The sequence below is a fragment of the Rossellomorea sp. H136 genome (genome assembly GCF_056838065.1).
Map to the genome: position 1 here is coordinate 3,474,963 of NZ_CM166371.1, position 57,671 is coordinate 3,532,633.

At 41.7% G+C, this 57,671-nt stretch carries 49 protein-coding genes, 1 tRNA gene, 1 riboswitch and 1 other annotated feature (2 of these 52 cut by a window edge); of the genes, 4 read left to right on the forward strand and 46 right to left on the reverse strand.

Annotated features, from left to right (window positions below):
• The 3 genes from ACYH0O_RS17855 to ACYH0O_RS17865 form a co-directional block, all read right to left on the reverse strand.
• Positions 1-1,475 carry the 5' portion of a sensor domain-containing diguanylate cyclase gene (locus ACYH0O_RS17855; RefSeq protein ID WP_482629744.1) on the reverse strand. The gene continues 238 nt to the left of window position 1, outside the view, so the window shows 1,475 of its 1,713 coding nt (coding positions 1-1,475); it begins with the start codon at positions 1,473-1,475; its stop codon lies off the left edge, out of view.
• A 105-nt stretch (positions 1,476-1,580) separates the two neighbouring features.
• Positions 1,581-2,882 (reverse strand): bifunctional folylpolyglutamate synthase/dihydrofolate synthase, encoded by a 1,302-nt coding sequence (locus ACYH0O_RS17860; RefSeq protein ID WP_482629745.1) that lies wholly within the window; start codon positions 2,880-2,882, stop codon positions 1,581-1,583.
• A 143-nt stretch (positions 2,883-3,025) separates the two neighbouring features.
• On the reverse strand, positions 3,026-5,677 hold the full coding sequence (locus ACYH0O_RS17865) for a valine--tRNA ligase (protein WP_482629746.1): 2,652 nt from the start codon (positions 5,675-5,677) through the stop codon (positions 3,026-3,028).
• A 70-nt stretch (positions 5,678-5,747) separates the two neighbouring features.
• Positions 5,748-5,974, reverse strand: a binding site (T-box leader).
• Positions 5,975-6,138: 164 nt separating this feature from the next.
• Here ACYH0O_RS17865 and ACYH0O_RS17870 point away from each other — a divergent pair.
• The gene (locus ACYH0O_RS17870; protein WP_044339496.1) at positions 6,139-6,327 is read left to right on the forward strand and encodes a hypothetical protein; all 189 of its coding nucleotides are present in this window, start codon (positions 6,139-6,141) and stop codon (positions 6,325-6,327) included.
• 36 nt (positions 6,328-6,363) lie between these two features.
• Here the strand turns inward: ACYH0O_RS17870 and ysxE are convergent, their stop codons facing one another.
• The 8 genes from ysxE to hemA form a co-directional block, all read right to left on the reverse strand.
• On the reverse strand, positions 6,364-7,392 hold the full coding sequence (gene ysxE, locus ACYH0O_RS17875; RefSeq protein ID WP_482629747.1) for a spore coat protein YsxE: 1,029 nt from the start codon (positions 7,390-7,392) through the stop codon (positions 6,364-6,366).
• A 132-nt stretch (positions 7,393-7,524) separates the two neighbouring features.
• The gene (spoVID, locus tag ACYH0O_RS17880) at positions 7,525-8,778 is read right to left on the reverse strand and encodes a stage VI sporulation protein D (protein WP_482629748.1); all 1,254 of its coding nucleotides are present in this window, start codon (positions 8,776-8,778) and stop codon (positions 7,525-7,527) included.
• 307 nt (positions 8,779-9,085) lie between these two features.
• Complete coding sequence (gene hemL, locus ACYH0O_RS17885; protein WP_315634445.1) at positions 9,086-10,378, reverse strand: glutamate-1-semialdehyde 2,1-aminomutase; 1,293 nt, start codon at positions 10,376-10,378, stop codon at positions 9,086-9,088.
• Between the two features lie 55 nt (positions 10,379-10,433).
• Entirely contained in the window at positions 10,434-11,408 is a 975-nt protein-coding gene (gene hemB / locus ACYH0O_RS17890) for a porphobilinogen synthase (RefSeq protein ID WP_482629749.1), read from the reverse strand.
• Positions 11,409-11,435: 27 nt separating this feature from the next.
• The gene (locus ACYH0O_RS17895; RefSeq protein ID WP_482629750.1) at positions 11,436-12,227 is read right to left on the reverse strand and encodes a uroporphyrinogen-III synthase; all 792 of its coding nucleotides are present in this window, start codon (positions 12,225-12,227) and stop codon (positions 11,436-11,438) included.
• Positions 12,227-13,159 carry a hydroxymethylbilane synthase gene (gene hemC, locus ACYH0O_RS17900; protein WP_149156270.1) on the reverse strand — a complete coding sequence of 311 codons (933 nt, stop codon included), beginning with the start codon at positions 13,157-13,159 and terminating at the stop codon, positions 12,227-12,229. Before hemC ends, ACYH0O_RS17895 begins: the two co-directional genes overlap by 1 nt.
• Positions 13,160-13,176: 17 nt before the next feature.
• Positions 13,177-14,010, reverse strand: a complete 834-nt coding sequence (locus ACYH0O_RS17905) for a cytochrome c biogenesis protein (protein WP_482629751.1) — start codon at positions 14,008-14,010, stop codon at positions 13,177-13,179.
• A gap of 15 nt (positions 14,011-14,025) precedes the next feature.
• Positions 14,026-15,378: a glutamyl-tRNA reductase gene (hemA, locus tag ACYH0O_RS17910; RefSeq protein WP_482632606.1), complete on the reverse strand. Its 1,353-nt coding sequence runs from the start codon at positions 15,376-15,378 to the stop codon at positions 14,026-14,028.
• A 403-nt stretch (positions 15,379-15,781) separates the two neighbouring features.
• Here hemA and ACYH0O_RS17915 point away from each other — a divergent pair, with 403 nt between their 5' ends.
• A complete protein-coding gene (locus ACYH0O_RS17915) occupies positions 15,782-16,270 on the forward strand; it encodes a LiaI-LiaF-like domain-containing protein (protein WP_482629752.1) in 489 nt (162 codons plus the stop codon).
• 57 nt (positions 16,271-16,327) lie between these two features.
• Here ACYH0O_RS17915 and ACYH0O_RS17920 read toward each other — a convergent pair whose 3' ends face one another.
• From ACYH0O_RS17920 to ACYH0O_RS18020, 21 genes are all read right to left on the reverse strand, one after another.
• The gene (locus tag ACYH0O_RS17920; protein WP_482632607.1) at positions 16,328-17,050 is read right to left on the reverse strand and encodes an amino acid ABC transporter ATP-binding protein; all 723 of its coding nucleotides are present in this window, start codon (positions 17,048-17,050) and stop codon (positions 16,328-16,330) included.
• A gap of 34 nt (positions 17,051-17,084) precedes the next feature.
• Complete coding sequence (locus ACYH0O_RS17925; protein ID WP_148969847.1) at positions 17,085-17,732, reverse strand: amino acid ABC transporter permease; 648 nt, start codon at positions 17,730-17,732, stop codon at positions 17,085-17,087.
• Positions 17,733-17,828: 96 nt separating this feature from the next.
• Positions 17,829-18,611, reverse strand: coding sequence for a transporter substrate-binding domain-containing protein (locus tag ACYH0O_RS17930; RefSeq protein WP_482629753.1), 783 nt, complete (start codon positions 18,609-18,611; stop codon positions 17,829-17,831).
• A 440-nt stretch (positions 18,612-19,051) separates the two neighbouring features.
• Positions 19,052-19,636 (reverse strand): ribosome biogenesis GTP-binding protein YihA/YsxC, encoded by a 585-nt coding sequence (yihA, locus tag ACYH0O_RS17935; RefSeq protein ID WP_149156265.1) that lies wholly within the window; start codon positions 19,634-19,636, stop codon positions 19,052-19,054.
• Complete coding sequence (gene lon, locus ACYH0O_RS17940; protein WP_482629754.1) at positions 19,633-21,957, reverse strand: endopeptidase La; 2,325 nt, start codon at positions 21,955-21,957, stop codon at positions 19,633-19,635. Before lon ends, yihA begins: the two co-directional genes overlap by 4 nt.
• A gap of 173 nt (positions 21,958-22,130) precedes the next feature.
• Positions 22,131-23,789: an ATP-dependent protease LonB gene (gene lonB / locus ACYH0O_RS17945; protein ID WP_482629755.1), complete on the reverse strand. Its 1,659-nt coding sequence runs from the start codon at positions 23,787-23,789 to the stop codon at positions 22,131-22,133.
• Positions 23,790-24,362: 573 nt separating this feature from the next.
• Positions 24,363-25,634: an ATP-dependent protease ATP-binding subunit ClpX gene (gene clpX / locus ACYH0O_RS17950; RefSeq protein ID WP_149156262.1), complete on the reverse strand. Its 1,272-nt coding sequence runs from the start codon at positions 25,632-25,634 to the stop codon at positions 24,363-24,365.
• A 557-nt stretch (positions 25,635-26,191) separates the two neighbouring features.
• Positions 26,192-27,478, reverse strand: a complete 1,287-nt coding sequence (tig, locus tag ACYH0O_RS17955) for a trigger factor (RefSeq protein ID WP_149156261.1) — start codon at positions 27,476-27,478, stop codon at positions 26,192-26,194.
• A gap of 159 nt (positions 27,479-27,637) precedes the next feature.
• Positions 27,638-28,639, reverse strand: coding sequence for a tetratricopeptide repeat protein (locus tag ACYH0O_RS17960; protein ID WP_482629756.1), 1,002 nt, complete (start codon positions 28,637-28,639; stop codon positions 27,638-27,640).
• Between the two features lie 108 nt (positions 28,640-28,747).
• Positions 28,748-28,824 (reverse strand) — tRNA-Arg (locus ACYH0O_RS17965).
• A 154-nt stretch (positions 28,825-28,978) separates the two neighbouring features.
• Complete coding sequence (locus ACYH0O_RS17970) at positions 28,979-29,488, reverse strand: metallophosphoesterase (protein ID WP_482629757.1); 510 nt, start codon at positions 29,486-29,488, stop codon at positions 28,979-28,981.
• A gap of 12 nt (positions 29,489-29,500) precedes the next feature.
• The gene (locus tag ACYH0O_RS17975; RefSeq protein WP_482629758.1) at positions 29,501-30,097 is read right to left on the reverse strand and encodes an XTP/dITP diphosphatase; all 597 of its coding nucleotides are present in this window, start codon (positions 30,095-30,097) and stop codon (positions 29,501-29,503) included.
• A 16-nt stretch (positions 30,098-30,113) separates the two neighbouring features.
• On the reverse strand, positions 30,114-30,851 hold the full coding sequence (gene rph / locus ACYH0O_RS17980) for a ribonuclease PH (RefSeq protein WP_149156257.1): 738 nt from the start codon (positions 30,849-30,851) through the stop codon (positions 30,114-30,116).
• A gap of 120 nt (positions 30,852-30,971) precedes the next feature.
• Positions 30,972-32,051: a GerMN domain-containing protein gene (locus ACYH0O_RS17985; RefSeq protein ID WP_482629759.1), complete on the reverse strand. Its 1,080-nt coding sequence runs from the start codon at positions 32,049-32,051 to the stop codon at positions 30,972-30,974.
• Between the two features lie 105 nt (positions 32,052-32,156).
• Entirely contained in the window at positions 32,157-32,957 is an 801-nt protein-coding gene (gene racE / locus ACYH0O_RS17990) for a glutamate racemase (protein WP_482629760.1), read from the reverse strand.
• A gap of 9 nt (positions 32,958-32,966) precedes the next feature.
• Positions 32,967-33,422 carry a MarR family winged helix-turn-helix transcriptional regulator gene (locus ACYH0O_RS17995; RefSeq protein ID WP_149156254.1) on the reverse strand — a complete coding sequence of 152 codons (456 nt, stop codon included), beginning with the start codon at positions 33,420-33,422 and terminating at the stop codon, positions 32,967-32,969.
• Between the two features lie 286 nt (positions 33,423-33,708).
• Positions 33,709-33,933 (reverse strand): helix-turn-helix domain-containing protein, encoded by a 225-nt coding sequence (locus ACYH0O_RS18000; RefSeq protein WP_032087424.1) that lies wholly within the window; start codon positions 33,931-33,933, stop codon positions 33,709-33,711.
• A gap of 154 nt (positions 33,934-34,087) precedes the next feature.
• The gene (locus ACYH0O_RS18005; RefSeq protein WP_426890800.1) at positions 34,088-34,549 is read right to left on the reverse strand and encodes an acyl-CoA thioesterase; all 462 of its coding nucleotides are present in this window, start codon (positions 34,547-34,549) and stop codon (positions 34,088-34,090) included.
• A 147-nt stretch (positions 34,550-34,696) separates the two neighbouring features.
• Entirely contained in the window at positions 34,697-35,464 is a 768-nt protein-coding gene (gene sdhB / locus ACYH0O_RS18010; protein ID WP_149156252.1) for a succinate dehydrogenase iron-sulfur subunit, read from the reverse strand.
• Entirely contained in the window at positions 35,464-37,227 is a 1,764-nt protein-coding gene (gene sdhA / locus ACYH0O_RS18015) for a succinate dehydrogenase flavoprotein subunit (RefSeq protein ID WP_482629761.1), read from the reverse strand. The genes sdhB and sdhA overlap by 1 nt, the downstream gene beginning before the upstream one ends.
• Before the next feature lie 71 nt (positions 37,228-37,298).
• On the reverse strand, positions 37,299-37,907 hold the full coding sequence (locus ACYH0O_RS18020; RefSeq protein WP_148969863.1) for a succinate dehydrogenase cytochrome b558 subunit: 609 nt from the start codon (positions 37,905-37,907) through the stop codon (positions 37,299-37,301).
• Positions 37,908-38,259: 352 nt separating this feature from the next.
• Between ACYH0O_RS18020 and ACYH0O_RS18025 the strand changes: the two genes are divergently transcribed.
• Positions 38,260-38,697, forward strand: coding sequence for a YslB family protein (locus ACYH0O_RS18025; RefSeq protein ID WP_482629762.1), 438 nt, complete (start codon positions 38,260-38,262; stop codon positions 38,695-38,697).
• 97 nt (positions 38,698-38,794) lie between these two features.
• Here the strand turns inward: ACYH0O_RS18025 and ACYH0O_RS18030 are convergent, their stop codons facing one another.
• The 13 genes from ACYH0O_RS18030 to zapA form a co-directional block, all read right to left on the reverse strand.
• A complete protein-coding gene (locus ACYH0O_RS18030) occupies positions 38,795-40,033 on the reverse strand; it encodes an aspartate kinase (RefSeq protein ID WP_482629763.1) in 1,239 nt (412 codons plus the stop codon).
• A 191-nt stretch (positions 40,034-40,224) separates the two neighbouring features.
• Positions 40,225-40,403: riboswitch (Lysine riboswitch) on the reverse strand.
• A gap of 310 nt (positions 40,404-40,713) precedes the next feature.
• Positions 40,714-42,483, reverse strand: coding sequence for an excinuclease ABC subunit UvrC (gene uvrC, locus ACYH0O_RS18035; protein WP_149156250.1), 1,770 nt, complete (start codon positions 42,481-42,483; stop codon positions 40,714-40,716).
• A gap of 419 nt (positions 42,484-42,902) precedes the next feature.
• The gene (gene trxA, locus ACYH0O_RS18040; protein WP_148969866.1) at positions 42,903-43,217 is read right to left on the reverse strand and encodes a thioredoxin; all 315 of its coding nucleotides are present in this window, start codon (positions 43,215-43,217) and stop codon (positions 42,903-42,905) included.
• 208 nt (positions 43,218-43,425) lie between these two features.
• A complete protein-coding gene (locus tag ACYH0O_RS18045) occupies positions 43,426-44,406 on the reverse strand; it encodes an electron transfer flavoprotein subunit alpha/FixB family protein (RefSeq protein ID WP_482629764.1) in 981 nt (326 codons plus the stop codon).
• Positions 44,407-44,448: 42 nt separating this feature from the next.
• Positions 44,449-45,222: an electron transfer flavoprotein subunit beta/FixA family protein gene (locus tag ACYH0O_RS18050; RefSeq protein WP_149156248.1), complete on the reverse strand. Its 774-nt coding sequence runs from the start codon at positions 45,220-45,222 to the stop codon at positions 44,449-44,451.
• 133 nt (positions 45,223-45,355) lie between these two features.
• Entirely contained in the window at positions 45,356-46,126 is a 771-nt protein-coding gene (locus ACYH0O_RS18055) for an enoyl-CoA hydratase (protein ID WP_149156247.1), read from the reverse strand.
• A gap of 21 nt (positions 46,127-46,147) precedes the next feature.
• Positions 46,148-46,735: a TetR/AcrR family transcriptional regulator gene (locus ACYH0O_RS18060; protein WP_374054444.1), complete on the reverse strand. Its 588-nt coding sequence runs from the start codon at positions 46,733-46,735 to the stop codon at positions 46,148-46,150.
• A 137-nt stretch (positions 46,736-46,872) separates the two neighbouring features.
• Positions 46,873-48,567 carry a long-chain-fatty-acid--CoA ligase gene (locus ACYH0O_RS18065; RefSeq protein ID WP_482629765.1) on the reverse strand — a complete coding sequence of 565 codons (1,695 nt, stop codon included), beginning with the start codon at positions 48,565-48,567 and terminating at the stop codon, positions 46,873-46,875.
• A gap of 347 nt (positions 48,568-48,914) precedes the next feature.
• The gene (locus ACYH0O_RS18070; RefSeq protein ID WP_148969871.1) at positions 48,915-49,322 is read right to left on the reverse strand and encodes a DUF350 domain-containing protein; all 408 of its coding nucleotides are present in this window, start codon (positions 49,320-49,322) and stop codon (positions 48,915-48,917) included.
• A gap of 83 nt (positions 49,323-49,405) precedes the next feature.
• Positions 49,406-51,763 carry an endonuclease MutS2 gene (locus ACYH0O_RS18075; RefSeq protein ID WP_482629766.1) on the reverse strand — a complete coding sequence of 786 codons (2,358 nt, stop codon included), beginning with the start codon at positions 51,761-51,763 and terminating at the stop codon, positions 49,406-49,408.
• Positions 51,764-51,783: 20 nt separating this feature from the next.
• Complete coding sequence (gene polX / locus ACYH0O_RS18080; protein WP_482629767.1) at positions 51,784-53,493, reverse strand: DNA polymerase/3'-5' exonuclease PolX; 1,710 nt, start codon at positions 53,491-53,493, stop codon at positions 51,784-51,786.
• 192 nt (positions 53,494-53,685) lie between these two features.
• Positions 53,686-54,225 (reverse strand): CvpA family protein, encoded by a 540-nt coding sequence (locus tag ACYH0O_RS18085; RefSeq protein WP_149156242.1) that lies wholly within the window; start codon positions 54,223-54,225, stop codon positions 53,686-53,688.
• Between the two features lie 7 nt (positions 54,226-54,232).
• Positions 54,233-54,493 (reverse strand): cell division protein ZapA, encoded by a 261-nt coding sequence (gene zapA / locus ACYH0O_RS18090; RefSeq protein ID WP_482629768.1) that lies wholly within the window; start codon positions 54,491-54,493, stop codon positions 54,233-54,235.
• 132 nt (positions 54,494-54,625) lie between these two features.
• Here zapA and rnhC point away from each other — a divergent pair, with 132 nt between their 5' ends.
• Complete coding sequence (gene rnhC / locus ACYH0O_RS18095) at positions 54,626-55,549, forward strand: ribonuclease HIII (protein WP_482629769.1); 924 nt, start codon at positions 54,626-54,628, stop codon at positions 55,547-55,549.
• 212 nt (positions 55,550-55,761) lie between these two features.
• Here the strand turns inward: rnhC and pheT are convergent, their stop codons facing one another.
• A protein-coding gene (gene pheT / locus ACYH0O_RS18100; RefSeq protein WP_482629770.1) for a phenylalanine--tRNA ligase subunit beta crosses the window boundary here: on the reverse strand, positions 55,762-57,671 show its 3' portion. It continues 505 nt past the right edge of the window; 1,910 of the gene's 2,415 nt are visible here — the last part of the coding sequence; the start codon falls outside the window, past its right edge — the gene reads right to left on this strand; the stop codon is at positions 55,762-55,764.

The following is a 57,671-nucleotide window of genomic DNA, read 5'->3' on the forward strand; positions in this document are numbered from 1 at the left end:
TCATCCCGTTTCGTATCCGGAAGAAGGATGACAAATTCCTCCCCTCCATACCTTGCAACGGTTCCCCTGGTATCAATAAGGGTACGAAGGCGGTCTGCAAGTTCAATCAGGATTTCGTTACCGCTCTGGTGACCATAGTTATCGTTAATGACCTTAAAATGATCAAGGTCGAGCATGATAAGGGATAGACTCTCCCTTTTCCCAACATCGAGATGGCTGAATTCCAGTGACAGGAGATCTTCAAAGTAGCGGTAATTATATAGTCCTGTCAGGGCACATCGCTCACTGTTTTTCTTCGTTCGTTCATGATGCCTGGCATTTGCGATCGCCACTCCGAAATAGGAGCATAAAATATCGACGATCATCAATTGATATTTTTCATAGGCTTTCTTTTTGGAAGAAGCCAATAGAAGGATCCCTCGTACCTTTTGACTTCTTACAATGGGTACGCACAGAACGCTTTCCACTCCATCAGGCATGTACCCTTCAGCGATCCCGGTCCATTCAGATCGTGAAGTATAGAGGACGGACTTCCCTGTTTCCCACACTACACCGCTGATCCCCTGGCTTTTCTTTAATGGACGCAGGTTATTAGACTTCATTTCTCCATTTTCAACCCGTCTTAACAGGACAAGTTCTTCTTCCTTACAATCAAGGATATAGGCATACTCTACCGGCAGGGTCTCAATGATTTTCTCGATGAATATATCAAGCACTTCATTTACTTTAAGGCTTTCCGTTAACTGGTGACCGATTTCACCCGCTTTTTGAAGGTATTCATTGATCTTTTCAGAAGAGTTATACATCTTTAAAATGATCGATAAACTCACAAAAGGGATACCAATCAATAAAGAAGCAAAGGCTCCCAGTTCAAACGTTAAATAATAGAGAGATAAGGAAAGAGGGAACATGATCATGTTTGCCGTAAAATCCCATACAAAATCCTTGCTGTAAAAGCGGACATCACTATTTACCAGATAGAGTTGATAGAGCAGAAGCAATATCTGGTTAACCATGATCGAGACTATTTGATAACTCAGGATAGGAAAGATTAATTGACTGATATCTCTTAATCCGACTTCTCCTCCGAATAGAAAATAGACCAGACCACTGACTAATGAAACGATAAAGAACATGACTGAATTCAAGGGGATTCTATGCCAATCATTTTTGGTCAATTGAAGCCGGATGAGTAATGGAATTATAGAGAACTGCATGAGGATGATTTCAACAAATAAACCATACTTTATAAACCCTACAAGAGTCACCCACTGGATGAAGAAGATGGTCGCACCATTTATCACAATGGGCATAAGCGGGATAAAAGTAGCGAAAGCCACCAATGTTAATAGCTCTAACTCATTTCCTGCAATATTCTCAGGAGGATAGTATTGATATGCAATGTACAAACCAGCGGGTACAACGGCCAGCCAGGTCAGCAATATGTACAGCTTCTTTTTTACGGATAACGTCATATCTATCCCCCATAGGTCCACAATCAATTTAATATAGTTCGATCACACTATACTAGTTAAATAGTCACAAGTTTAAGAATATTTTATCAAAGCAGTCCAATAAAGTCACTTGTTATTTTCCAATTGGTCCACTAGATATGGTTTTACCTCGGATAAAAAGTATAGTGAACCTGTTATTAACAGGACATCATTTTCTTTCATGCCTTGTATTTTTTCAGTAAGGTAGTCTCTCCATTGGTGAACTTTCCTCTTATTTGGATGGGAAGATAATTCATAAAGATCTTCAACTGACGCGACTCGTGGAAAGTCAAAGGTCGTAAATCCAATTGCCTCCACCGCTTCTTCCAATTGAGTGACCATCGGTTTCAATTCTTTGTCGTGGAGTGCCGAAAAAAGAACTGTTACTCTGTTATTGATAAATCGATCCTTTATGGTCTTCACCAAGGCTTGTACCCCTTCAGGATTATGGGCACCGTCAATATAAATCCCGGGATTGTATGATAGAGCTTCCATTCTGCCTGGCCATGATGCCTTTTTTAGTCCCACTTTGATATGGGTACTTGCTATTTTATGCTTTTCACTAAGGAGCTCTATCACTTTAATTGCAATCGCTGCATTATTGATTTGATGGGCACCTAACATGGAAAGTTCATACGTTTCATTTTGGACAGGAGATGTGTAATGGAATCTCTCACCTCTTTCAAGTAAGGCATTCCGTTCCACAGAAAAATCTTCTCCAAGTTCAAACAGGTCACTATTCATTTCCAACGCTCTCTTTCTTATCACTTCAGCCGCTTCTTTCTGGTGAACCCCTGATATGACAGGAACAGAACGTTTGATGATCCCGGCTTTCTCAAAGGCTATGTCTTCTAATCTGCTTCCCAGAAATTGCATATGATCCAGACCGATGCTCGTTATGACTGAAACCATAGGTGTAATGACATTTGTCGAATCAAGCCTTCCTCCAAGCCCAACCTCATAAAGGACGAGATCGACCGGTTGCATTTCTGCAAAATAATAAAAGCTCATAGCTGTTATGACTTCAAATTCAGAAGGGGTTCCCCAATCAGAATGCTCCATGCTTTCGGCAATGGGCTTTATCTTTTCCACAAGAAGAGTTAAATCTTCATCAGAAACAGGCTTTCCATTTATACTGATCCTCTCATTGAACCGTTCAAAATATGGTGAAGTAAAGGTGCCTACTGAATACCCTGATTCCTGTAATATATTTCGTAAATAGGTTACAGTGGATCCCTTTCCGTTTGTTCCCCCGATATGAACGGTTTTGAGATTTTCATGAGGATTCCCAAGTTTCTCTAACAAGAACTGCATTCTCTCTAGACCCGGCTTGATTCCAAGTCTGAGTCTTGAGTGTATCCATCCAACGGCCTTCTCATAGGTTAACAATTTCAGTCACTCCCCTTAAGGTTTCATTAGAAAGAGGGCTCAGGTCAGGGCAGATTGCTGGAGAGAAAAACCTTCATGCATCCCCTCACCCCTAACAATCAGACCCGATTCTAAAGCCCTCTTCTTATTCTCTATTCAAAAGATTATAGTGATTTAAGCTCTTCGATTCTTGCTTTAACAGTCGCTTGTTTCTCTAAATAATCTTTTTCTTTTGCTTTTTCCTCATCTACTACATTTTGAGGCGCCTTGCTCACAAATTTTTCGTTGTTTAATTTGCCTTGAACGCGGGAAACTTCTTTCGTCCATTTCTCCAGTTCTTTTTGAAGACGGGCAATTTCTTCTTCGATGTTGATTAACCCTTCTAATGGAAGGAATAAGTCTACACCTGTTACAACCGCCGTCATCGCTTTATCCGGTGTATCTAAATCTGTACCCATTTCCAGCTTCTCTGGATTACAGAATTTTTCAATATACGCTTTGTTCTTCTCGATGATCGTTAGCGTGTGTGCATCTTTTGCTTTCAGCATCAAGTTGATCTGCTTGCTCATCGGAGTGTTCACCTCTGCACGTACATTACGTACAGCACGAATGATGTCAACGAGCAGCTTCATCTCTTCTGCTGCCGCTTGGTCTGTAAGTTCATCTTGAACCGTCGGCCATGCAGCTACAGTAATGGATTCGCCTTGATGCGGCAAGTTCTGCCATATTTCCTCGGTAATAAATGGCATGAATGGGTGTAAAAGTCTCATTGTGTTGTCGAGTACATGGGCCAGAATCGAACGGGTTGTTTTCTTAGCCGTTTCATTTTCTCCATATAAAGGAAGTTTCGCCATTTCAATATACCAATCACAGAAATCATCCCAGATGAAGTTGTAAAGAACGCGTCCCACTTCACCAAATTCATAACGATCGGCTAATCGTGTCACAGTTTCGATCGTTTCATTTAAACGTGTAAGAATCCATTTATCCGCAACTGATTTTTCACCGGAAAGATCAATTTCGTCATACGTCATTCCGTCCATGTTCATAAGAGCGAAGCGTGATGCATTCCAGATCTTATTCGCAAAGTTCCAAACAGATTCTACTTTCTCAAAGGAGAAACGTAAATCCTGCCCTGGTGAGCTGCCTGTAGATAGGAAGTAGCGAAGTGAATCGGCACCGTACTTTTCGATGACATCCATCGGATCTACACCATTCCCTAATGACTTACTCATCTTGCGTCCATCTGCATCCCGAACCAGTCCGTGTATCAGTACGTCTTTAAATGGACGTTCTCCTGTGAACTCCAGTCCTTGGAAGATCATGCGCGATACCCAGAAACCGATAATATCGTAGCCGGTCACTAGTGTATTCGTTGGATAATAGCGTTTAAAGTCTTCTGCATCCAGATCAGGCCAACCCATCGTTGAAAACGGCCATAGAGCTGAACTGAACCATGTATCCAGTACATCCTCTTCCTGTGTCCAGTTTTCAATGTCTTCCGGCGCATCGTTGTTTACATAGATTTCGCCTGTTTCTTTATGATACCAGGCCGGGATGCGATGTCCCCACCAAAGCTGACGGGAAATACACCAGTCACGCGTATTTTCCATCCAGCGCAGGTAAGACGTTTCAAAGCGATCAGGTACAAAGTTGACCTTGTTCTCATCCTGCTGAAGTTTCACCGCTTCTTCTGCCAGAGGATCCATCTTAACGAACCACTGAGTCGAAAGATAAGGCTCAACCACCGCTCCACTTCTTTCTGAGTGACCGACTGAATGCATATGCTCTTCAATCTTGAATAGAACTCCTGCTTCTTGCAGGTCCTTTACAATTTCTTTGCGGCACTTAAAACGATCCATGCCTTGGTATTTATCCGCCTTGTCATTCATCGTTCCGTCTTCGTTCATCACAAGAACGCGTTCTAAGTTGTGACGATTACCGATTTCGAAGTCATTCGGATCGTGAGCAGGCGTTATTTTCACTGCACCGGAACCGAATTCCATATCAACGTAGTCATCTCCTACGATCGGAATTTCACGTCCCACGATTGGAAGGGTAACGTTTTTGCCGATTAAATGTTTGTAGCGATCATCTTCCGGGTGAACCGCAACGGCCGTATCACCAAGCATCGTTTCTGGACGTGTTGTGGCAATTTCAATGTGACCACTTCCATCAGCCAACGGATATCTCATATGATAGAATGCACCTTGTACATCCTGGTGAATAACCTCAATGTCGGAAAGGGCCGTTTTCGTTGCCGGGTCCCAGTTGATGATGTATTCACCACGGTAAATAAGGCCTTTGTTATAAAGGTCTACAAATACCTTTTGTACAGCTTCCGATAAGCCCTCGTCCAACGTGAAACGTTCACGGCTATAATCTAAGCCTAATCCAACCTTAGACCATTGCTGACGGATATGCTTAGCATATTCTTCTTTCCATTTCCATGTTTCTTCTACGAACTTTTCACGACCTAAGTCATAACGTGAAATGCCTTGATTGCGAAGTTTTTCATCCACTTTCGCCTGTGTCGCAATCCCGGCATGGTCCATACCCGGCAGCCATAATACATCGTAACCCTGCATGCGCTTCATTCTAGTCAGGATATCTTGCAGGGTTGTGTCCCAAGCATGACCAAGATGAAGTTTTCCTGTTACGTTCGGAGGAGGAATGACAATTGTGTACGGCTCCTTCTCCTTATCATTTTCGGCTTCGAAATATTTACCTTCCAGCCACCATTTGTATCTGCCCTGCTCAATGGCATTTGGATCATATTTTGTCGGCATAGATAATTGCTGATCTTGAGTTTCCATTTGCTTTCCTCCTATAGTAGTGCGAATAACTACACTTTTCTAAAAAAAATAAAAAAATCCCCCGTCCTATGAAAAGGACGAAGGATTCCATTCGCGGTACCACCTTTTTTCTCAGGAGAAATAAGCCTCCTGAACTCTCGACGATCATAACGGCTTTTAACCGGCTTCTACTACTGAAATTCATAGAAACAGCTCTTCAGGCGACCTTCCATTGTCTTAACGTAGAAAATCTCTCAGCTAACGATTTTCCTCTCTGAAAGTAAGGATCAATGTACTCTTCCTGTTCATTGCTTTTCAGGTATTATTTATTTACTCATTATAGTATAGGAAAAGATAAACTTTCGTCAATCATTATCGGCAATTTTTCATAAAAATATTCATTTCGCCTACTCAGGCACCATTCTTTTTCTCAATTCATAGAATAAAGTAGTGAATATACCCAGGAAAGTGAGTGGACGAATATGAAGAAAATCAATCAATACACCATGCAGAAATGGATGGGGAACGCCCGGTTAATATGTAAGCAATTCATCATACCCTTTACGATCTTTCAAGGGGTCCGGACCATTTTGCTTCCCACCACTTTTGATGTCCTTCTTTTAACTCTTTTTATCGGTATAGGCCTTGCCATTTATTTCGATTGGATTTAATGGACTGACGAAATGTGGACTTCGCCAGTCCTTTTTTTATTCTGCCTCGGCCGCCTGCTCCTGCTTCTTTTTTTCCATTTCATCTAAACGCATTACCACGTATTCCGTGTTTTTCAGAAGCCAGTAATGCCGTTGCAGCTTCTTTAGATATTTCCGTTCATTCCGTTTATCCTTCGCTGTATGAAAATACTTTTCCACCACAGCGATGACAGAACTTGGATAAGCCAAATAACTCATGAACAGGAGCCGCTCCTCATTACGGACGGTAAAATGCTGAAAATAGGTGGTTAGCCACTCGATACATTCCTCATAATACTTAGGATAGGTTTTCAATGTTCTGGACAAAAACGGCAGCAGGTCATGGAAGGGTGATGCCATTTTTGAGTTCTCAAAGTTGTGAAAATACCCCATGCCTCTCTCATCGAATAAAAAATGCTCCGTCGATATCTTTCCATGTGTAATGACCGTTCTGACCTTCTCAAGCTCCTTCGTTTCCTCATACCATTCATCCAGCATTTTCCGGGAAAATTTCAGTGCCTGGGAAGCGTCCTTATAGTACATACAAAAATGGAATTGAAAAGGAGACATATACGTTGTCCTTTCACATGTTTCCACATACTCATCGAGAAACTGCTGTTCTTTATCCCACCTGGATGTCAGCTGCTCGTAATGAGATTCTCTCTCTTCTTTATCAATCTTTACCTCTTGAGAGGAGAGAGTATGAAGTCTTGCCAATTCCCGGAACATTTTCTGATGCTTTTCAAATTGATCTTCCCTTTCCTGGTTCAAGAGCCAGGGCATGACATAATATAACTGCCCATCGTTCCACACCGCATAGCGCCCATCCAATGTCGGATAGATCGGAACAATCCGGTTATAGCCCCTTTGAAACAACATTTGTACATTCCTGACAAAGTCAACTCCAGTTTGGGCAGGTAGCTGCTTCACAGCAAGCGTCCCTTTATTGGAGAATACTTTGGAAATCTTCCCAAAATTCTCAACAAAATGGGGTTCGACACCATAAGGTTGTAAGACAGACTTTAATCCCTCCAGCGTTTGTACCATACCTCTCACCTTCTAAGATTACTTTTCTAAAAAAAAACGGACTAACTCCAATGAATTTGGTGTCAGCCCCGTAGTTCCTTCTATATTGCAATTGCGCTCTTCTAAAGATGGGAGCGACTTTGCTATATTCCTTTAACCCTTGAAGACATATTCGCTTTTCGGGATATATAGAACCTGCCCTACATATACGTCTTGATTGGCTTCAAGTTGATTGACCCTCAATAGCTGAGGAATGGTTAGATCATACTTTTCTGCGATATAATCCAGGGTCTCCCCCTCTTGAACAATGCATACCCTTAATGTTGCACCCTTTTCCTCCTCTTTTCTCGCAAAGAAATCGGTAAGGGAAATGGTCTCATATTTCTTTTTACCTTTAGTCTTTTTCTTTTCATCCTTCTCTTCTCCGCTATCTTCCATCTCTGCTTCTACTGCGGAAGATGAAGAGGACTCTTCTTCTTCCTCCTGCTGCTTGTATTTTGGAGGCGGTGTATAGGCAGCCTTTGGTTCAGCCGGCTGTTCTTCAGATGACTCGCTCAGTTCATGTTGGGGCATTTCAAACACGTTTTCTTTTCGGAAATAATTTTCCTCATAGGTATGAGCTGGCTGAGCATCGTATTGAATTTGTACGGGTATCTCATCGTCCTCTTCAGCTGGCGGAGTCCGTCCTTCCAGATTAAACGGCTGGTACTCGTCGTCTTTAGAATCCTCTTCAGAATCCTTTTCAGAATCCTTTTCAGAATCCTTTTCAGAATCCAGTTCCCCAACATTCGCCGTTAATTCTTCGACGTCGTAGTTCTCATACTCGTATACTTCTTCTCTTTCTTCTTGCTCTTCTTCTGTTTCTACTTCTTCCTCCGCTGTATCCTCTTCAGCTTCGGCAACTGCACTCGAACGGTAAAGCGGCTCGTAATCTTCCTCTCTGCTAAATTCAGCCTCAAGGGGAGTATGCGCCTGTTGTTCTCCATAAATCCCTGTAATCGTTAAATCGGCATTCAATTTTAGACAGGCATTCTCGGGAACCATGTAGTCGAATGACTCAACGAACACATCGATATCGCCCAAGTTGGCAATTCTATTTTTCGGAATCGTCACATCGACCGGGAAACGGTGGACAAATTCATACTCACCTTTTTCCCTTTTTTCTACTATTTGAACAAATTTACCACCCGCTTCAAACTCTTCCTCTTCTTCCTCCCTCGGTGAGGTTGGTAAATATTCACCGGAAAGATCAAGGCTTCCCCTGATGAGTACGTACTGCTCTTGCTCTTGTATCGTTATATGAGGATCTAAGGAGATAGATAGCAATTCTTCAACTTCCTGTCCTTTTTTAAACCAAATTGATTCTTCCAAGGAAAATCGCAAACACGATTGTTGTTCTTGTGACAAAAGAAATTCCTCCTTTCAGGTTCCAAACAAAGAAATAGTAAACAATGCCATTATCACTTTATGAACCGAAAAGGGGGATTATGATAGGAAAACGAAAAGTGTGGTGATTTTGATTTAGAAACCGGGGTGTGTACCGGATTGATGTTGGTCGTTTGGATATATCAATCGTTATCTTGATTTATCGACATTGAAATGGATTTATCAACTTTCTTTTCATTATATCGACCGATCTACAATATTCGACACATTTCTCCCAGCCCCGCACCCCATAAAAAATAGCCGATCCCCCAAAGGATCGGCTACCTCATTACTTCTTACTAATCTTCTCAAACGCTTTTTCCGCTGCTTCAAGGGTTTTCTCAATATCTTCATCTGTGTGAGCTGTCGATAAGAATAGTCCTTCGAATTGGGAAGGTGGTAAGAATACACCTTCATGGGCCATTTCACGGTAGTAATCGGCAAACATCTCTAGATCTGATGATTTCGCACCTTCGTAGTTGGTTACTTCTTCATTCGTGAAGAAGATCCCGATCATGGAGCCTGCACGATTGATTCTGTGAGGGATGTTATGCTTTTCTGCTGCTTTCTTTAAGCCTTCTTCCAACAGGTCTGCTTTGCGTGCGAACTCTGTGTATGTTTCAGGAGTCAGCTGGCTCAGGGTTTCGTATCCTGCCGTCATGGCCAATGGATTCCCTGAAAGGGTTCCGGCTTGATAAATCGGACCGCTTGGAGCGATTCTTTCCATGATTTCAGCTTTACCGCCATATGCACCTACGGGCAGACCTCCACCAATGACTTTTCCTAAACAAGTTAAGTCTGGAGTTACATTGTAATAGCCTTGGGCACATCCATATCCAACACGGAATCCAGTCATGACTTCATCAAATATCAGCAGAGAACCATGATTTTCCGTTATTTCACGAAGGCCTTCCAGGAAGCCCGGCTGAGGTGGAACGACACCCATATTACCTGCAACAGGTTCTACGATCACACCAGCGATGTCGTCGCCAAATTGTTCAAAGGCATAACGTATGCTTTCCAAGTCATTATAAGGCACCGTAATCGTATTCTTTGCTACGCCTTCAGGTACACCAGGGCTGTCGGGCAATCCGAGAGTCGCAACACCTGATCCTGCCTTGATTAATAATGAGTCTCCATGACCGTGGTAGCAGCCTTCGAACTTGAGGATTTTATTGCGTCCAGTGTATCCACGCGCAAGACGCAGAGCACTCATCGTCGCCTCCGTACCAGAAGATACCATACGGACCACTTCGATACTTGGAACTCTTTCAATGACTAATTCGGCAAGTTTGTTTTCAATCTCTGTCGGGGCACCGAAGCTTGTCCCGTTTTCCGCTACTTTTTTAATGGACTCCACCACGCGGTCATTGCTGTGGCCAAGAATGAGTGGTCCCCAGGATAGAACATAGTCAATATATTCATTTCCATCGATATCGTAAATTTTAGCTCCTTTTCCTCTTTCCATGAAAATAGGGTCCATCTTTACGGACTTGAATGCCCTTACAGGACTGTTTACTCCGCCAGGCATCAGTTTTACTGCTTCTTTAAACGCTTGCTTCGATTTCTCATATGAACGCATTCCGGTTTCCTCCTTTAGTGATCTTTTCGTCATCCTTACAGGAACTTTCCACCATTTAGGATAACCAATTCGCTACATCTTTTGCGAAATACGTAATAATAAGGTCTGCACCCGCACGTTTCATGCTTGTCAGTTTTTCCATTACGATTTCCTGTTCGTTTACCCAGCCATTTTGAGCCGCTGCTTTCACCATGCTGTACTCTCCACTTACGTTATAAGCGACAACTGGGGCATTAAAACGGTCTTTCACTTCCCGCATGATATCTAAATAGGAAAGGGCAGGTTTGACAATTAAGAAGTCTGCGCCTTCTTCTATATCCGACTGTGCTTCTCTTAACGCTTCGAGACGATTGGCAGGATCCATCTGATACGTTCTGCGATCTCCGAATTGCGGAGTAGAGTGTGCTGCATCACGGAATGGACCATAGAAGCTTGAGGAGTACTTAACGGCATATGACATGATCGGCACATCATGATAGCCGGCTTCATCCAAACCGTGGCGGATCGCTGCAACGAAACCATCCATCATATTCGAAGGGGCAATGATATCAGCTCCCGCTTCAGCTTGGCTGACCGCCGTTTTTGCTAATAGATCAAGCGTTGGGTCATTCAGTACTTTTCCATCTTTTACGATTCCACAATGCCCGTGGCTCGTATATTGACATAGACAAGTATCGGCAATGATGACAAGCTCAGGATAATGTTCCTTCACAAATCGGGTTGCTCTTTGGACGATTCCGTGGTCATGATACGCTTGTGTTCCTGCCTCATCTTTTTCAGCTGGAACTCCGAATAAAATGATGGATTTAATCCCTAAGGAAACCACTTCATCCATTTCTGCTTTTAAGTTATCCAGGGAAATGTGAAAAACCCCTGGCATGGAAGGAACGACATTCTTAATATTTTCCCCTTCCACTACAAACAGTGGATAAATTAAATCTTCTTTTCTCAGATGAGTTTCTCTTACTAACGCACGCATATGATCTGATTGACGCAGGCGACGATGACGGTTAAAATGCAGATCTTTCATGTGTAAACCTCCTAAGTAAATAAAGCTTTATTTTGATGATCTATTTGTGATAAATTTTTTCATTTCGTTTACCATTTCATTTACAGTATAAATGCTTGGACAGATTTTTACATGTAATCCGTACTTTTCAGCCGTATTTTTTGTTATGGGACCAATGCATGCAATGGGTATATCCCCGATTTTATCATGAAGGCAGTACTGATCGACCACCTTCATAAAATGATGAACCGTTGATGAGCTGGTAAACGTAATGATATCAGGTTTTTCTTCTTCAATGATGTCCTTCAACTGTCCGATGCTGTCTTCTGGAAGGACGGTTTCATAGACAATCCATTCCTGACAGGACACCCCTGCAGTGGCCAGCTTCGAAGCAATGACGTTCCTTGCCAGGTTCCCTTTAGGAATCAGGACGTCCCCTGAAGGCTTCACTTTTGAAATGAATTCCTCTGCAAAGTCATCCCCTGTAAAATGCTCAGGCACGAAGGAAACAGGAATTCCATAATTCCTGCAATAGTGTTCCGTTATACTTCCGACTGCAGCAAACTTCCCTGAAAAAGTGGATAAATCGAGCTGTAATCGTTTCAATGCTTGAAGAAAGAATCTTACTCCATTTTTGCTAGTGAAAATAATCCATTCGTACGTATGTATGGTTGTTTGAAGATTCTTTTCCCACTCATCTTCATTAGGTTGAAAATGAAGGAGCGGCACCACAATCGGAACCCCTCCCACGTCTTCTATGAGGGAAGCCGTTTCACTGGATCCCTCACTTCCGCGAGTAATCAAAACCTTTATGTTTTCTAAAGGCCCTTTACCCTTCATTATTGATCTAGCTCCTCTTTCACCTGATCGATTAAAGCCTTAGCTCCCAGGTCTGTTAAACTTTTTGCGACGTTTTCCCCTACTTGCTGAGGATTTTGACCCACCATGTATTCTTTATAGATTGTTTTCCCATCAGGTGAAGCCACAAGCCCCATTAAAGCTACGTCCCCATTGTCTTTCAGCTCAGCAAAGCCTGCAATTGGCACCTGACATCCGCCTTCCATTTTATGAAGGAAAGCTCTTTCAGCCGTAACGGTCTCAGTCGTCTCAACACAAGCAAACTTCTGAAGAAGCTCAAGCAACTCAGAATCATCTTCCCTGCATTCAATGGATAACGCACCTTGTCCTACTGCAGGAAGGCAAAGGTCAGGGTCAAGGAATTCCGTTACAACATCTGATGTCCAGCCCATACGAGATAACCCTGCCGCTGCAAGGATAATCGCGTCGTAATCCTCATTCTTAAGCTTAGTTAAGCGCGTATCGATATTACCACGGATCCATTTGATTTCAAGATCTGGACGAACGGATAAAATCTGTGCTCCTCTGCGCAGACTGCTCGTTCCTACGATTGCACCACCCGGTAAATCTTTAAGCGCTACATGGTTTTTACTGATGAACGCATCACGGTGATCCTCACGTTCCGGTATACATCCGATGGTCAGTCCTTCAGGTAAAACCGCAGGCATGTCTTTCATACTGTGAACGGCCATATCGATTTCTTTATCCAGCATCGCTTGTTCAATTTCTTTTACAAACAAGCCTTTTCCACCGACTTTTGACAGGGTGACATCAAGGATCTGGTCACCTTTTGTAACGATTTCCTTCACTTCGAATTCGTAAGAGGGGTCCAGTGTTTTCAACTGATTGATCACCCAGTTTGTTTGTGTCAGTGCTAATTTACTTCGTCTCGATCCAACAATGATTTTTCTCATAATGACCTCCTGAAAACTTATGAATACCAGAAATGAAATGAAGACAACCGACTGCCCAAGAAAAAGTTAATTAAAATGATCAAGAAGGCTGCAACATTAAGTAAAGCTAATGACTTACCAAATACATTCTTTTTAATGCGAAGATATAAATAACTACTATATAAAATTAATAGAATGAATGAGCCAACTATTTTCGGATCATACCAAATGAAATCCGGAAGCTTGATATATGCCCATTGCAGTCCCAGTATCAAACTCAATAGAAGCATGGCTACACCAATGGAGTTCGATATATATGAGATCTTCTCAAGTTTGGACAAATCGCTGATCCGCCATAACCTTTGTCCCCACTTCTTCTCCTTCAAAAGTTTAAATTGCAGGAGGTAAAGCAAGGAAAACACAAAGGATAATGAAAATGCGCCATATGAAAGGATCGCCATCGTAATGTGAATCAACAATAATTCAGATACGAGCTGTTCTGCCATCGCCTGTGACTCTACCTGTACCGGTGCAAACGTATGGATCGCCATGATGATGAATCCGAGTACATTTGTGAAAAACACCGTAAAGTCCACTCTTAATAATCGATTGATGACAAGTGACAGGGTGATGAGGACCCAGGCATAAAAATAAAGTCCCTCAAAGATAGTGAGGACCGGAAACCTGCCTGTATTCATCATGTATAGAAATAAAAAGATTGTTTGAAGGATCCAAACAATCGCAAGTAACCAGAAGGCAAACAGATTCGCCTTCCGGTTTTTGTTTAAGAAATCTATAAAGTAAAAGAGAATACTAATAGCATACAGAACAATCATAAGTTCATGCAGCCTAGTCATCGTTTGTTCAAACATAGACAATAACCTCACTTATGCTTGAAAAGAAGGCTGTGGTACAAGCTTAAGTTCGCTCTCAGTCTTTTCATTGGCTGCTTTCACTTGTTTCTGCTCTTGCACTTGTTGTTCAATATTAAAGATATTGATGAATAAATCCAGTTTATCTTCAGCATCAGGAAGTCCTGCTAATTCCTTCGCTTGAAGGATCGGATCCTTTAACAACTGATTGATGATACTCTTCGTATGCTTATTTAACACTTTTCGCTCCCGATCAGTTAAATCAGGCATTTTCCGTTCGATGCTCTCCATCGTTTCAGCTTGTATGGAGAGTGCTTTTTGTCGCAGTGCTGAAATAACCGGAACAACTCCAAGCATATTCAACCACTCTTTAAAAGCTACAATTTCAGCTTCAATCATGATTTCGATTTCCTCAGCTGCTTTCTTTCGTTCAGCCAGGTTCGCCTGAACGATGCCTTCTAAATCGTCGATATCATAAAGAAAGACACTTTCTAATTCTCCTATGGAAGGATCCAGATCACGAGGTACCGCAATGTCCACCATGAAAAGAGGACGACCCTTTCTCATTCTTTCCACATGTGACATCATCTCTTTTGTGATCACAAAATCCTTTGCACCGGTGGAACTGATCATAATGTCCGCCTCTACAAGGGCACATTGAAGCTCCTTCAGTGTTTTGGCATTACCACTGAAACGGTCTGCCAAGGTTTGAGCCTTTGCATACGTACGATTGATGACCGTCACTTTAGTGGCTCCGCTGCCATGAAGGTTTTGGATCGCCAGTTCTCCCATTTTACCGGCACCAAGAATAAGAACATGCTTTTTCTCCAGGCTGCCGAATACTTTTTTAGCTAATTCAACGGCTGCATAGCTGACAGACACAGCATTGGAACCAATATCTGTTTCAGAGTGACCTTTTTTGGCTACCGTCACTGCCTGCTTGAACAGATGATTAAATACTGTACCAGTCGCTCCTGACTCCTGTGCATTCAGGAAGCTTGAACGAATCTGTCCGAGGATCTGGGTTTCCCCCAACACCATTGAATTCAATCCGCACGCAACCTTAAAAAGGTGTTCGACTGCTCCTTCTTGTTCATAAATGAACAGATAAGGTGTGAACTCCTCTTTATCTATATCGAACCATTGAGATAAGAAATCTTTAATATAATAACGACCTGTATGAAGCTGATCCACTACTGCATAGACTTCCGTTCTATTACATGTAGAAACAATCACATTTTCCAGAATGCTCTTCTTTTCCTTTAAAGCCTTCATAGCGAAAGGAAGATCAGTTTCATTGAATGATAAACGCTCACGAATCTCAACAGGGGCCGTTTTGTAATTCAAACCAACGACTATTGTATACATGCTATGCACTACACCCCCAACTAAAATCATTACTCTTATTATAACATGTCCTAAAAAGCTCCCGACACCAAAATGTGAACAGAAATTGAAACCTAAGTATGATACATTTATAAAGGTAAGAAGGCATGCTTCTTCCGGTACTTGCAAAACATTCATTTCATCATATACATTTAAGATTAATAAAGAATGAGCATGAAAGCATTTTCAAATTCTAAAAAAATCTTTCATATTTCGACATTCCCTACTAATGTAGGGTACCAAAACAAGCCTAAAGAATCAAGTAATGGAAAGGTTTTTCACCTATTTGCCGAGACATCTGGGCTTATATTTATTATTATGTATTATTTTCCCTGAAAAAACAGTATTTAAAACATTTAGTATAAAAAGATACGGGAGGAAGAGTATGAAACAACAACAAAGAATTTTCCCAGGAATGATCTTAATCGGCTTCGGAGCATACTTTTACTTACAGCAAGCGAACATTGTCCTGTTTCAGGAGTTTTTCACATGGCCGACATTATTGATAATTGTTGGACTGGCTTTTCTCGGACAGGGATATGCCGGAAGAGATCATGAAGCGATATTACCGGGTACGATCCTCGTTGGATTCGGTCTCCATTTTCATGTTGTCAATAAACTCGAAATCTGGCCGGATCACATGGGGACTTTCATTCTGATCATTGCATTGGGTTTTCTGCTCAGGTACCAGAAAACGAGAGCAGGGCTATTTCAAGGGGTGCTCTTTTTAACCCTGTCTATCATTCTATTATTCTATGACAAAGTGGTGGGATGGTTTGGCTTCATAGGAGGTAATGTGGAGACTGCTTGGGAATTCTGGCCGATTATCATTATTGGAATCGGTGTCTACTTATTGTTTATAAAGAGAAAATAATTCTTATAATCCATAATAAAAGCCCGGAAATTACTTCCGGGCTTTTTGTACGAACTATTATAGAACTGAATCCAGAAATTCTCTTGTCCGCTGCTCTTTTGGAGCGTTGAACAATTCCTGTGGATGCCCCACTTCCACGATCCTGCCATCGTGCATATACACGACCCAATCGGCTACCTCGCGGGCAAACCCCATTTCATGGGTCACGACGACCATCGTCATCCCCTCTAAAGCAAGCTCCTTCATGGTTGCCAAAACCTCTCCGACCAATTCAGGGTCCAGTGCAGAGGTGGGTTCATCGAAGAGCATGATTTCAGGCTTCATGGCAAGTGCCCTCGCAATGGCCACACGCTGTTTCTGTCCACCGGATAGCTTGGATGGATAGACATTTTCCTTATCTCCCAGGCCGACTTTCTTTAATAGCTCTTTCGCATCCTTCTTTGCTTCTGCTTTCGGAACCCCTTTGACATAAACAGGTGCTTCCATCACATTTTCCAGGACCGTTTTGTGAGGGAAAAGGTAGAAATGTTGAAACACCATTCCTACTTTTTGACGGATTTTATTTAAATCATGTGTATTCTGGTTGACTTCATCGCCTTCGATGACAACCTTTCCATTGTCTTTCAGTTCCAGGAAGTTTAAGCAGCGGAGCAATGTACTCTTCCCTGATCCACTGGCTCCGATGAGGCAAACCACATCACTTTCCTTTACGCTGATATCAATGTCCTTCAATACATGTAAATCACCAAAGGATTTATTTAATTTTTCAACTTTAATCATTTCCTGACTCACACTCATCCCTCCCACATCTTTATTAATCACTAACCGACATCCGTTTTTCTATGATATTGACAATCGTTGAGAATACCAGTACCAGAACCAGATAATAGATCGCAACAACGAGCAGGTAAGTCATGTAATCGAAGTTGTTTGAACCAAGCGTTGTTGCCACACTGAACAATTCGAACATCCCTATGAAAGATGCAAGAGATGAATCCTTTAATGCAATGATGAACTGATTACCCAGTGGAGGCAGGGCACGTCTGAATGCCTGGGGTAAAATGATTCTTCTCATGGACAATCCAAGAGACATCCCGAGGGACCGTCCTGCTTCCATTTGTCCTTTATCAATGGATTGAATGGCTCCACGGAATATCTCGGCGATATAGGCACCATTATGGAAGGCAAGTCCCATCACGACAGACCAGAAGCCTGAGATATTTAATGAGGTTAATCCGAAGTAGAAAATAAAGATTTGAACAATCAATGGTGTTCCACGTACAACGAAAATATATAAATCCGCTAAAAGTTCCAATGGCTTAATTCCGGAAATCTTGAGAAAAGCGAAAAACAAACCAATCACAATCGCAATCAGAACAGATACAAAGGTTAATTGGAATGTTAGTAACATTCCTTTAAGAAATACATCATATGTACTTGTTAAGGTTTCAAAAAAATGCATGAACTTCCCTCCAGTCTATTCAATACGTGTAACCTCCCGAAAACTGACAAAAAGCGAATGCGCATAGAAGCACATTCGCTCTGTGTCATGCTGCCTTTACTCTTCTTCAGGATCTGATGTGATATCTGTATTAAAGTACTTTTCACTTATTTTCTTTAGCGTACCGTCTTCTCTTAATGTTTCAAGAGCTTTATTAATTTCATCCAGTAACGCTTCATTTTCTTTGCTTACGGCGATGGCTTGCTCACTGCGGCCGATCAGCTCACGGGCTTCGATATTCAAATCTGCAGCGATCGCTTCTTTCCCTGTAATGAAGTCGGTAATTACGGCATCATGCTTGCCCTTATTTAAAGCTTCTAATGCGACTACGTCACTATCATATTGTTGAATATTATCCGTTACCCCCTGGGCAGTCTCTGCATAAGTAGATCCCTTAGAAACGGCAATCTCCATACCTTCCAGATCATCAAGCGTTTCTACAGAACTGTCCGGACGAACGAAAATCTGAGGGCCGGAATAATAATAAGGAGTTGAGAAGTCTACTTCCTTCAAGCGTTCATCCGTGATCGTATGGCTGGCAACTGCAGCATCAAAACGACCCGATTTCACTCCTTCTACAATTCCTGCGAACTTAAATTTCTTTTGTTCGGGTTCAAGACCCATTTCTTTCGCAACAGCTTCTGCCACTTCAATATCGAAACCTGACATGGTTCCATCATTATTCGTTACACTGAATGGCTTAAATTCACCTGAAGCTGCATAAATGAATTTGCCTTCCTCTACTAACTTAGCACCATTTTCCGTTGTGGCTTTGTCGCCGCAGGCTGATAGAAGAAGCACAGAAATGACTAACAAGACTAGGCTTTTCCAATTCTTCACTGGCTAGAGTCCCCCTTATGTAGCTTGTAATATTTTTAATCTTTCATAATTTTATCAACAAAAGAGAAAATTCTCAAAATTCAAATATAGCTTCCACAGCTTATAATTTTCCATTTTAGTGGATGAAGCGGATTCAGCTCAGTTACAGGTAAATATGCGTCTCTATCCTTTTATTTCCTTTCATATGCTTTGGCGTTATAGGACAATAAACCCTATACGGACTTCAGTAGACCCTCTTTTATACTACTTTTAAGCTAGGTGTTGTCATTATTTAGTAATGAAAAACCTGTTACTCAAGTAATTATTTTTAACACAAGATCTGCAAAAGCTCTGTCAGTCAGTGAGTGCTGGAGGGTGAGAAAGCAACAAAGTTTACAAAAAGCGCTAGTAATAAAAAAGAACTGATCTCCACTTATGCGGAAATCAGTTCTTTTTAAGGCTTATTTATAGTACGACTTGATAGCGTCCCAGGCTTTGTCTTTTCCAAGGCCCGTTTCGGAAGAGAACATGATGAGATCGTCTTCTTTGTCCATATTTAGCGTTTCTCTTGTAACTTTCAGGTGCTTCTGCCATTTGCCTTTCGGGATCTTATCCGCTTTGGTGGCGATGACGATGCACGGAAGCTCGTGATGCTTGAGGAAATCGTACATCATCACATCATCATTGGTGGGCGCATGGCGCAGGTCCACGATCAGGACAACCGCCCTTAGCTGCTCACGGGAAGTGATGTATGTTTCAATCATCTTCCCCCATGCTTCCCGTTCTGTTTTGGATACTTTGGCAAAACCATATCCGGGTACGTCCACATAATAGAGGGTTTCTTCTATTTTATAGAAGTTCAGTGTCTGGGTTTTACCCGGCTTGGATGAAATCCTTGCCATGCTCTTACGACCGATCATTTTATTGATGAATGAGGATTTCCCTACGTTCGAGCGTCCCGCTAAGGCAAACTCCGGAAGAAAATCGCCAGGATATTGTTCAGGCCTGACTGCACTGATGACTAGCTCAACTTGATTTACTTTCACTTCTTTTCACCTACTAATGCTTTCTCTAAGACTTCATCAATATGGGATACGAGGATGAACGTTAATTCTTCCCTCACACTTTCAGGAATGTCATCTATATCCTTTTCATTATCTTTAGGAAGGATAATCGTTTTAATTCCGGCACGATGAGCGCTTAATGTTTTTTCTTTCACTCCTCCGATTGGAAGGACTCTTCCTCTCAGAGTCATTTCACCTGTCATTCCTACTTCACGATTGACGTATTTACCTGTCAGTGCTGATACGAGTGCCGTTGTAATGGTAATCCCTGCTGAAGGACCATCTTTTGGAACGGCCCCTTCAGGAACGTGGATGTGAATATCATGTTTTTCGTGGAATGACTCGTCGATCCCAAGGTCTTTCGCTTTCGAACGAACGTAACTAAATGCGGTCTGAGCGGATTCCTTCATGACATCTCCCAATTTTCCTGTCAGCACAAGCTTTCCTTTACCAGGTGCTAAGGATACCTCGATCTGCAAAGTATCTCCGCCAACGGTCGTGTAAGCAAGGCCTGTCGAAACTCCGATTTGGTTTTCTACTTCTGCTTGACCATATCGGAACTTTTTCTTCCCCAGGAACTCTTCAATATTACTGGACGTGATCACAACTCGCTTCTTCTCACCAGAAACAATGATTTTCGCCGTTTTTCTACAAAGGGCTGCCAGGTGGCGTTCTAAACTCCTCACCCCGGCTTCTCTTGTGTAATAGCGAACAATATCAACAATCGCTTCATCCCTGACTTGAAGCTTCGATTTGTTTAAGCCATGATCTTTGATCTGCTTTTCTAATAAATGATGCTTCGCGATATTTAATTTTTCAAGCTCTGTATAACCTGCAATCGTGATGATCTCCATTCTGTCTCGGAGTGGACCAGGAATGGTCGATAAATCATTCGCTGTTGCGATGAACATGACCTTGGATAAATCATACGTTTCTTCAATATAGTGATCACTGAAGTTCGAATTTTGCTCTGGATCAAGCACTTCAAGCATCGCAGAAGAAGGATCACCTCTGAAATCACTTGACATTTTGTCAATCTCATCAAGGAGGAAGACAGGGTTGATGGTACCTGCTTTTTTCATACCCCGAATGATTCTGCCTGGCATCGCACCCACATACGTACGCCTGTGACCTCTGATCTCTGACTCATCCCTAACGCCTCCAAGGGAAATCCGGACAAAGTTTCGACCAAGTGATTCAGCCACTGAGCGGGCTAAGCTGGTTTTCCCGACACCCGGAGGTCCGGCAAGACATAGGATAGGTCCTTTTAGAGATCGTGTTAACTGTTGAACTGCCAGGTATTCAAGCACTCTCTCTTTTACCTTTTCAAGACCGTAATGATCTCGGTTCAAGATTTGCTCAGAACGATTTATATCCAATTGATCTTCAGTTTCAGTAGACCATGGAAGGGATACAAGCCATTCGATATAATTACGTATGACAGAGCTTTCAGCAGAGCTGGATGGCACTTTTTCATAGCGGGCCAGCTCTTTCAATACAGTTCTTTCAACGTCCTCCGGCATATCCGCTTGTTCAATCTTAGACGTTAAATCTTCAATTTCACCGGTTTTTCCTTCTTTGTCGCCTAATTCTTTTTGAATGGCTTTCATTTGTTCCCGTAAGTAGTATTCTTTTTGGGTTCTTTCCATGGAACGCTTCACACGCTGCCCGATTTTTTTCTCAAGGCTAAGCACTTCTTTTTCATTGTTAATGGTCTCGATCACCATTTGAAGCCGCTTTTTAATATCCAGTGTTTCAAGAACATTTTGCTTTTCTTTCATTTTCAACGGAAGATGGGAGGCAACGATATCCGCAAGTCTTCCCGGCTCTTCAATATCTGAAACAGTGGAATACGTTTCTGCTGAAACTTTTTTTGATAGCTTTATGTATTGTTCGAAATAATTCAATAACGTCCTCATTAAAGCGTCTGTTTCCGATTCTTTCACATCGGAATCTTTGAATTCCTTAATTTCCACTTCATAAAAGTCTTTTTGCTCAGTAAATGTTTCAATAGATGCCCTGTTTAAACCTTCAACCAGAACCCTGATCGTTCCATTCGGTAATTTAAGCATCTGCTTTACCTTTGTAAGAGTTCCCATTTCGTAAAAATCTTCTTGTGTTGGCTCATCTATATTCATATCTCTTTGAGTGGTTAAGAAAATTAAATGATCATCCATCATTGCTTTTTCTAAAGCTTGTACGGAGCGCTCACGTCCAACGTCTAAATGCAAGACCATTGTTGGATACACAAGTAAGCCTCTTAATGGAAGGAGGGGAACCGTTAAATTATTTTGATTTGCCACATATAACACCTCCGAATTTTTGCTCTAAGTCTTTGTACAATTCTAACTTATTTACTAGGTAGTGTCTATTAAATAGGTATTTACAACTTTATTCAAAACCGTTTATCGTTTATTCCATTTTCACTTCCATTCAAAAACAAACCGATTCGGATAGACCCGAATCGGTCAACAGTCTATACACTTTTCTTATTTTGTTCTGTTATAAGATCAGTTTGGAGTGGCGTTTCCTTCATTAGAGCAAGATCCAATACTTCTTTGAGCTGTTTCACCGGGATCACTTCAATTCCCTCAATTTCACTTAACATTGCTTGCTGGTTATCATAAGGAATGATCGCTATGGTGGCACCTGCCAATTTCGCGCCCTTCACTTTAGCGGTCACGCCACCGACTGGTTTCACGAGACCGTGGATACTGATCTCACCGGTAACAGCAATGGTATGTTTCACTGGGATACGATAAATGGCAGAGTAAATGCCAAGTGCCATGGCGATTCCGGCAGAAGGTCCGTCTACAGGGACTCCACCAGGAAAGTTCACATGAATATCATATTGATCAGCAGGTACTCCCATGGAACGGAGCACGGTAATCACATTTTCGATGGAGCCTTTCGCCATGCTTTTTCTTCGGACTGATTTACTACGATCCCCAATGCTTTCTTCTTCCACAATTCCCGTCACATTGATCAGTCCTTTATCCGTTGCCGGGATAACCGTTACTTCAATTTCGAGTAATGAACCCGTATTAGGGCCTGTTACGGCTAACCCATTTACTAGACCGATCGTTGCTTGTTCATTGATTTTTTTCTGATAGCGGGGAGAAAGCTGACTGGATTGGATAATCCATTCGAGTTCATGATCAAAGATTTCTTTTCTGTTTTCCGTAATGGCCACTCCAGCCGCAATCTGGACCATATTAACCGCTTCTCGTCCATTACGGGCATAGGAGGAAAGCGTTTCAAGACCCTTGTCACTAATCGTCATTTCTACTTTTTCAACGGCTCTTGCAGCTACTTTTTTCACTTCATCGTGCTCAAGCTCTCTAAAGAAAACTTCCATACATCTCGAACGAATGGCCGGCGGAATTTCACTTGGCGTACGGGTGGTCGCACCGATTAAACGAAAATCAGCCGGAAGGCCATTTTTGAAAATATCATGTATGTGGGTAGGGATTTGATGATTTTCTTCATTATAGTAGGCACTTTCAAGAAACACTCTGCGATCTTCCAGTACTTTTAATAACTTATTCATTTGTATAGGATGCAATTCTCCTATTTCATCAATGAACAATACTCCTCCATGGGCATTTGTTACAGCCCCTTGCTTCGGCTGGGGAATTCCCGCTTGTCCCATAGCTCCAGCTCCTTGATATATAGGATCATGGACAGACCCAATCAATGGATCGGCAATTCCCCGTTCATCGAAACGTGCGGTTGTGGCATCCAGTTCAACAAAAACAGCGGCAGGTTTAAAAGGAGATTTTATATTCTTCTTGGCTTCTTCCAGGACCAGCCGGGCAGCTGCGGTTTTCCCAACTCCAGGTGGACCATAGATGATCACATGCTGAGGGTTCGGACTGCATAATGCTGCTTTCAAGGCTTTAATTCCATCTTCCTGGCCAACAATATCTTCAAAGCTTGATGGTCTTACTTTTTCTGCAAGAGGTTCAGTTAATGAAATGGATCTCATCTTCCGTAACTCTTCCATTTCTTTTTTTGACTCACGATCAATGGAAACTTTTTGCGTTCGCTGATTTTTCAATAGGTTCCAGAAATACAATCCAATGATGATTCCGAAGAATAATTGGATAAACAAAGCGATGCTAGTAAAGCTCATTCGTCTCCCTCCAAGTAGATACAAGTTGTTATCGGTTAGTATCTCCTTGACCCTGTGGGAATAAACAAAAAAATTCTGGTTCTAAAATGAGTAAAATAAAGAAATATGGAGTTAATTTTAATTGCTACTAAGCATGTAATGGATGATTTCCACTCCAGGTGCTCGCTTTCCGCGTGGCGTGAGTTGAGCCTCCTCGGGCTTTGTCCTGTGGGGTCTCAACTTTCCCGCTATTCCCGCAGGAGTCGAGCACCCTCCGTTCCAATCAACTTTCTGAGAATGTCTCTTTTAAGGAAATATTTAATAATAACAAACCTTTAGCAAACAACTTTAAAAGGTAAGTGAGGTTGATACTTTTAAGGAAGCAGAATTCTTTTTTCCGGTAGTTAGTTTTTCTTCCACACCTTTAAGCTCTTTCACTAAAACCCACTCACCATCCAGCACACACTAATTGACAGAGCCTTGGCAGAGATTATGTTAATAACAACAAGCTTTGCGAATCAAGCATTGTTTTTTTATCTTAAACCTTAAAAAAAGCCAAGAATGAAAAATCATTCTTGGCTTTACTTTAAGCTATTAAGCTGATGTCTTTTCTTCGTTAGGATCAATCATCGTCCCGTCTTCGAGCATTAGATGCGGAACTGCATCTTCAAGGATTGTTTCTTTTGTAATGATACATTTTTTAATATCATCACGGGATGGAAGATCGAACATCACATCCAGCATCATGGTTTCGATGATAGAACGTAGTCCGCGGGCACCTGTTTTACGCTCAATTGCTTTTTTAGAGATTTCAAGCAGAGCATCTTCAGTGAACTCAAGCTCCACATCATCTAATTCAAGCATTTTTTGATATTGTTTTACTAATGCATTTTTTGGTTTTGTCAGGATTTCAACAAGCGCTTCTTCATCAAGAGGCTCAAGGCTTGAAATCACAGGTAAACGACCGATGAATTCTGGAATTAATCCAAACTTCAATAGATCTTCAGGCACAACTTTGGAAAGAAGGGATTTGTCTTCTTTTACTTCTGCGTTTTTAGGATCAGAACCGAAACCAATCACCTTTTGACCTAAACGGCGTTTAATGATTTGTTCGATTCCATCAAATGCTCCACCACAAATGAATAGTACATTGGACGTATCGATTTGGATGAATTCCTGATGAGGATGCTTACGACCACCTTGTGGAGGAACGCTTGCTACCGTACCTTCAAGAATTTTCAGAAGTGCCTGCTGAACACCTTCACCTGAAACGTCTCTAGTGATCGATGGATTTTCAGATTTACGTGCTACTTTATCGATTTCATCGATGTAGATGATCCCTTTTTCAGCTTTTTCTACATCGTAATCAGCTGCCTGGATTAATTTCAATAGAATATTCTCTACGTCTTCCCCTACGTAACCGGCTTCAGTTAGTGAAGTGGCGTCAGCAATGGCGAAAGGAACGTTAAGAATACGAGCAAGTGTTTGAGCAAGTAATGTCTTACCGCTACCTGTCGGTCCGATCATCGCAATATTACTCTTGGACAGTTCAACGTCATCGACTTTACTGCTTGAGTTGATACGCTTGTAGTGGTTGTATACGGCTACAGCCAGAGATTTCTTTGCTTGGTCCTGACCAATTACGTATTCGTCCAGGATTTCCCGAATTTCACGAGGTTTCGGAACGTCTTTAAATTCTACTTCTTCTTCCGTACCAAGCTCTTCTTCTACGATTTCTGTGCAAAGTTCGATACATTCATCACAAATATACACACCTGGTCCAGCGACTAGTTTACGAACTTGGTCTTGTGTTTTTCCGCAAAAAGAACATTTTAGTTGTCCTTTTTCATCATTAAATTTAAACAATGATTTTCACCCCTTAGTTAAAACTTCATAAAATCGTGCTCTGTTTTCAATAAACGAACGATTTCTTACATCCCATTACCTAAAGTTATGTACTGCATTTTATCATATTATATGTTCGTAAAGAAATTGATACGATTCTTAAGAATCATCTTATTATGTAACACGCATTTTAGCAAATATTTTACATTGTTAGTTAGTATCTTGTCCAATTGAAGTCAGGTAATGTAAGAAATCTAATTATGTATGTTCCTGGTGAAAAATAATGCAACCCCGTTTAATAAGCTTTTTCCAAAAATAGTGGTTCTTATTCTTGTTTGATGGATAAAGTTTCTTATTAGATAGAGTATAGTATTTTGGCTCATTTTGCCACAGAAACAAAAAACACCTGAAGCAAACTCGTTTGCTCATTCGTTTTTTGTTTCTGTGGCAACTTTTCAGCTCTGCTGAAAAGCGTGTGAAACATTCGTTTCACACGAATGAGCCAAAATACGGTGTAATATGACCGTTCAGTGTACAAAACAAGGCACGAAGAAATCGCGCCTTGTTTGCTATTTTTATTATGCTACAGTTTTGCTGTTTTCAACAAGGAATTCTACCGCTTTACGTACTTTAAGGTCAGCTTTAAGTGTGTCAAGGCCGCCTAGTGCTTGTTTGATGTTGTCAGCAGACATGTTGTATTGTTCAGCCATTTTGTTTACTTCTTCTTCTGCTTCTTCGTCAGTTACTTCAAGGTTTTCAGCTGCAGCGATTGCTTCCAATGTAAGGTTTGTGCGAACGCGTTTACCAGCATCTTCTTTCATTTGACCGCGAAGATCTTCTTCTGTTTGACCAGAGAATTGGAAGTAAAGGTCAAGGTTCATACCTTGCATTTGTAGACGTTGTTCGAATTCTTGCATCATACGGTCTACTTCAGCTGTAACCATTACTTCTGGAATTTCAACTTCAGCATTGTCAGAAGCTTTATTTACAAGAGTTTCACGAACGGCTGTTTCAGCTTCATTCTTTTTAGACTCTTGAAGACGATTTTCGATTTTTTCTTTTAGTTCAGCAAGCGTTTCAACTTCTTCGTCAGCGTCTTTAGCGAACTCGTCATCTAATGCCGGAAGTTCTTTCGCTTTGATTTCGTGAACTTTCACTTTGAATGTAGCAGGCTTACCAGCAAGTTCAGCTGCATGATATTCTTCAGGGAAGTTAACTTCTACTTCTTTCTCTTCTCCAGATGCAACCCCGATTAATTGCTCTTCGAAACCTGGGATGAATTGACCTGAACCTAACTCAAGAGAATAGTTCTCAGCTTGGCCGCCTTCGAATGCTTCACCGTCAACGAATCCTTCGAAATCCATTGTTACAGTGTCGCCATCTTCAGCTTTTCCTTCTTCTTTTACAGCTAACTCAGCTTGTTTTTCTTGAAGTGAAGTAAGTTCAGCTTCAACATCTTCAGCTGTTACTTCTGTTTCCATTTTTTCTACTTCAAGACCTTTGTATTCTCCAAGCTTCACTTCTGGCTTCACTTGTACTTTAGCAGTGAAGATTAGCTCTTTGCCTTTTTCCATTTGCTCAACATCGATTTCCGGACGGTCGATTGGATCGATTCCTGTTTCTTCGATTGCTTTTGCATACGCTTCAGGTAAGATGAAATCTAATGCATCTTGGTAAAGTGATTCAACACCAAAACGTTTTTCGAACATTCCACGAGGCATTTTCCCTTTACGGAATCCTGGTACGTTAACTTGTTTTACAACTTTTTTGAATGCTGCGTCCAAACCTTCGTTTACTTTTGCAGCCTCAACTTCAATTGTAAGTACTCCTTGGTTTCCTTCTTGCTTTTCCCATTTTGCAGACATACTGTTCCCTCCAACAATCTATAATTGATCTTGTATTTTTACGCATAGTAGTAGATAGTCCCGTATGAATCTAGCACTATCATCGTAAATATATGAAAAACTTTTACATTACAACCATTACATTATAACATACAGCCACTGTCTTTCAACAGAGAGCATTTAAATATTAGGAGAGGAAATTTCCTCTAGTTCCGTAAGTCTTGTTAGAATCCACTGAGATTGTGTGTTTTCAACCTGGTCTTTTAACTCTTCTTCAAGGATTGCATCGGCAAACATCCCTGCCGTGTAGTAAGCATACACCGAAGCGATTGCTTTTGGTTCCTCCTCAATTGTAAATGGATAGAGAAGAAAGGTATGCCTTTTCAATAATTCTTGAGCGTGCTGAAATAGCGTAGGATTCGTTTGTGCCAGAAGATCATCCAAAGAGTCTGTGACCATCTTAAAGAAATCAGACTCGAACACATCTTCCAAAGAGGAAGGAGACACCTGCTCCTCCACCCCAAACTTCGCTACAACTACTTCTTTATCCATTCCATGCTCCCTTAAAACATTTAAGATCATTGTTTGCAGAAATGGGTGGGCGGCTGAATCCTTTAAAACTGATTGCAACTCCCCAATGAATGGTTGAATGTTACGATGAACCAACTGTGCCACGATCAACGTCTGCTCTTCCAGGCTCTTTTCGGATAAGATAGACGAGTGATCCACTTCTGATGCTTCTTCAGGAATTGTCGCTTTTCCGTTCATTACTTTTTCACTGAATTGTAGAAGCTTCCTGAAATGTTCTTCCTTTTCAAAGGGCACTTCTTTTTCATCAAACAGGGCGTTGATCGTGTCGACCACTTCTCCGTGCTGATGAAGCTGGATAAGAATCATCAAATACATATCAACGACCTCGAAGTAGTCCCCGATCCCTTCTAGGAGCATCTCTTTACATATGTATCCTGCTTTGTCATACTGCTTGCTTTCATAAAGAGATAGCACGAGTGCAGTATTAATATCGGGATTATCAGGTTCTAATTCATAGGCTTGCGTGAGCAACTGAGAGGATTCATGAACCTCTCCTTTCTCAAGTGCCTGCACACCCTTTTCCAGCAGCCGATCCTTCAATCCTGGAAACTGTACGATTTTTCCTTTTCCTTCATGGTTTCCCTTAGTCATTAAACGTACCTGCCTATACTTTTTAGTTGCTTTTAGTTTAGCACGATATCTTTTGGATAACAAAAAAAGCCTACCCTTTTCAGGTAAGCTTTGTGTATGTAGGATATATGGCGTCCCAGGAGAGATTCGAACTCCCGACCGACGGCTTAGAAGGCCGTTGCTCTATCCTGCTGAGCTACTGGGACGTAATTTGTTTTTCAAGGACAATATTTATTATATTCACATAGCATCAATAAGTCAACAGATTTTCAAAAAAAGTTTTATTTAATTTTTTCAGGGTCGTTATTTCTATCTGTAATAGTGGAAGAGAACCCGCCGCGGCAGGCTCTCACAATGATTTTACAATTGAAAGGATTGAGTCAATTCGTCCAGAACTACATGATTATGAGTTAAGAAAGTTACCTTTATTTCCTGATCATTTGCTTCCACCAATGCATAGGTTCGTTCTCTCCTGCCTCTTGGCAAAAGGATGCTTCCCGGATTCAAGAACAATGTGCCATTATTCAATTCTGCACCGAGTGTATGAGAATGGCCAAAGAAAACAAATTGTGCTCCAACTTCTTCAGCTTTATAACGCAGCTTCATCAGTGACATTTTAATCCCATAAAGATGACCGTGCGTCACCATGATTGAATGGCCCTCTACCTTTTCAACAAGGTCTTCGGGTAGCCTGGCATCCATATCACAGTTGCCCCTCACAACCAGATAGGGGGATAAAGACTGGTCATCTGCACTTAATTCGGAATCTCCGCAGTGTACCATGGCATCTACTGTAGATTGATATTTCTCTGATAGTTCCAATAGCTCTTCTTTTGATCCGTGACTATCACTTACGACCAATAGTTTCATTCTACTCACCCTTTAAATAAAGTCTGAGATTATGTTCTTGAGTTTTTTTAATGCATTCCCACGATGGCTGATTTGACTCTTCTCGTCTTGTGTTAGTTCAGCCATGGATTTTCGAAGAGTAGGAACGTAGAAAATCGGATCGTACCCAAACCCATTCATTCCTCTTTTTTCTTGCAAAATCATGCCTTCGCATGTCCCTTTGACGGTTTTAGTTTCCCTATTTGGCCCGGCAATTGCCAAAACACAGTGAAAACGTGCGGTACGGTCGGATTCTTCAACATATTCAAGTTCATTTAATACCTTCTCTATGTTCGCCTCGTCACTCTTCTCTTTACCCGCATAACGTGCAGAATACACCCCCGGGCGACCTTCCAAGGCGTCGATGGCCAATCCGGAATCATCAGCAATCACCAATTCTCCTAATTCCTGCGCAACCGTTTCAGCCTTTAGTATAGCATTTTCCTCGAACGTTTCACCGGTTTCTTCAACATCTTCAATCTGAGGAAGGTCTAGTAATGTTTGTACCTCATATCCGTATGGAGCAAACATATGTTGAAATTCTTTTGCTTTTCCCCTGTTTTTCGTGGCTATGATCACTCGTTTTGTCATCTACAATCTCATCCCTTTATTGAAATCTTTTTACTATTTCACCTAATGATTGCTGCTGAATTTGGAATAGCTCGTGGATTCCTTCTTGTCCAAGTTTTAACAGTTGATGCAATTGGTCCATTGTAAAGGTTGCTTCTTCCCCTGTTCCCTGCAGCTCTACAAATTCGCCTTCACCCGTCATGATGATGTTCATATCCACTAATGCGCTGCTATCTTCAATATAATTCAAATCAAGAACCGCCCCGTGCTCTTCAACAATCCCCACACTTGTGGCTGCCAAGAAACTTTTCAGTGGAAAAGAAGAGATTTTTTTATTGTCTTGGAGCTTAGCCACTGCGATTGCCGTGGCAACGAAAGCTCCTGTGATCGAAGCCGTTCTTGTCCCGCCGTCTGCTTGAATGACATCACAATCAATCCAGATTGTACGTTCTCCTAATGCGTCCAAATCGACTACAGATCTTAACGCCCTTCCAATAAGACGTTGAATTTCCATTGTTCTTCCTGAAACCTTCCCTTTAGAAGATTCACGAATGTTTCTCGTTTCCGTTGCTCTTGGCAACATGGAATATTCAGCCGTGATCCACCCTTTTCCACTGTTTCTCATAAAAGGAGGCACTCGTTCTTCGATGCTGGCATTACAAATGACCTTCGTTTCTCCAACCGTTATGAGGACGGAACCTTCCGGATGTTTCACATAATCTGTCTCGATCTCAATATTCCGCAATTGATTCTTTTCTCTACCATCTGTTCTCATATCATTACCTCCTGTATTTTCGTAAGTTATGTAAAAACGGTCTAATCAAAAATAGAAGAGGCGGCATTATGCCAACCTCTTTTCGGGTGTTTCTATAATAGTATATCAAAAAATTGTATTTTAAAAACTAATTGTATTCACATTTTCTGGTCTTGTCACTGGTTCTGTAATGGTTTCGCCATCTTTAGACACTACCGTTGCTTCACCATTCACTAAAACAGAGACTCCTTTAATTCCTTTTTGCTCTGTCAATGAAAGAACCAGAGAATTTAACATATGTTCAGAAACCATTTTTTCTTCAAGACTTCCATAGACCGCTTCGTTAAAGTTCAAAGTAACGGTTCCGTCTTCAAGCTTCGGATCGTCTAATAGTTTAGCACCTGTAAAATCACTTGCAAGCGAAGAGGAATACCCTGGTCCATCAATCAATTCATTCACAACTGCCGTGACTTCATCAACAGAGTTTGAGCTCACACGCTTGGTAACAGGTACGTAATAAGATTTATCATCGGTTTGAGACACATAATACACCGTTAACGGTTTTGTGCTCGTAGGATCCACCACACCGGAAGTATCCACGTTAATACCGACTTTCCTCGTTAATCCTTTTTCATCAATCGGTGTTCCGTTAACAGGCATTTCAGTCAGTGGATATCCGTTCACTCTAAGCTCTACTTTTTCAACAGAATCAAATTGAGTAAGCGTCCATGTAACCGACTGAAGAATTCTCTGCTCATCTTCAGGCTGGTAGTTATTGAACTCCTGAGAGAAATCGGCAATGGCCGTGCCTTCTTTAATATCGACCGTCACTTGCGTATCTGCCGGAAGCACGGCTCTAAACCCATTCGGCAGCACATTTTCAACCGGTCCATTTTTGACCAGATACTCAATAGCTTGTTTAGCTACACTTTCTTCACCTGGAAGCGGGAGTGATTGTGAGACAACATATCCATTTTTATCGATCAAATAAAGTTCTGTCATGACCGTTTCAGCATTAGCTTCTTCTTCCTTGTTCACCTCTTTTTCTGCCTCTTCTCCTTTAGCCGTATCCACTTTCTCCCCTTCTTTTAAGTAGGATAGGTCTTGAGGAGGATCGATTTTCTCTTTATCATCACCGAAACTAAGTAATCCACAACCTGAAAGATATACAGAAGAAGCTAAAACCGATACAGCAATTGACACCTTTGCTTTCTTTGCCATTGGGAAACCTCCTAAAAGACAGTTTGTACTAACATATATACGAGCCCGCTCTACAAAATAGACCGAAACTTTTTGAAAATAAAAGAACCACCCGATCACAAGATACTAATCCTGTAATCGAATGGTTTCTGCTTTCACTTTTCCAACTGTCAGCCAATCGGAGGCAATGCGTGAAAAGATGGCCGAAGATCCTGTGTTGAAAAAGCGGTGTTCAGGCTTTTGTACTCCCCTGTATAGGAGATTGTAATAATCAAGAATCGTACTTACTTCCCGTGCCGTTTCATCTCCAGAGCTTATCACACTAATTTCCGGACCCATGTAGGCTTTGATCTTAGGCTGTAATAGCGGGTAGTGGGTGCACCCCAGAATCAACGTATCAATTTCCGTATCTTTAATAGGGCGGAGAGTCTCTTCCACTAGTTCGTCCGCCATGGAGCTATTGTATTCTCCACTCTCTACTAAAGGGACAAATTTCGGACAGGCCAGTGACGTGACGTCTAAGCTACCGTGCAGGGAGTGGAGCGCTTCTACATAGGCACCGCTATTAATCGTCCCCACTGTTCCAAGGACACCGATTCTCTTATTATGAGTATGCTTGATTGCCGCTCTGGCCCCAGGGTGAATGACGCCTATAACCGGGATATCCAAATGGGTTTGAATTTCATCCAGCACAACCGCAGTGGCAGTATTACAGGCGATGATCAGCATTTTCATATCATATTGCATTAGATATTGGGTCATTTCCCATGTGAATGTTTTCACTTCTTGAGCTGTTCTGGGTCCGTAGGGACAACGGGCTGTGTCACCAAGATAGTAGATGGTCTCTTTCGGTAACTGACGCATCACTTCTCTGGCAACGGTAAGCCCCCCTACCCCAGAATCAATGATGCCAATTGGTTGAATCACGTTATTCCCTCATTCTGGTTTCATTTCTTGATGAAGCTTCGCTAAATTTCCCTTTAATAATAACACTTCTTGTTCGGAGAAATCCGTCAGGACACTCTGTAAATAATTTTGCCTCTTATTGATTACTTCTTCAATAATTCTTTCGCCCTCTTTTAGCATATGAATCCGGACGACCCTGCGATCATTTTCATCCTTCACGCGTTCCACCAACTGATTTTTTTCCATTCTATCAACGAGATCGGTTGTGGTACTGCAGGCAAGGTACATTTTATTCGAAAGATCACCAATGGTCATATCACCATATTCAAATAACCACTGCAGCGCGATGAACTGCGGCGGAGTGATGGTGTATTGACTTAATATTTCCCTTCCTTTTTGCTTAATGATCGATGATATGTAGCGCAGGTCTTTCTCTATATCTGCAACAACTTGTAATTCTCCAATGATTTCTTTAGAATTCGTCATGATTACTCTCCTTTTAAAATCAGAAACTGGACATGTACTCCTTATTGAAAACGGGAATCGATAACATAAGACCTTCCTGTTTTTAGCTTCTATTATATTATGGGACAAAAGCGACCTTTCTTTCAGCCTAGACTTCCCCTACTAGCATTTTCGCTCTTTTTTTGTAAAAATTCAAGACAAGTTCGCAAATGGTTCAGAACTAAAAGAGACTGACTCTCATTCAAACATTAATAGGTATCCGCGGAAGACCCGTTAATTGTTTGCCATTAGAATCAGTCCCTTACATTTAAAGCTTGAGTTCCCCCATGCGAAGAAGCTCTACAACAGCTTGAGATCGCCCCTTCACTCCAAGCTTTTGCATGGCGTTGGAAATATGATTTCGAACTGTTTTCTCGCTAATAAATAGATCACTAGCAATTTCTTTAGTTGTTTTGTCTTGAACTAACAGTTCGAATACTTCTTTTTCTCTTTTGGTGAGCAACGGTTTGTGTGTAAAATCATTGTCCTTCAATTATGGTAACCCTCCTTGCCTTCGCCAGCTTTAAACCGCGGGGATGGGTATTGTCGGTCGTCAGAATATCATATGTGAAGGGAGGGTTTAGAGTGACATAGAGGATGAAGTTAAATGAAAAATAGGCAACGGTTTTAATACACACTACTATGGGCTAAGAAACCGCCCTTTTGCAGTCTAGCTTCGCCTTCATTTCTTCCGTCCAAGGGACACCTTTTCCAGTCTGTTTTGATATTTGGACCATGGTTCCTCTACCTGTAAAGCAAACCTCCTCTTTTTCATTCAGACCCATATAGTGTAAATCCACTGAAGAATTCCCCACACTATTCGCCTTTACACACACCTTGAGCTGTTCGTCGAAGAATACTTGTTTGACGAAATCACATTGTAAATCTGCAACGACAGGAATCGTATCGTGTTCAGGTTTTACCCAATTTTGCATAAACCCTTTGTGTTTAAAAAATTCGATTCTAGCTTCTTCGAAATAAGTGAATGGAATTGTATTGTTCATATGTCCAAACATATCAGTCTCGGAAAACCGAACCTTTATATGGATTGAAAACGAAAATTCTTTTTGCCATGTTTCTATATCTTCAATATATGTAAAATGTTTCAAATTGGCTCCTCCTTTTTGGGAATGAATATAGGATAAGAAAATGAATCACCATTCATTATTTATTATAGTCTTTTTCTGAAAGATAAGAAACCTTTAAAGACAAAAAAAGCACTCCCCCGGAGGAAAGTGCATTTTTGACTTGTAAGATTAATCAACCATATGGTCGCTTCCGAAGAAGTTTTTAAACATTTGGAAAGTTGTCTCTCTGTTCAGTGCTGCAATCGAAGTCGTTAGAGGAATCCCCTTTGGACATGATTGAACACAGTTTTGAGAGTTCCCACAGTTTGCAAGGCCTCCGTCGCCCATGATCGATTCAAGACGCTCATCCTGGTTCATGGCACCCGTTGGATGCGCATTGAACAAACGGACCTGTGATAATGGAGCAGGACCGATGAAGTCCGATTTACTGTTTACGTTAGGACATGCTTCCAAACAAACACCACATGTCATACATTTAGATAATTCATACGCCCACTGACGTTTTTTCTCCGGCATACGCGGTCCGGGACCAAGATCGTATGTTCCATCAATCGGAATCCATGCTTTTACTTTCTTTAAGCTGTCGAACATGCGACTGCGGTCTACCTGCAGGTCACGAACAACAGGGAAAGTACGCATAGGCTCCAAGCGGATCGGTTGTTCCAATTGATCAACTAAAGCGGTACAAGACTGTCTTGGTTTCCCGTTGATCACCATTGAACAAGCTCCACACACTTCTTCCAAACAGTTCATATCCCAGTTAATCGGAGTAGTTTGTTCCCCTTTTGCATTGACCGGATTACGACGGATTTCCATCAATGCAGAAATAACGTTCATATTCGGACGGTAATCAAGCTCGAACTCTTCTTGGAAAGGGGCTGTTTCCGGGCCATCTTGACGAGTAATGATAAAACGGACTCTTTTGTTTTCACTCATCATTTATTTCCCCCTTTTTTCTTAGAATAGTCACGCTTCCGTGGTGCTATCAGTGAAGTATCTACTTCCTCGTAATGGAATTCAGGTGAATTCGTTGCAGCATTATATTTAGCCATGGTTGTTTTCAGGAATTCTTCATCATTACGTTCAGGGAAATCAGGTTTATAGTGAGCTCCACGGCTCTCGTTACGATTTAAAGCTCCGATTGTAATAACACGGGCCAGTTGCAGCATGTTCCACAATTGACGTGTGAATGTTGCCCCTTGATTGCTCCATTTAGCCGTGTCATTGATATTGATGTTTTGGTAACGTTCCATTAATTCCTGGATCTTTTCATCTGTTTGTTTCAGCTTATCGTTATGACGTACAACGGTCACGTTATCCGTCATCCACTCACCAAGTTCTTTATGAATGACATAGGCGTTCTCAGTACCATTCATGGACATGATTTTGTTCCATTTTTCTTCTTCCTGTTTTACATAGCGGTCGAATAAAGAAGAAGGTACGGACTCAACTGTTTTCTCAAGCCCTGCAATATATTTAATAGCATTAGGACCTGCAACCATACCACCATATATAGCGGATAGTAAAGAGTTCGCTCCTAAACGGTTACCTCCATGCTGTGAATAATCACACTCACCAGCAGCGAATAAACCAGGGATATTGGTCATTTGATCATAATCCACCCATAGTCCACCCATTGAATAGTGAACCGCAGGGAAGATTTTCATAGGTACTTTACGCGGGTCATCTCCCATGAACTTCTCATAGATTTCGATGATTCCGCCAAGCTTAATATCAAGCTCTTTTGAATCTTTATGAGATAAATCCAGGTAAACCATGTTTTCACCGTTAATCCCAAGCTTTTGGTTTACGCACACATCAAAGATTTCACGTGTTGCGATATCACGGGGTACAAGGTTTCCGTATGCAGGATACTTCTCCTCAAGGAAATACCACGGCTTTCCATCTTTATATGTCCAGACACGTCCACCTTCACCACGGGCCGATTCGCTCATGAGGCGAAGCTTATCATCCCCTGGAATGGCTGTCGGGTGTATTTGAATGAACTCACCATTTGCATAGTAAGCACCTTGTTGATATACGATTGATGCGGCTGAACCTGTATTGATAACAGAGTTTGTGGATTTACCGAAGATAATTCCAGGTCCTCCTGTTGCCATGATCACTGCATCAGCTGCGAATGATTTAATTTCCATCGTTTGAAGATTTTGAGCAACGATTCCTCTTGCCACTCCTTCGTCATCCACGACAACGCCAAGGAATTCCCAACCTTCGAACTTATTCACTAGCCCTGCTACTTCATGACGACGAACCTGCTCGTCCAACGCATACAATAATTGTTGACCAGTCGTAGCACCAGCGAAAGCTGTTCTATGATGCTGCGTTCCACCGAAACGACGGAAATCCAGTAATCCTTCCGGTGTACGATTAAACATTACTCCCATACGATCGAGTAAATGAATAATCCCCGGTGCCGCTTCAGTCATTGCTTTAACAGGCGGTTGGTTCGCTAAGAAATCCCCACCATACACTGTATCATCAAAATGTTCCCAAGGAGAGTCTCCTTCTCCCTTGGTATTAACGGCTCCGTTAATACCACCTTGTGCACATACAGAGTGAGAACGCTTAACGGGTACCAGTGAGAATAAATCTACTTGCGTTCCTTTTTCTGCTGCTTTAATTGTGGCCATCAGGCCGGCTAAACCGCCACCGACAACGATGATTTTGCCATTACTCATCGTGACTCACTCCTTTTCCTACCATACTTCAGAGCATTTATTTAATCTATTAGACTCGTATCTATTTCTTCTTATACGAAGGCAAAAATTGCACGCATACCGACAACCGATAACGCTACAAAGATTCCGATCGTAACATATGTAGCAATTAATTGAGAACGAGGTGAAACTGTAATTCCCCAGCTCACGCAGAATGACCATAAACCATTCGCAAAGTGGAAGATCGTTGAAAGAACACCCAGCACATAAAATCCTAGCATAAATGGATTAGATAAGATGTTTTCCATCATTTGAAAGTTCACTTCAGCCCCAAATGCTGCTGCTACTCTTGTTTCCCATACATGCCAAGTAACAAAAATAAATGTGATTACTCCAGACACACGTTGAAGTAAAAACATCCAGTTACGGAAATAGCCAAACTTACTTGCATTGTTCTTAGAAGTGAATGCAATGTAAATTCCGTAGATTGCATGGAAATACAATGGAAGGAAGATGATAAAAATTTCAAGGATATAACGGAAAGGTAGACTTTCCATGAAGTGTGCCGCCTGGTTAAATGATTCTTCCCCGCCAGTGGCAAAATGGTTCACGACTAAATGTTGTGTTAAAAATAATCCAACTGGAATAACACCTAGCAATGAATGAAGCCTGCGATAATTAAATTCTCGATTTCCAGCCATGATTTACCCCCCTTAATGATAAAATATGAATTCGTTTTCTAATACATTTTTAAGAATGACTAGACGACGATACATATTTTATATTGTAACAATAATGTGACATGTTCATTTTACTCCCAAGGAGTGGAAGCGTCAAGAAAACGTATACATAATTTCGACAATACCGCAAAAATATTTTCAATTTATTGATAACAGAAAAGATGAGGTATCGCCCCATTAAATGTTCGAAAATTCAAATAAATATCAAATAAAAATTATATCACCAAAATATCCCAAGGTCATTTTTTCGAGGTATGGGATGATAAATCCCCTTTTCATGTATATAATAGTTTTATAGAAAGAGGGGATTTACTTGGAACAGAAAAAAGAAGAAGTACATCAACCGTCCGTTCCAATCTTCGGATATGAAATGTTACGTGACATATTGATTCCAGAAATTTTAGGAAAGCATACACCCGATATACTATATTGGGGTGGAAAACAGCTCTCTCGGAAATTTCCCCTTCAGTCATTAGAGGAACTGATATCGTTTTTCGCTGAAGCCGGCTGGGGAACTCTTGCACTGCTGGAACAAAAAAAGAATGAGATGACCTTTGAAATAAGCGGACCGGTGCTGGAACGACGCATTGCCTTAAAGTCGGATGTAACATTTAAACTGGAAACGGGCTTTCTGGCCGAACAAGTACAGTTACAAAAGAAATGTGTGGCAGAAGCTGCCGACGAACTACATAAACGGAGTCATTCAGTGAAAGTGATTGTAAGATGGGACGAGAAAGATAAAGTAGAATAGTCCTTACCGTCATCCTTTTTCATACTCTAATAAAGGGTTGCCCTTCAATTGATGGGGCAACCCTTTTTCTGTTGTCCCGCTCTCTGCTCCTTTAATATTATAACGTGATTTCTTCCATCTTCACCGCGTCCAGATTAAATGCAGTATGTAGGACACCTGCTGCTTTTTGCATATTTTTCTCGTCTACGACTGCAGATACTTTGATTTCAGACGTGCTGACCATTTTCACCACGATGTCATTTTGAGCTAACACTTCGAACATTTCCGCTGCCACACCTGGATTTGAGATCATACCCGAGCCAACGATCGATACTTTTGCAAGCTCACTTTCATTCTCTACATGGGTGAAGCCTAATTGTTCTTTGTTTCGTTCCAGAACAGCAAGGGTTTCCTCCAGGTCTTGTTCTTTAATAGAGAATGATAAATTGGTCGTATTCTGATCGGTCTGACTTTGAATAATAATATCTACATTCAGATGATTTTTGGCTAAAGTGGTAAACACAGAAGAGAGTCCCGTTAATGCGTTTCCTAGACCAAATACAGTTACACGCGTAATTTCAGCTTCAAATGCTACGCCTCTCACAATCAGGTTTTGTTCCATGCTTGCTTCCTCCTCAATATAGGTTCCTTCAACTTTTTCAATACTGGATCTGACCTCTAACGGAATTTGATAATTCTTGGCAAATTCCACTGCCCGTGGATGCAGGACTCCAGCCCCTAAATTAGCCAGTTCCAACATTTCATCATAAGAAATGGACGGTAACTTCCTTGCTCCATTAATATAACGCGGGTCCGTTGTGTACACCCCGTCTACATCTGTATAAATATCACATCGCTCTGCTTTCAGGGCAGCTGCAATCGCAACGGCGGTTGTATCTGATCCACCACGACCGAGAGTTGTAATTTCCCCCGCTTCTGTCATCCCCTGGAATCCCGCTACGATCACAACTCTTCCCGATTGAAGGTGACTAAACATCTTTTCAGTATGAATATTGGTGATCCTCGCATTGCTGTGAACGGATTCCGTCTCGATCCCGGCCTGCCAGCCTGTGAATGAGATGGCATCGTGTCCAGATTGAATCAGTGCCATCGTGAGGAGCGAAATGGTGACTTGCTCTCCTGTAGAAAGAAGCATATCCATTTCTCTCTTACTTGGTTGTGATGTAATTTCCCTTGCCAATCCAACGAGTGTATCCGTCGTTTTCCCCATGGCAGATACCACAACCACAACATCATTCCCTCTTTCTTTTTCTTCTGCGATTCTTGACGCAACATTTTGAATTCTTTCTACAGAACCTACTGAAGTCCCACCGAATTTTTGAACAATAATACTCACAACTTCTCCCTCTTTCTCATTGAGCGCATCGTTACGACTCATTTTTTGATGGTGAAGAGTACAATCACAATCATCCTAAACGTTCATGGAACAGGTTCATCACCTGCGCTGGATAATAAAAAAAGCAATGAGAATAATATCTCATTGCTTTATGAACATACAGCAGAACATACTAAATAGGTTCATGGGCATTGTGAGATAGCTCTCCAAGATTAAATCATCTTGACAATCCTACATTTCTTAAACGTAGAACCAGCGGAATCAGCATGAGACCAAAACCACTTCGGCGAATCTCCCCTTTCCAGGCATCTCAACAGAGCTCATACTCCTCTTTACCTGTACTTTTGAAGTTCGCACCTCTATCACCACTTTAAAAAGTGATAATGTTATAAATTTTCGTTAATTATAGCATATAAGAATTTGTGATTCAATGCACATCTATAAAATAAAATCATATTATTATTGATTTACGTCGTAGATTTTGTTGCTAATTTGCAGGAGCGAGTAGTGGTTGATTTCCGCTCCTGATGCTCGCTTTCCGCGGGGCGTGAGTTGAGAACCTTCCGCTACAATCAACTATCATAGTCAACAAGTTACTTCGAAACCATTATAAAAACAACACTCTTTTAAATATGAGCTCAATCAAAAGAAACCACATACTTCCTTGTTTCTACTATTACCTACTTCAATTTTTCAACTAATACCTTAGCAACAGCTTCCGGAATCCCTATCTCAATAAACTCCTCCACCGTTGCTTCTTTCATTTTCTTCATGGAGCCAAAGTGTTTTAAAAGCTGCTTCTTCCGCTTCGGTCCTATGCCGTCAATGTCGTCAAGGGTGGACTGGAAGGCGCTTTTACCTCTGAGCTGTCTGTGGAACGTGATGGCAAATCGGTGGACTTCATCCTGGATCCGTTGCAGCAAGTAGAATTCCTGGCTTCTCTTTTCAAGAGGGACAATTTGTAAAGGATTCCCATACAGCAGTTCCGACGTCTGATGCTTATCGTCTTTCGCAAGGCCGCCAAGTGGGATATCCAACCCCAATTCATTCTCAATGACATCCCTCGCCGCTTCGATCTGCCCTTTTCCCCCATCGATGATAATGAGATCCGGTAAAGGAAGACCATCCTTTAAAACTCTCGTATACCGTCTACGTACGACCTCCCGCATGGAATCATAATCATCAGGGCCTTTCACGGTTTTAATCTTATACTTTCGATACTCTTTCTTCGCCGGCTTCCCGTCAAGGAATACGATCATCGCAGACACAGGGTCCGAACCCTGGATATTCGAGTTATCAAATGCTTCAATCCGGAAAGGAGTATAAATGCCCATATGCTCCCCAAGACGTTCTATCGCTTTAATCGTCCGATCTTCATCTCTTTCAATCAGAGCGAACTTTTCTTCAAGTGCCTGTTTCGCATTCTTTTCGGCAAGCTTGACCAACTCTTTCTTCTTTCCCCGTTTAGGCTTGGTGATTTTCACCTCTATCAGCTTAGCCGCCAATTCTTCATCAATCTCCTCAGGCAAGAAAAGTTCCTTCGGCTTAAAATGATTGGATTTCGAATAAAACTGACCTAAGAACGTCAGAAATTCGTCCTCGGGTTCATTGTAGAGAGGGAAGAGGGACACATCCCTTTCAATGAGCTTTCCTTGACGCACAAAGAATACTTGTACACACATCCAGCCTTTATCAACGGAATATCCGAACACATCCCGATCAGTGAAATCGGTCGTGGTCATCTTTTGCTTTTCCATTGTCGCTTCAATGTGAAGGATTTGATCACGAAATTCCTTCGCTCTCTCAAACTCAAGATTCTCTGCCGCTTCATTCATTTTCACCGTTAATTGATTCTTGATATCTTTGTACCCACCATTCAGGAACCTGGAAATTTCGTCAGTCATTTCTCTATATGTGTCTTTGCCTACTTCTTTAATACAAGGAGCCAGACATTGACCCAAATGATAATACAAGCAGGCCCGGTCAGGAAGGGTAGTGCATTTTCGTAACGGATACAGACGATCCAGAAGTTTTTTTGTTTCATTAGCTGCTCCTGCGTTGGGATATGGACCAAAATACCGGCCTTTCCCCCTTTGGACTTTGCGGGTAGTAATAAGTCTTGGGTGTCTTTCGTTCGTAAGCTTGATAAACGGATAGCTTTTATCGTCCTTTAACATAACATTATATTTGGGGTCATATTTTTTGATTAGGTTCATTTCAAGCACAAGGGCTTCCAGATCAGAAGAGGTCATGATGTATTCGAAGTCCTCAATTTCACCTACCAACCGTTGAGTCTTGGCATCATGGGAACCGGTAAAATAAGAGCGCACACGATTCTTCAATACTTTTGCTTTACCCACATAAATAATCGTACCTTGTCTGTCTTTCATCAAATAACATCCCGGTTGATCCGGTAATAGAGCTAATTTATTCGTAATGGTAGGGTTCATCGTCTCTCTCCCTTCTTGTTTGCCCAGTTATAGACGGTTTTTGTAGAATAAACAGGATCGGATTGTTCCTGTGAATTTTTTTATCACTTTGGTATCCTGAAGAAATTCATTGGGGTAAAAGGCAGTTCTTTTTTATTGTTTGTCACTTTTTTATGTTTTTCCGTTTCTTCATATAAAAACCAACTCAGTCTGGAATTCCTTCTTAGCCTATTGTAAGGCTTTCAAAGAATGGATTCCAATCAAAAGTTGGTTTAAGGGTTTAACATTTATCTGATTTTTTATTGCCTTAAAGACTTGCGGCTTGGTCAAAGGCAAAAAGTATCAGGGCTGGTTGACCAGGATACAGCTGTCTGATAGATATTTTAATACATTAAAACACCGGAGCTCACAAATAAGGCCCCGGTGTATATAAAAGTATCTTATACGTGTTTGTTTAATAGTTCAGCAAGTGCTTCCTTAGGTTGGAAACCGATTACTTTGTCTACAACTTCGCCGTCTTTAAGGACAACTAAAGTCGGGATACTCATAACCCCGTATTTACCTGCTGTTTCCTGGTTTTCATCAACGTCAACTTTGACGATTTTTACTTTGTCGCCCATTTCTCCATCTAATTCTTCCAAAACTGGAGCGATCATTTTACAAGGTCCACACCAAGGTGCCCAGAAATCCGCTAATACCAGTCCGGAATTTGTTTCAGTTGAGAATGATTGATCAGTTGCATGTGTAATTGCCATTTATATGCGCCTCCTAAAATCTTTGAATGTAACGCTAGTATATCACCGTTTTTTTTGTGATGCTATTAATCTGCTCGTAGGTAATATTCCCTTCAGATAACGGAATATACAGGGAAGAAAAATAAGGAGCAGCCATCTGGCTGCATCCTTATTTTCACTACATACTATGCTCATACCCTTTAGACGCTACTTGAAACGTGAATTTGAATTAAGAAGAAGATACTTTAAGCTTTTTAAACTCTTCAGTCAGCATCGGTACCACCTCGAACAGGTCACCCACGATTCCATAATCCGCTACGTTAAAGATGTTCGCTTCAGGATCTTTGTTGATCGCAACGATGACTTTTGAATTCGACATACCCGCTAAATGCTGGATAGCTCCAGAAATACCACATGCAATATATAGGTCAGGCGTTACAACTTTTCCGGTTTGACCAATTTGCAGGGAATAGTCACAATAGTCGGCATCACATGCTCCACGTGATGCTCCTACAGCTCCACCAAGAACATCCGCCAGATCTTTAAGAGGATTGAATCCATCTTCACTTTTCACTCCGCGTCCGCCTGCGATGATGACTTTCGCTTCAGACAGGTCCACACCTTCGCTTGCTTTACGTACGACTTCTTTAATGATTGTTCGTAAGTCTTTAATATCAACGGAAAGGGAAGAAACTTCTCCTGTACGTGACTCATCTTTCGCTAACGGCTCGATGTTATTTGGACGGATCGTCGCAAAAATCACACCGCCCGTCACAATTTTCTTTTCAAATGCTTTCCCTGAATAAATCGGTCTTGTGAAAACAAGGTTCCCGCCAGCTTCTTCAAGATCGGTTGCATCAGAAATCAATCCTGTGCTTAGCTTACTGGCCACTTTAGGGGACAAGTCTTTTCCAAGTGCAGTATGTCCGAAGATGATTCCTTCAGGCTTTTCTTGGTCGATAACCGATAGTACGGCTTGTGAATAGCCATCTGACGTATACTGCTCCAGTTTATCATCTTCCACAACCACTACTTTGTCCGCACCATATTGAATCATTTCATTACCTAAAGCGCTTACACTTTTGCCGATTAAAACGGCTACTACTTCTCCGCCTTCAGATACTGTTTTACCTGCCGCAATCGCTTCAAAGGAAACATTTCGTAATGATCCGTCCCTAACTTCTCCAAGTACTAATACTTTTCTCGCCATGTTAAATACCCCCTGAATGTTAGTTATTACTATGAGTTAGCCTTATATAACTTTTGCTTCATTGCGAAGAAGTGAAACAAGCTCTGATACTTGAGCATCCAATTCGCCTTCTAACACTTTACCTGCTTCCTTCTTCGGTGGAAGGTAGATTTCAATTGTTTTTGTTTTCGCTTCTACTTCATCTTCGTCTAAATCAATATCATCCAATTCCACTTCATCTAAAGGCTTTTTCTTCGCTTTCATGATTCCTGGAAGTGATGGATATCGTGGTTCATTCAATCCTTGCTGTGCCGTTACCAGTAAAGGTAGAGATGTTTCAATTACTTCTGAATCCCCTTCTACGTCACGTGTAACCGTTACTGTTCCGCCATCAATTTCTAATTTCGTAATGGTTGTTACATAAGGGATATCAAGCTGTTCAGCCACACGTGGTCCAACTTGTCCAGACCCACCGTCAATGGCAACATTACCTGCCAGAATTAAATCTACTTCCTGTTCTTTTAAATAGTGGGCAAGGATTTTGGCTGTAGTGAATTGATCACCATGATCAAGGTCATCCTCTGTGTTGATCAGGACTGCTTTATCTGCACCCATTGCCAGGGCTGTTCTCAGTTGCTTTTCACTTTCTTCTCCGCCAACTGTCACAACCGTCACTTCTCCACCATGTGCATCACGAACTTGAATAGCTTCTTCCACTGCATATTCATCGTAAGGATTTATGATAAATTCAGCTCCATCTTCAGCAATTTGACCGTTTTGGATCGAAATTTTCTCCTCGGTATCAAACGTTCTTTTCAAAAGTACATAGATGTTCATGCGTAAGCCCCTCCTAATAATGTAAACATTCTTTCCCTTAAAAAGATTTTGACAATTTAACCCCTTTGAACGGGCAGCTTGAACATTCAAGACTGCCCCTCAATAAGAGTTTACTATATTACAAGAATGTATTCTAGCCTTTAAAGTGCGGTTCTCTCTTTTCAACAAAAGCTGAAATACCCTCTTTGGCATCAGCGGATACAAAAATTTCACCGAAAAGATCCGATTCTCGCATTACACCTTCATAGAAACGATCATCTTTAGTATAACTTAACAGCTCAATGGCTGCTTTCATCGCCCCTGGGCTCTTCTTCGCTATCTTATCGGCCATTTCCTTCGCTTTATCGAAGAGCTGATCCTCAGGATATGCTTTATTGGCAAGTCCCCACTGTACAGCTTCTGTTCCGCTGATTGGCTCACTCGTTAATAGCATTTCTGCCGCTTTTGCTCTGCCTACCAATTTCGGCAAGCGCTGAGAGCCTGCAAATCCAGGTACAAGTCCTAACTGAAGCTCCGGTAGACCGAGCTTTGCATTTTCGCTGACCAATCTGATGTGACATCCCATTGCAAGCTCCAAACCTCCGCCTAGAGCTGCGCCATGGATTGCTGCAATAATCGGCTTTGAAAAGTTCTCCATCCGTTCAAAAACGTCCTGGCCTTTTTTCGCCAATTTAGAGAATTCTTCACCTGTTTCAATCGTTGTAAATTCTTTAATGTCAGCTCCAGCAGAGAAGAATCGTCCCTCACCCTTCAGTAAGATCACCCGTACTTCAGCGTTTTCTTCAAGCTCATCCAGAACTGCATCGATTTCTTTAATAAGTCCACTGGCTAAAGCATTAGCAGGAGGTCTTTGGATTAGAACCGTTGCTACCTTTCCCTCTAATGACCATGATAAACTTTCCATCTCTCATCCCCCTAAACTAATTTAGTTCCTGCCGCCACACCCATGAAGTAATAGTTTGTGAATAGCAGGGACTTGAGCTACTAAATCATATTTCTGATCGTTCATCACCCACGTTGTCACCATTTCATCTAAAGTCCCGAAGATCATTTGACGAGCCAGCCGGACATCCAGATCACTTGAAAATTCTCCTGATTCTACTCCGCTAATCAGAATTTTATCGACTAATTGCAGATATCCTTTTAATACATCGTTGATTTTCAAGCGAATTTCCTTATTGGATTGCCTGAGCTCCAGTTGTGTCACAATCGCTAGATGGTGATCATCCGACAGAATTTTACAATGATTTTCAATCATCACTAATAATTTCTCTGAAACTGTCTGTTTTCCTGCTATAACTTCCTCAATTTTTTCGACAAAGAGTACCATTTTTTCTTTAAACAACGAAATCAGGATATCTTCTTTATTTTTAAAATAGAGATAAATCGTTCCATCAGCGACTCCAGCCTGCTTCGCAATCTTAGATACTTGTGCCTGATGGTAACCATTTTCAGCTATAACGATAACAGCAGCATCGATAATTTGCTTGTATTTAGGTTTATTTCGTTTCATGAGTTCTTGACCTGCCTTAAGGAAATATGAATGACTGTTCATTCATATTTTTATAATAAAAGGTTTCTCTTTACTTGTCAAGAAGAGATGCCTTGTCCAATTTTACAACAAAAAGAAAAAGCCCAATGGTATTCATTTTAACTTGTTTTCTGTTCCTCTTCTACCTTTTGGCGCTCTTCTTCTACAAGTGCTCTGCGTAGTATTTTTCCAACAGCCGTTTTGGGAAGCTCTTTTCTAAATTCATAAATCCGGGGCACCTTGTAGGCAGCCAGGTATTTACGGGCAAATTCATTGAGTTCTTCCTCTGTCAGGACTTCTCCTTCTTTCAGGACCACATACGCCTTTACGGTTTCTCCTCTATACTCATCAGGAACGCCTGCAGCGACAACCTCTTGAATCGCAGGATGTTCATAAAGAACCTCTTCGATTTCACGAGGGTAAATATTAAAGCCACCTGCAATGATCATATCCTTTTTGCGATCCACAACATAGAAGTAACCTCTCTCATCCATATACCCCAAATCTCCGGTCAATAGCCAGCCATCCCTTAACGTTTGTTCGGTTTCCTCCGGTCGATTCCAGTAACCCTTCATCACTTGAGGACCTTTCACGACGATTTCACCCATTTCATTCGGTGGAAGCGGTTCTCCTGTTTCCAGTGAGAAGATGGCTGCATCCGTACTTGGCCAAGGAACTCCGACGCTTCCCTTTATTCTTTCTTTATCCCAAAGGAAATTGGAATGTGTGACAGGTGAAGATTCTGTCAATCCATAGCCCTCTACCAGCTTCCCGCCCGTAACGTCTTCGAATTGCTGCTGCACTTCAACAGGCAATGGGGCGCTTCCACTAAGGCATGAATCGATGGAGGATAAGTCATAATTCTTCAGTTCCGGATGATTCAGCAGACCGATATAGATGGTCGGTGCACCAGGAAAAAGGGTCGGTTTCTGCTTCTGAATGGTTTTCAAGGTTGTTTCCGGGTCAAATTTAGGGAGTAAGATCATTTTATATCCCTGCATGACGGATAATATCATAACGGCTGTCATACCGTACACATGAAAGAATGGTAGAATTCCAAGGACACGCTCTTCTCCTTTTTTACACTTATAAAGCCACGCATCACACATGGAAGCATTGGCGACAAGGTTCTTATGGGTAAGCATAACCCCTTTTGGGAAACCTGTCGTCCCGCCTGTGTACTGAAGAAGAGCCACATCGTTTTCAAAATCAAATTCCTGATTGGTACTCTCTGGTTTGGCTGTTTTCATGATCTCCGTAAATAAATGATTCTGTCCTGAATGGTCCACTTTCACAACAATGCCGTATTGTTTCTTCTGGATGAATGGGTAGATGAGATTCTTAGGAAATGGAAGGTAGTCTTTGATAGCGGTTACAATAATGTGCTCAAGTCCGGTATTCTTCATCACTTTTGACACTCTTGGATATAAAATATCCAATGTCAGGATCACCTTGGCACCTGAGTCCTTCATTTGGTATTCAATTTCCCTCTCCATATATAATGGATTGGTTTGTACGACCATTCCACCTGCGAAGAGAATGCCATAGTACGCGATTACGGATTGAGGAGTATTCGGCAGCATGATCGCAACCCGATCGTCTTTCTTAATTCCAAGCGTCTTAAGGTAATGAGCGAACTTGAGTGCGGATTCATGTAATTCTGTGTAGGTCAATTCCTTGCCCATAAATTGAATGGCAACTTTACTGCTATAAAGGGTAGCTGCCTCAGATAAATAGGACTGCAGTGGCTTTGCGATTAAATCGAGCTCCGTGGGAATCTCTGCTGGATATTCAGCAAACCATGGTTTATTCATTGTAATCCCTCCTTATGAATTGTTAGAAAATTTCTTCTATTCACTATTATATTATAAGGGGACTTCAGTTACAATTTGAAATCAATCCACTCGATACTTTTTTCCTATCTCTTAAGCTTGACCGTCCTAATAGATGATTTTATTAAAGAAAAAAGACTGCCTATTCAACCATATGACAGTCTGCTCGTACTTTATTATTATTTTAGCATTGTTTCAATATCCAAACTCTTTATGATAAATCTCCTCAACCATTTACGTAAAGACCAACAAATAAATTATCCCTACAAGTAAAAAACCGCCACATAGCGTGAGCAAAACCTTTGCCAATGTTTCCATATTCCCTCTCCTTACGATATTCCGGCTCCTATTACATAGGATAAACCAACTGAAATGACCAATGAAATGAAGCCCACCGCTCTGTTATCATTAGCGATTTCTTCATCAATTTTAAATTTGGGTGTGAGAAATTCATAAATGAAATAGCCGATCAGTAATAGAAAAAAGCCAAACACACCCCATCCGATTGTCGTCAGGATGGTATCATTATGGCTGATGGAGTGGCGGAAAATATTCGCTATCCCAAATATTTTCCCTCCCGTTGCCATCGCCACGGCCAAGTTGCCTTTTTTGATTTCTTCCCAATTCTTATACTTTGTGACCAGTTCGAAGATAGCTAAGAACAGAACCAAACATAAAATGACCACGCTGTAATTCCCAGCCGTTTGAACAAATTCATTTTCCCAAAAGTTCTTCATCGTAAAGCTCCCTTTACCGCTTTATTTTAACCACTCAATTATTTTCACAATGAAACTTCGTACATATGAGCAGTCTCCAGATCTTATTTAAATTGAACGACTGTTACACCGGTTCCACCTTCGCCTGCATCCCCGAAACGAATGTTTTTGATCGATCGGTGATTTTTCAAGTATTCCTGCACTCCTTGCCTTAAAGCTCCCGTACCTTTCCCATGAATGATGGAAACGCGGGGATAACCGGCAAGCAGAGCATCGTCGATGTATTTCTCCACTCTGGATAATGCATTTTCGAAACGCTCACCGCGTAGATCCAGCTCAAGGCTGACGTGAAAATCTTTTCCTTTCACTGTGGCGAGTGGTTTAGTCTCTACCTTCTGTTGAGATTGAATGAATTCAAGATCTGATTCCTTCACCTTCATTTTCATGATGCCCATCTGAACTTGCCATTCTTTCGCAGACACTCGTTCGACCAAGTGGCCTTTTTGATCAAAGCTTAAGACTTTGACTTCGTCCCCTGGTTTTAACTCATGCATTGCCTGATTGACTTTTTTCTTTTGTCCGGACAATTTCAATTTCGGTGTAGCATCTTCCAATTGTTTTTTCGCCTGAATCAGTTCATGTTCCTTGATTTGAGCTGATTTTTCGTGTTGCATTTTTCGTAAATCTTTGATCACTTGTTCAGCTTCTGCCTTCGCTTTTTCAACGACTTCAGTGGCTTTTTGTTGAGCTTTTTCGTAAAGTGTATCCTTTTTCTCATAATACTCCATCATTTGCTTCTGCATATCTTTATGCATTTTCTCGGCTTGTCTTAAGAGTTCATGGGCTTCCTCAAGCTCCCGTTCACCCTGACGCCTGCTGTCTTCGAGGGAGGCAATCATATTCTCCACTTCTTTACTATCCGTTCCTATATGGGACTTCGCTCTCTGAATGACTGAATCTGATAGCCCTAAACGCTTAGAAATCTCAAATGCATTACTTCTTCCCGGGACCCCGAGCAAAAGCTTATAGGTAGGACTTAATGTTTCTACATTAAATTCCACACTTGCATTCACGACCCCTTCACGATTGTACCCATATGCTTTTAATTCAGGATAGTGAGTGGTCGCCACGACTCTTGCACCAGTTCCATGTACTTCATCCAAAATGGAAATGGCCAGCGCTGCACCTTCTTGAGGATCTGTACCGGCGCCCAGTTCATCAAACAACACTAAACTCTCATGATCTACCTTTTTAAGGATGTCCACGATATTGACCATATGAGAAGAGAAGGTACTTAAGCTTTGTTCAATCGATTGCTCGTCCCCGATATCAGCGTAAATGGTACGGAAGACGCCAACTTCAGAACCATCTAGAGCCGGGATCGGCAGACCGGCCTGTGCCATTAAACTAGTTAATCCCAATGTTTTCAGGGTAACGGTTTTCCCCCCGGTATTTGGCCCCGTGATGACAATGGAAGAAAAGTCAGTCCCCAACTCGATGTCATTCGCCACTGCTTCATCTATCGGCAAAAGAGGATGTCGGGCTTTGTTCAGCCTCACCCGGCGTTCATTATTGATCGTCGGTTTAGATCCTTTAATGGATCGTCCAAACTTCGCTTTTGTAAACATGAAATCAACATCTGACAGGACACTAACAATCAAGAGGAGTTCTTCTCCTGATTCTTGTACACTTTCAGACAGCTGCTGAAGAATCTTTTCAATTTCAGCTTGCTCTTTTAATCGGAGTTCACGAAGTTGATTATTCAGTTGAACGATGGCTTCCGGTTCAATAAATAACGTTTGCCCCGATGATGATTGATCATGAATGATCCCGCCATATTGACCCCGATACTCTTGTTTAACGGGAATCACATACCGATCGTTACGAATGGTAATGATCGCATCGGATAACATTTTTTGAGCATTGGAAGAGCGGATCATTCGTTCAAGTTTCTCCCGGATCCGTCCTTCGTTGGCCCTGAGCTGGGTACGGATCGTACGGAGTGCTTCACTGGCTGTATCCAGGATTTCTCCGTTATCGTCGACGACTTTTCTTATATCCTGCTCTAAATGAGGGAGGGGGATGACCGTCCCCATTTTCTCCTGTAGAAGGGGAATGTCCACCTCTTCCTCCAGTAACTCCTCTACAAAAAGCGTCAGCTTCCTGCTTGACCGGATCGTACTCGCTACCTGAACAAATTCAGAAGGGGAAAGCATCCCGCCTATTTGAGCACGCTTGACGTGTGGACGAATATCGAAAATCCCGCCTAACGGGGCATGACCCTTCAATCTGAGGATGGTCATGGCTTCATCTGTTTCTTCGTGAAGAGCTGTAATTTCTTCATACTCAACGGATGGCATGAGAGAGGATACCTTTGCATGACCAAGTGCGGATGCAGCATATTGCTTTAATAATTCTTTGATTTTATCAAACTCTAACGTTTTAAATACTTTAGAATTCACGGAATGTATTCCACCTTTTATCAGTTTCGCTTAATAAATTTGATTAACTCTTTTTTATCCCATGTATTGATGACAGTATCTTTCTTGATCCAGCCTTTTCGAGCTGTTCCGATTCCGACTTTCATGAATTCCAGGTGATCGATACTGTGTGCATCTGTGTTGATGACGAGCTTTACATTTTGTTCCTGGGCTTTTCGGATATTTTCTGCAGACAAATCCAGCCGATTCGGATTTGCATTAAGCTCCAACGCCGTATCAGTTTCTTTCGCCAGCTGGATAAGAAGGTCCATATCTACGTCATAACCTTCTCTTCGACCAATGATTCTCCCTGTTGGATGGGCAATGATATCCACATGGGCACTCTTCAGGGCCGTAGTCAGCCTCTCCATGATCTTTTCTTGGGATTGTGAAAAACTCGAATGAATCGAAGCAATCACAAGATCGACTTTTTCAAGAATGTCATCCTCATAATCCAATGTACCATCAGGAAGAATATCCATCTCGATTCCTGAAAGCACTTCTATATCATCATACATCTTGTTGATTTCTTTAATTTCATCGATTTGCTTAAGTAATCGTTCTGTAGTCAGCCCGTTTGCCACACGTAAGTACTGGGAGTGATCGGTGATGGCCATATATTGATATCCTTTGGCACGGCAAGCCTCTACCATTTCTTCAATCGAAAATGCACCATCCGACCAGGTGGAGTGCATATGAAGATCCCCTTTTATATCTTCTAATGTGATGAGGGAATAATCCTTAGGGAACTCTTCCACTTCTTTCCCATCTTCCCGCAGCTCTGGTGGGATCAAGGGCAGATCAAAATGGTGATAAAATTCTTCTTCTGTATTAAATGTCTTTATCTCACCGGTTTCACTATTCTCGACGCCATATTCACTGATCTTTTCTCCGCGTTCTTTCGCCAGCTGGCGCATGCGGACATTATGATCCTTTGATCCGGTAAAATGGTGAAGGGCTGTAGCAAATTCTTCAGGCTTTACGATTCGAAAATCGATGCTTACATCCCAATTATACGAAAGAGTCAGTGAAACTTTTGTATCTCCTGCAGCGATGGTTTCTACGATATTGGAGAGTTTCAACAAACCTTCCTTCACCTCTTGTGGATGCTCTGTTGCCAGAATGAAATCAAGGTCCTTGATGGTTTCTCTCATTCTCCTTAAGCTTCCCGCTCTCGAAAAGGTTTGGATGCTGTCCATGCCGATAAGAAAACCTTCAATTTCCTCAGCGATCCCATTCATAAAAGCAATCGGCAGACGGTCAGGTCTCTTGCCAACCTGTTCGATGGATGAAAGGATCTTCTCTTCCGTCTTCTTACCGAAGCCTGCTAAACCTTGTACTTTATTTGCTTTACACGCTTGCTCCAGGTCTTCTATATTTTCTACCCCAAGTTCACTATAAAGCTTGGCAATTTTCTTTCCACCTAAACCAGGTAATTGAAGAAGGGGGATCAATCCCTTTGGAACTTCTTCCTTTAATTCTTCAAGGACAGAAGATATGCCTTCGTTTATGTATTCCTCGATTACTCCCGCCGTTCCTTTGCCGATTCCGCTCAGCTTCGTAAAGTCACTGATTTCCTGTAAGCTCCGGTCATCATTCTCAAGTGCCGCCGCCGCTTTTCGGTAGGCGGAGATTTTAAATGAATTCTCGCCTTTCAATTCCATATATATCGCAATTTCTTCTAATAATTTTATAATATCTTTTTTATTCAAGAGATTCACCTACTATCTTAGAATTAACAATTAGGACCTTTAAGACTCCCCGTCCCTTGCAAAAGCAAAACGTCCCCATCTATATAGTAGCAAAATTGATATAAAAAGAAAAAAGACTGACTTATAAGATGAACAAATTCACTAAGGCATCCCTAACGAATTTGAATTGCATACTTATAGTCAGCCCCTTCTTCAGGCTACATATTCAATCCACCAAGATTTCACCAAATCAGAGAAAACAGGCGTATGTTTAACCATCGCTTGCGCAATAAAAGAGTTATTAATGAATGTTTGAACCGACTCGATCGGCAACAATACGGCAATAAATAATAGAATGAAGATCATTAAGTATGCTTCAATAAAGCCTAATATCCCTCCGCCAAGAACATTCAACTGCTTTAATAGAGGAAGATGTGCGACAAAATCGAGCATCGATCCAATGATTTGCAGAATGATCCGGACTGCGAAGAAAATCATTGCAAATGCGATCACACGATAATAAGCCTGATCTAAATTGGTCGATTCAAAAATCATATTCAATGTGGATTGCTCGTCCAATACAGGGTAAGGAATCCATAATGTTAACTTCGGTGCAAGCTGATCATAATATATGTATGCTACAATAAAAGAAACAATAAATCCGAATATGTGGACCACTTGCAAAATGAATCCACGTTTTAAACCTATTAAAAATCCTATCACCAGGATGATCAACAAAGCTAAATCCAGCATCTTTTTTTCAATCCTTTAAACGTTTGATTTCTCGTTCCAGCTCCTCAAACTTTTCTTGTAGTTTGAGATAATCATTTACGGCATTCACCGCAGTCAGAACGGCGAGCCTGCTTGTGTCGAGAGATGGATTCATGGAGTTTATTTCTCTCATCTTGTCATCCACTTTAGAACCAACAAATCGGATTTGACTAGTTGATTCAGTCCCAACAATCGTATATTGTTGACCATATATGTCTATAGTGGTGCGATTTTTTTGTTGTTCAGACAATCTGAAAGCCCCCCATTCATAAGAATCCTAAACATAATCATACCACGAAATCTTTTGATTTTGGAAGGAATTTGTCATAATAGCTCACATTTTTTATTATATACAAGAATTTTGTCATAAGGAGAGAGAAACTTGGCTAATACCGTCATTCAAGTAAACAAAGAAACAATCGAGAAAATGAAAGGCCACTACAAAAACGTATTAACGGACAAACTGCCACCGGGTGCCGTTTTTGTAGCAAAGCCATCCGGCTGTACGATCACTGCCTATAAATCGGGGAAAGTATTGTTTCAGGGATCTAACGGAGAAGGAGAATCAAGTCAGTGGGGCAGCAGCGAGCCTCCAAAGGTAAAATCACCTTCCAAGGGAACGACGACACTGCCTGAAAACTTCGCCGACTGGTCTGTCATCGGATCAGATGAAGTGGGCACAGGCGACTTCTTCGGACCGATCACGGTGGTAAGTGCTTACGTGAAGAGAGAGCACCTTCCACTTATGAAGGAACTCGGAGTAAAGGATTCTAAAAATTTATCCGACCCTCAAATCATCAAAATAGCCAGGGATTTAATAGCCGCGATTCCGTATTCATTACTCATCCTGCATAACCCTAAATATAATGCGATGCAAGCAAAAGGAATGACGCAGGGGAAGATGAAGGCTCTCTTGCACAATCAGGCGATCCTGAATCTGTTGGGAAAAATGGCCCCGGAACTACCGGAAGGAATATTGATTGATCAGTTTGTTGAAAAGAATACATACTACAAACATGTTTCTGCACAAAAGAAAATCCAACGTGACCGCGTGTATTTCAGCACAAAAGGTGAAAGCATCCATCTAGCTGTAGCCGCTGCCTCGATCATTGCCCGTTATGCCTTCTTAAAGGAAATGGACAAATTGAGTGATAAAGCTGGTGTCGAGATACCTAAAGGTGCCGGTAAGCACGTAGACATTGCAGCTGCGAAAATCATTAAGCGAAAAGGGATTGAAGAATTGAAGTCTATGACGAAATGGCATTTTGCGAATAGTGAAAAGGCGATAAAGTTAGCCAGGAAATAAATGATATCCCCATCGGTTATTCCGGTGGGGATTTCTCTTTGGTTGGTGGTTCTACCCTTGGATTCAGCAGTTGAATTATAAATGCTATTTACCTGATGAAATTTCCGAAATATTCTCCTGTTAAAATTCGTTCATTTTTCAACAGGCAATACCACCTCCAAACAGCAAAAAGGTGCCAGACCATTGTCTGACACCTTCCACTTTGAGCTGTATTATCCTCTCAACTCTGCTCCGGCTTTTTCCTTCACTGCTTGCAGTACTTTATCATGTACTTTAACCACTTCTTCATCCGTTAATGTCTTAGCCGGATCGAAGTATTTTAACGAGAACGCAATGGATTTCTTGCCTGCTTCCATATGTTCCCCTTCATAAAGATCGAAGACTGAAACTCCTTTCAGAAGCTTGCCTCCTGCGTCTTTAATAATGGATTCCAACTCTCCCGCTTTCACATCTGTATCCACTACAAGGGCGATATCTCTTGTAATCGATGGATGACGAGGGATTGGCGTGTAGCTTAATGCCGGTTTTACGTAATGGAAGATTGGAGATGCCTTCAGTTCGAACACGTAGGTTTCGTTCAGGTCCAACTCTTTTTCCGCTTCCGGATGAATCGCTCCTACAAAACCGATGACTTCATTGTCCAATAGAATTTCAGCCGTTCTTCCCGGGTGCATACCATCTACCACTGCCTGGCGGTAAGAGATGGCTTCAGAAACGCCGATTTCTTCGAACAGTCCTTCCAAGATACCTTTCGCAACATAGAAGTCAGCAGGCTTCTTCTCTCCCTGCCAAGGATGCAGATGCCAAAGGCCCGTAATAGCCCCTGCAATATGCTCCTCTTCTTTAGGCAGCTCTTCTCCTGGTTCCTGTAAGAAAACGGAACCCACTTCATAAAAGGCAAGTGAGTCATTTTGACGTGCTTTATTGTACGAAAGCACTTCAAGAAGCTGTGGAATGATGCTTAGGCGGAGATTGCTTCGCTCTTCACTCATTGGCATCAATAAACGGACAGGCTCTCTTACGTCCAGGGCATATTTTGTTGCTTTCTTATCGTTTGTTAAAGAATACGTAATCCCTTGGAGGAGTCCTGCCCCCTCTAAATAACGACGAACCGTACGGCGTTTCAACTGATGATTCGAAAGTCCACCGGGTGTTGATTCTCCCTTTGGAAGAGTCAGCGGAAGGTTATCATAACCGAAAAGACGTGCCACTTCTTCAAGTAAATCTTCAGGTATGGTAATATCCCCTCTTCTTGTAGGAGCCGTTACAACAAACGTTTCTCCATTGACTTCTACATCAAATTGAAGTCGGCGGAAGATATCTACAACTGTGTCAGTTGAAATGGATGTTCCTAGTGAAGAATTGATTTTTTCTAACGTAATCTCTACCTTCACAGGCTCAACTTCAAGTTCATTAAATAGTACCGTTCCTTCAAGCACTTTCCCCTGTGCATATTCAGCCATCAGTTGCGCAGCTCTCTCCCCTGCTTTCAGGACACGATCAGGATCGACTCCCTTTTCATATCGTGTGCTCGCTTCACTACGCAGTCCGTGATCTTTGGAGGCTCCTCTGACAATCGCACCGGTGAAATAAGCTGCCTCAAGAAGGACAGTCGTTGTATCGTTTTTAACCTCAGAATTCGCTCCACCCATCACTCCTGCAAGAGCGACCGGCTCCGTCCCATTCGTAATGACAAGCTGGCTGCTTGATAAGGTTCTTTCTGCATCATCAAGTGTGACGAATGTCTCCCCATCAATCGCACGACGGACAAGGATCTCCTTTGAACCAAGTCGGTCATAATCAAATGCGTGAAGAGGCTGACCATATTCCAATAAAACATAGTTCGTAATATCGACTACGTTATTATGTGGTCGGATCCCGGCTGAGATCAACGCATTTTGCATCCATAATGGAGATGGACCGATTTTTACATCTTTGATGATTTTAGCTCCGTATAGAGGATTATCTTCTTTCGCCTCCACTTTTACCGATACATAATCCGACGCCTTTTCACTGCCTGCGGATAACTCCGTTTGGGGAAGCTTGACTTCACGATCCAAAATGGCTGCTACTTCATACGCCACTCCCAGCATGCTTAAGCAATCAGAACGATTAGGCGTTA

Excerpts from the sequence above, each read along its gene's own strand:
- ACYH0O_RS17865 (WP_482629746.1), bottom strand. The coding sequence starts at position 5,677 with ATGGAAACTCAAGATCAGCAATTATCTATGCCGACAAAATATGATCCA.
- ACYH0O_RS17870 (WP_044339496.1), top strand. The coding sequence starts at position 6,139 with ATGAAGAAAATCAATCAATACACCATGCAGAAATGGATGGGGAACGCC.
- ysxE (WP_482629747.1), bottom strand. The coding sequence starts at position 7,392 with ATGGTACAAACGCTGGAGGGATTAAAGTCTGTCTTACAACCTTATGGT.
- hemL (WP_315634445.1), bottom strand. The coding sequence starts at position 10,378 with ATGCGTTCATATGAGAAATCGAAGCAAGCGTTTAAAGAAGCAGTAAAA.
- hemB (WP_482629749.1), bottom strand. The coding sequence starts at position 11,408 with ATGAAAGATCTGCATTTTAACCGTCATCGTCGCCTGCGTCAATCAGAT.
- ACYH0O_RS17895 (WP_482629750.1), bottom strand. The coding sequence starts at position 12,227 with ATGAAGGGTAAAGGGCCTTTAGAAAACATAAAGGTTTTGATTACTCGC.
- hemC (WP_149156270.1), bottom strand. The coding sequence starts at position 13,159 with ATGAGAAAAATCATTGTTGGATCGAGACGAAGTAAATTAGCACTGACA.
- ACYH0O_RS17905 (WP_482629751.1), bottom strand. The coding sequence starts at position 14,010 with ATGTTTGAACAAACGATGACTAGGCTGCATGAACTTATGATTGTTCTG.
- hemA (WP_482632606.1), bottom strand. The coding sequence starts at position 15,378 with ATGTATACAATAGTCGTTGGTTTGAATTACAAAACGGCCCCTGTTGAG.
- ACYH0O_RS17915 (WP_482629752.1), top strand. The coding sequence starts at position 15,782 with ATGAAACAACAACAAAGAATTTTCCCAGGAATGATCTTAATCGGCTTC.
- ACYH0O_RS17920 (WP_482632607.1), bottom strand. The coding sequence starts at position 17,050 with ATGATTAAAGTTGAAAAATTAAATAAATCCTTTGGTGATTTACATGTA.
- ACYH0O_RS17925 (WP_148969847.1), bottom strand. The coding sequence starts at position 17,732 with ATGCATTTTTTTGAAACCTTAACAAGTACATATGATGTATTTCTTAAA.
- lonB (WP_482629755.1), bottom strand. The coding sequence starts at position 23,789 with ATGAGCTTTACTAGCATCGCTTTGTTTATCCAATTATTCTTCGGAATC.
- tig (WP_149156261.1), bottom strand. The coding sequence starts at position 27,478 with ATGTCTGCAAAATGGGAAAAGCAAGAAGGAAACCAAGGAGTACTTACA.
- ACYH0O_RS17960 (WP_482629756.1), bottom strand. The coding sequence starts at position 28,639 with ATGACTAAGGGAAACCATGAAGGAAAAGGAAAAATCGTACAGTTTCCA.
- ACYH0O_RS17970 (WP_482629757.1), bottom strand. The coding sequence starts at position 29,488 with ATGAAACTATTGGTCGTAAGTGATAGTCACGGATCAAAAGAAGAGCTA.
- ACYH0O_RS17975 (WP_482629758.1), bottom strand. The coding sequence starts at position 30,097 with ATGACAAAACGAGTGATCATAGCCACGAAAAACAGGGGAAAAGCAAAA.
- rph (WP_149156257.1), bottom strand. The coding sequence starts at position 30,851 with ATGAGAACAGATGGTAGAGAAAAGAATCAATTGCGGAATATTGAGATC.
- ACYH0O_RS17985 (WP_482629759.1), bottom strand. The coding sequence starts at position 32,051 with ATGGCAAAGAAAGCAAAGGTGTCAATTGCTGTATCGGTTTTAGCTTCT.
- ACYH0O_RS17995 (WP_149156254.1), bottom strand. The coding sequence starts at position 33,422 with ATGACGAATTCTAAAGAAATCATTGGAGAATTACAAGTTGTTGCAGAT.
- sdhB (WP_149156252.1), bottom strand. The coding sequence starts at position 35,464 with ATGAGTGAAAACAAAAGAGTCCGTTTTATCATTACTCGTCAAGATGGC.
- sdhA (WP_482629761.1), bottom strand. The coding sequence starts at position 37,227 with ATGAGTAATGGCAAAATCATCGTTGTCGGTGGCGGTTTAGCCGGCCTG.
- ACYH0O_RS18020 (WP_148969863.1), bottom strand. The coding sequence starts at position 37,907 with ATGGCTGGAAATCGAGAATTTAATTATCGCAGGCTTCATTCATTGCTA.
- uvrC (WP_149156250.1), bottom strand. The coding sequence starts at position 42,483 with ATGAACCCTACCATTACGAATAAATTAGCTCTATTACCGGATCAACCG.
- trxA (WP_148969866.1), bottom strand. The coding sequence starts at position 43,217 with ATGGCAATTACACATGCAACTGATCAATCATTCTCAACTGAAACAAAT.
- ACYH0O_RS18045 (WP_482629764.1), bottom strand. The coding sequence starts at position 44,406 with ATGGCGAGAAAAGTATTAGTACTTGGAGAAGTTAGGGACGGATCATTA.
- ACYH0O_RS18050 (WP_149156248.1), bottom strand. The coding sequence starts at position 45,222 with ATGAACATCTATGTACTTTTGAAAAGAACGTTTGATACCGAGGAGAAA.
- ACYH0O_RS18055 (WP_149156247.1), bottom strand. The coding sequence starts at position 46,126 with ATGGAAAGTTTATCATGGTCATTAGAGGGAAAGGTAGCAACGGTTCTA.
- ACYH0O_RS18060 (WP_374054444.1), bottom strand. The coding sequence starts at position 46,735 with ATGAAACGAAATAAACCTAAATACAAGCAAATTATCGATGCTGCTGTT.
- ACYH0O_RS18065 (WP_482629765.1), bottom strand. The coding sequence starts at position 48,567 with ATGAATAAACCATGGTTTGCTGAATATCCAGCAGAGATTCCCACGGAG.
- ACYH0O_RS18070 (WP_148969871.1), bottom strand. The coding sequence starts at position 49,322 with ATGAAGAACTTTTGGGAAAATGAATTTGTTCAAACGGCTGGGAATTAC.
- ACYH0O_RS18085 (WP_149156242.1), bottom strand. The coding sequence starts at position 54,225 with ATGCTGGATTTAGCTTTGTTGATCATCCTGGTGATAGGATTTTTAATA.